54 protein-coding genes and 1 tRNA gene are annotated in these 55558 nt (G+C 64.5%); 17 read left to right on the top strand and 38 right to left on the bottom strand.

From position 1 onward, the window contains the following. The first annotated feature begins 44 nt into the window (after positions 1-44). Positions 45-1394 carry a glutamine synthetase family protein gene (locus tag AACZ17_RS13315; RefSeq protein WP_290741958.1) on the top strand — a complete coding sequence of 450 codons (1350 nt, stop codon included), beginning with the start codon at positions 45-47 and terminating at the stop codon, positions 1392-1394. Positions 1395-1415: 21 nt separating this feature from the next. Here the strand turns inward: AACZ17_RS13315 and AACZ17_RS13310 are convergent, their stop codons facing one another. The 4 genes from AACZ17_RS13310 to AACZ17_RS13295 form a co-directional block, all read right to left on the bottom strand. Next, entirely contained in the window at positions 1416-1622 is a 207-nt protein-coding gene (locus tag AACZ17_RS13310; RefSeq protein WP_290741956.1) for a type II citrate synthase, read from the bottom strand. Between the two features lie 29 nt (positions 1623-1651). After that, a complete protein-coding gene (locus tag AACZ17_RS13305; RefSeq protein WP_290741954.1) occupies positions 1652-3493 on the bottom strand; it encodes a cobalamin-dependent protein in 1842 nt (613 codons plus the stop codon). Between the two features lie 138 nt (positions 3494-3631). Beyond that, the gene (locus AACZ17_RS13300; protein ID WP_290741952.1) at positions 3632-3853 is read right to left on the bottom strand and encodes a hypothetical protein; all 222 of its coding nucleotides are present in this window, start codon (positions 3851-3853) and stop codon (positions 3632-3634) included. Positions 3854-4193: 340 nt separating this feature from the next. Beyond that, on the bottom strand, positions 4194-4727 hold the full coding sequence (locus AACZ17_RS13295) for a shikimate kinase (protein ID WP_290741950.1): 534 nt from the start codon (positions 4725-4727) through the stop codon (positions 4194-4196). A gap of 187 nt (positions 4728-4914) precedes the next feature. Between AACZ17_RS13295 and gcvT the strand changes: the two genes are divergently transcribed. Then, on the top strand, positions 4915-6024 hold the full coding sequence (gene gcvT / locus AACZ17_RS13290; RefSeq protein WP_290741948.1) for a glycine cleavage system aminomethyltransferase GcvT: 1110 nt from the start codon (positions 4915-4917) through the stop codon (positions 6022-6024). A gap of 7 nt (positions 6025-6031) precedes the next feature. On the opposite strand, the gene AACZ17_RS13285 is transcribed toward gcvT, so the two are convergent. Beyond that, on the bottom strand, positions 6032-6583 hold the full coding sequence (locus tag AACZ17_RS13285) for an HNH endonuclease (RefSeq protein ID WP_290741946.1): 552 nt from the start codon (positions 6581-6583) through the stop codon (positions 6032-6034). Between the two features lie 85 nt (positions 6584-6668). Further along, complete coding sequence (locus tag AACZ17_RS13280) at positions 6669-7280, bottom strand: fumarylacetoacetate hydrolase family protein (RefSeq protein ID WP_290741944.1); 612 nt, start codon at positions 7278-7280, stop codon at positions 6669-6671. A 223-nt stretch (positions 7281-7503) separates the two neighbouring features. Here AACZ17_RS13280 and AACZ17_RS13275 point away from each other — a divergent pair, with 223 nt between their 5' ends. Continuing rightward, positions 7504-8670, top strand: coding sequence for an L-lactate dehydrogenase (locus AACZ17_RS13275; protein ID WP_290741942.1), 1167 nt, complete (start codon positions 7504-7506; stop codon positions 8668-8670). Between the two features lie 101 nt (positions 8671-8771). After that, the gene (locus AACZ17_RS13270; protein WP_290741940.1) at positions 8772-9593 is read left to right on the top strand and encodes a sulfite exporter TauE/SafE family protein; all 822 of its coding nucleotides are present in this window, start codon (positions 8772-8774) and stop codon (positions 9591-9593) included. A 21-nt stretch (positions 9594-9614) separates the two neighbouring features. Here the strand turns inward: AACZ17_RS13270 and AACZ17_RS13265 are convergent, their stop codons facing one another. From AACZ17_RS13265 to AACZ17_RS13245, 5 genes are all read right to left on the bottom strand, one after another. Then, entirely contained in the window at positions 9615-10466 is an 852-nt protein-coding gene (locus AACZ17_RS13265; protein WP_290741938.1) for a universal stress protein, read from the bottom strand. Positions 10467-10481: 15 nt separating this feature from the next. Then, positions 10482-11969, bottom strand: coding sequence for a SulP family inorganic anion transporter (locus AACZ17_RS13260; protein ID WP_290741936.1), 1488 nt, complete (start codon positions 11967-11969; stop codon positions 10482-10484). Positions 11970-12159: 190 nt separating this feature from the next. After that, the gene (locus tag AACZ17_RS13255) at positions 12160-13059 is read right to left on the bottom strand and encodes an ion transporter (protein WP_290741934.1); all 900 of its coding nucleotides are present in this window, start codon (positions 13057-13059) and stop codon (positions 12160-12162) included. A gap of 112 nt (positions 13060-13171) precedes the next feature. After that, a complete protein-coding gene (locus tag AACZ17_RS13250) occupies positions 13172-13744 on the bottom strand; it encodes a peptidoglycan-binding protein (protein ID WP_290741932.1) in 573 nt (190 codons plus the stop codon). Between the two features lie 65 nt (positions 13745-13809). Continuing rightward, the gene (locus AACZ17_RS13245) at positions 13810-15207 is read right to left on the bottom strand and encodes a M20/M25/M40 family metallo-hydrolase (protein ID WP_290741930.1); all 1398 of its coding nucleotides are present in this window, start codon (positions 15205-15207) and stop codon (positions 13810-13812) included. Between the two features lie 111 nt (positions 15208-15318). On the opposite strand from AACZ17_RS13245, the gene AACZ17_RS13240 reads away from it, so the two are divergent. Together AACZ17_RS13240 and AACZ17_RS13235 are read left to right on the top strand one after the other, a co-directional pair. Continuing rightward, positions 15319-16716, top strand: coding sequence for an MFS transporter (locus AACZ17_RS13240; RefSeq protein ID WP_290741928.1), 1398 nt, complete (start codon positions 15319-15321; stop codon positions 16714-16716). A gap of 62 nt (positions 16717-16778) precedes the next feature. After that, a complete protein-coding gene (locus AACZ17_RS13235; protein WP_290741926.1) occupies positions 16779-18335 on the top strand; it encodes a wax ester/triacylglycerol synthase family O-acyltransferase in 1557 nt (518 codons plus the stop codon). On the opposite strand, the gene AACZ17_RS13230 is transcribed toward AACZ17_RS13235, so the two are convergent. The 6 genes from AACZ17_RS13230 to AACZ17_RS13205 all read right to left on the bottom strand — a co-directional run bounded on the left by AACZ17_RS13230 (position 18336) and on the right by AACZ17_RS13205 (position 24593). After that, entirely contained in the window at positions 18336-18503 is a 168-nt protein-coding gene (locus tag AACZ17_RS13230; protein ID WP_290741924.1) for a hypothetical protein, read from the bottom strand. Between the two features lie 66 nt (positions 18504-18569). Then, on the bottom strand, positions 18570-19547 hold the full coding sequence (locus tag AACZ17_RS13225; protein WP_290741922.1) for an oligopeptide/dipeptide ABC transporter ATP-binding protein: 978 nt from the start codon (positions 19545-19547) through the stop codon (positions 18570-18572). Further along, positions 19544-20515 carry an ABC transporter ATP-binding protein gene (locus AACZ17_RS13220; RefSeq protein WP_290741920.1) on the bottom strand — a complete coding sequence of 324 codons (972 nt, stop codon included), beginning with the start codon at positions 20513-20515 and terminating at the stop codon, positions 19544-19546. The genes AACZ17_RS13225 and AACZ17_RS13220 overlap by 4 nt, the downstream gene beginning before the upstream one ends. A 6-nt stretch (positions 20516-20521) precedes the next feature. Next, entirely contained in the window at positions 20522-22477 is a 1956-nt protein-coding gene (locus AACZ17_RS13215; protein WP_290741918.1) for an extracellular solute-binding protein, read from the bottom strand. Between the two features lie 25 nt (positions 22478-22502). Continuing rightward, positions 22503-23570, bottom strand: a complete 1068-nt coding sequence (locus tag AACZ17_RS13210) for an ABC transporter permease (RefSeq protein WP_290741916.1) — start codon at positions 23568-23570, stop codon at positions 22503-22505. A gap of 3 nt (positions 23571-23573) precedes the next feature. Further along, the gene (locus tag AACZ17_RS13205) at positions 23574-24593 is read right to left on the bottom strand and encodes an ABC transporter permease (protein ID WP_290741914.1); all 1020 of its coding nucleotides are present in this window, start codon (positions 24591-24593) and stop codon (positions 23574-23576) included. A gap of 231 nt (positions 24594-24824) precedes the next feature. Here AACZ17_RS13205 and nei point away from each other — a divergent pair, with 231 nt between their 5' ends. Then, on the top strand, positions 24825-25646 hold the full coding sequence (gene nei, locus AACZ17_RS13200) for an endonuclease VIII (RefSeq protein WP_290741912.1): 822 nt from the start codon (positions 24825-24827) through the stop codon (positions 25644-25646). 15 nt (positions 25647-25661) lie between these two features. On the opposite strand, the gene AACZ17_RS13195 is transcribed toward nei, so the two are convergent. The 3 genes from AACZ17_RS13195 to AACZ17_RS13185 form a co-directional block, all read right to left on the bottom strand. After that, positions 25662-26306 carry a thermonuclease family protein gene (locus AACZ17_RS13195; RefSeq protein WP_290741910.1) on the bottom strand — a complete coding sequence of 215 codons (645 nt, stop codon included), beginning with the start codon at positions 26304-26306 and terminating at the stop codon, positions 25662-25664. A 78-nt stretch (positions 26307-26384) separates the two neighbouring features. Then, complete coding sequence (locus AACZ17_RS13190) at positions 26385-26924, bottom strand: YaeQ family protein (protein ID WP_290741908.1); 540 nt, start codon at positions 26922-26924, stop codon at positions 26385-26387. Between the two features lie 67 nt (positions 26925-26991). Beyond that, positions 26992-27849 (bottom strand): DUF1295 domain-containing protein, encoded by an 858-nt coding sequence (locus AACZ17_RS13185; protein WP_290741906.1) that lies wholly within the window; start codon positions 27847-27849, stop codon positions 26992-26994. 231 nt (positions 27850-28080) lie between these two features. Here AACZ17_RS13185 and AACZ17_RS13180 point away from each other — a divergent pair, with 231 nt between their 5' ends. After that, entirely contained in the window at positions 28081-28941 is an 861-nt protein-coding gene (locus AACZ17_RS13180) for an SDR family oxidoreductase (protein ID WP_290741904.1), read from the top strand. Between the two features lie 39 nt (positions 28942-28980). On the opposite strand, the gene AACZ17_RS13175 is transcribed toward AACZ17_RS13180, so the two are convergent. Together AACZ17_RS13175 and AACZ17_RS13170 are read right to left on the bottom strand one after the other, a co-directional pair. After that, the gene (locus AACZ17_RS13175; RefSeq protein ID WP_290741902.1) at positions 28981-29226 is read right to left on the bottom strand and encodes a TIGR02647 family protein; all 246 of its coding nucleotides are present in this window, start codon (positions 29224-29226) and stop codon (positions 28981-28983) included. 77 nt (positions 29227-29303) lie between these two features. Further along, complete coding sequence (locus AACZ17_RS13170; RefSeq protein ID WP_290741900.1) at positions 29304-30476, bottom strand: PQQ-dependent sugar dehydrogenase; 1173 nt, start codon at positions 30474-30476, stop codon at positions 29304-29306. Between the two features lie 143 nt (positions 30477-30619). Here AACZ17_RS13170 and AACZ17_RS13165 point away from each other — a divergent pair, with 143 nt between their 5' ends. Beyond that, the gene (locus tag AACZ17_RS13165; protein WP_290741898.1) at positions 30620-31834 is read left to right on the top strand and encodes a lytic murein transglycosylase; all 1215 of its coding nucleotides are present in this window, start codon (positions 30620-30622) and stop codon (positions 31832-31834) included. On the opposite strand, the gene AACZ17_RS13160 is transcribed toward AACZ17_RS13165, so the two are convergent. Then, complete coding sequence (locus tag AACZ17_RS13160) at positions 31831-33882, bottom strand: BCCT family transporter (protein WP_290741896.1); 2052 nt, start codon at positions 33880-33882, stop codon at positions 31831-31833. The genes AACZ17_RS13165 and AACZ17_RS13160 overlap by 4 nt on opposite strands. 186 nt (positions 33883-34068) lie before the next feature. Between AACZ17_RS13160 and AACZ17_RS13155 the strand changes: the two genes are divergently transcribed. Beyond that, the gene (locus AACZ17_RS13155) at positions 34069-35085 is read left to right on the top strand and encodes an NADP-dependent oxidoreductase (RefSeq protein WP_290741894.1); all 1017 of its coding nucleotides are present in this window, start codon (positions 34069-34071) and stop codon (positions 35083-35085) included. Here the strand turns inward: AACZ17_RS13155 and AACZ17_RS13150 are convergent. The 3 genes from AACZ17_RS13150 to AACZ17_RS13140 all read right to left on the bottom strand — a co-directional run bounded on the left by AACZ17_RS13150 (position 35072) and on the right by AACZ17_RS13140 (position 38943). Further along, positions 35072-36526: a sulfatase gene (locus AACZ17_RS13150; RefSeq protein ID WP_290741892.1), complete on the bottom strand. Its 1455-nt coding sequence runs from the start codon at positions 36524-36526 to the stop codon at positions 35072-35074. The genes AACZ17_RS13155 and AACZ17_RS13150 overlap by 14 nt on opposite strands. A gap of 17 nt (positions 36527-36543) precedes the next feature. Further along, complete coding sequence (locus AACZ17_RS13145) at positions 36544-37929, bottom strand: glycerophosphodiester phosphodiesterase (RefSeq protein WP_290741890.1); 1386 nt, start codon at positions 37927-37929, stop codon at positions 36544-36546. A gap of 69 nt (positions 37930-37998) precedes the next feature. Further along, positions 37999-38943, bottom strand: coding sequence for a cyclase family protein (locus tag AACZ17_RS13140; RefSeq protein ID WP_290741888.1), 945 nt, complete (start codon positions 38941-38943; stop codon positions 37999-38001). A gap of 102 nt (positions 38944-39045) precedes the next feature. On the opposite strand from AACZ17_RS13140, the gene AACZ17_RS13135 reads away from it, so the two are divergent. From AACZ17_RS13135 to AACZ17_RS13120, 4 genes are read left to right on the top strand one after another with little or no spacing between them, the layout of a single operon-like run. Continuing rightward, complete coding sequence (locus AACZ17_RS13135; protein WP_290741886.1) at positions 39046-39642, top strand: hypothetical protein; 597 nt, start codon at positions 39046-39048, stop codon at positions 39640-39642. Then, entirely contained in the window at positions 39639-40505 is an 867-nt protein-coding gene (locus AACZ17_RS13130; RefSeq protein ID WP_290742032.1) for an alpha/beta hydrolase, read from the top strand. Before AACZ17_RS13135 ends, AACZ17_RS13130 begins: the two co-directional genes overlap by 4 nt. Continuing rightward, on the top strand, positions 40502-41731 hold the full coding sequence (kynU, locus tag AACZ17_RS13125) for a kynureninase (RefSeq protein WP_290741883.1): 1230 nt from the start codon (positions 40502-40504) through the stop codon (positions 41729-41731). The genes AACZ17_RS13130 and kynU overlap by 4 nt, the downstream gene beginning before the upstream one ends. A 58-nt stretch (positions 41732-41789) precedes the next feature. After that, on the top strand, positions 41790-43535 hold the full coding sequence (locus AACZ17_RS13120; RefSeq protein ID WP_290741881.1) for a DUF885 domain-containing protein: 1746 nt from the start codon (positions 41790-41792) through the stop codon (positions 43533-43535). Positions 43536-43550: 15 nt separating this feature from the next. On the opposite strand, the gene AACZ17_RS13115 is transcribed toward AACZ17_RS13120, so the two are convergent. Continuing rightward, on the bottom strand, positions 43551-44264 hold the full coding sequence (locus AACZ17_RS13115; RefSeq protein WP_290741879.1) for a YebC/PmpR family DNA-binding transcriptional regulator: 714 nt from the start codon (positions 44262-44264) through the stop codon (positions 43551-43553). A 160-nt stretch (positions 44265-44424) separates the two neighbouring features. On the opposite strand from AACZ17_RS13115, the gene AACZ17_RS13110 reads away from it, so the two are divergent. The 3 genes from AACZ17_RS13110 to AACZ17_RS13100 are packed head-to-tail and all read left to right on the top strand — an operon-like array spanning position 44425 to position 46671. Continuing rightward, complete coding sequence (locus tag AACZ17_RS13110) at positions 44425-45210, top strand: hypothetical protein (protein ID WP_290741877.1); 786 nt, start codon at positions 44425-44427, stop codon at positions 45208-45210. Between the two features lie 15 nt (positions 45211-45225). After that, on the top strand, positions 45226-46071 hold the full coding sequence (gene yghU, locus AACZ17_RS13105; protein ID WP_290741875.1) for a glutathione-dependent disulfide-bond oxidoreductase: 846 nt from the start codon (positions 45226-45228) through the stop codon (positions 46069-46071). A gap of 51 nt (positions 46072-46122) precedes the next feature. Then, positions 46123-46671 (top strand): DUF2058 domain-containing protein, encoded by a 549-nt coding sequence (locus AACZ17_RS13100; protein ID WP_290741873.1) that lies wholly within the window; start codon positions 46123-46125, stop codon positions 46669-46671. 24 nt (positions 46672-46695) lie between these two features. Here the strand turns inward: AACZ17_RS13100 and AACZ17_RS13095 are convergent, their stop codons facing one another. The 11 genes from AACZ17_RS13095 to rpsU all read right to left on the bottom strand — a co-directional run bounded on the left by AACZ17_RS13095 (position 46696) and on the right by rpsU (position 55514). Further along, positions 46696-47310 carry a DUF4136 domain-containing protein gene (locus AACZ17_RS13095; protein ID WP_290741871.1) on the bottom strand — a complete coding sequence of 205 codons (615 nt, stop codon included), beginning with the start codon at positions 47308-47310 and terminating at the stop codon, positions 46696-46698. A gap of 39 nt (positions 47311-47349) precedes the next feature. Continuing rightward, the gene (locus tag AACZ17_RS13090; RefSeq protein WP_290741869.1) at positions 47350-48255 is read right to left on the bottom strand and encodes a nucleotide excision repair endonuclease; all 906 of its coding nucleotides are present in this window, start codon (positions 48253-48255) and stop codon (positions 47350-47352) included. A 270-nt stretch (positions 48256-48525) separates the two neighbouring features. Next, positions 48526-48657, bottom strand: coding sequence for a hypothetical protein (locus AACZ17_RS13085; protein WP_290741867.1), 132 nt, complete (start codon positions 48655-48657; stop codon positions 48526-48528). A gap of 97 nt (positions 48658-48754) precedes the next feature. Then, positions 48755-48831 (bottom strand) — tRNA-Ile (locus AACZ17_RS13080). Between the two features lie 82 nt (positions 48832-48913). Further along, positions 48914-49450, bottom strand: coding sequence for a hypothetical protein (locus tag AACZ17_RS13075; RefSeq protein ID WP_290741865.1), 537 nt, complete (start codon positions 49448-49450; stop codon positions 48914-48916). A 33-nt stretch (positions 49451-49483) separates the two neighbouring features. After that, entirely contained in the window at positions 49484-49660 is a 177-nt protein-coding gene (locus tag AACZ17_RS13070; protein ID WP_290741863.1) for a hypothetical protein, read from the bottom strand. Positions 49661-49746: 86 nt separating this feature from the next. After that, positions 49747-50745 (bottom strand): glycosyltransferase family 2 protein, encoded by a 999-nt coding sequence (locus AACZ17_RS13065; protein WP_290741861.1) that lies wholly within the window; start codon positions 50743-50745, stop codon positions 49747-49749. Between the two features lie 65 nt (positions 50746-50810). Then, positions 50811-52619, bottom strand: a complete 1809-nt coding sequence (gene rpoD, locus AACZ17_RS13060) for an RNA polymerase sigma factor RpoD (protein ID WP_290741859.1) — start codon at positions 52617-52619, stop codon at positions 50811-50813. 211 nt (positions 52620-52830) lie between these two features. Further along, positions 52831-54678 (bottom strand): DNA primase, encoded by a 1848-nt coding sequence (gene dnaG, locus AACZ17_RS13055; RefSeq protein ID WP_290741857.1) that lies wholly within the window; start codon positions 54676-54678, stop codon positions 52831-52833. Between the two features lie 130 nt (positions 54679-54808). After that, positions 54809-55264 (bottom strand): GatB/YqeY domain-containing protein, encoded by a 456-nt coding sequence (locus AACZ17_RS13050; RefSeq protein WP_290741855.1) that lies wholly within the window; start codon positions 55262-55264, stop codon positions 54809-54811. Positions 55265-55298: 34 nt separating this feature from the next. After that, positions 55299-55514 (bottom strand): 30S ribosomal protein S21, encoded by a 216-nt coding sequence (gene rpsU / locus AACZ17_RS13045; protein ID WP_027950376.1) that lies wholly within the window; start codon positions 55512-55514, stop codon positions 55299-55301. Positions 55515-55558 lie beyond the last annotated feature (44 nt).

Genomic DNA, 55558 nt, shown 5'->3' with positions numbered 1-55558 from the left:
GGGCACTGCTGCAAACTCAGGTCGTTCTCCTCCTTGGATTCTGTATGAACACCGACACCCGGGCCATTCACGAGTGGCTCAAGCAGCACAAGATATCGGAAGTGGAGTGTCTGGTGCCCGACATGACGGGTAACGCGCGGGGCAAGTTCATTCCCGCGCACCAGTTCCTGAGCATGGGTAACCCCAAGCTGCCGGAAAGCATCATGATCCAGACGGTCACCGGTGAGTACTCAGATGACCACTGGGATTTTGTCGAGCCGACCGACGCGGACATGATCCTCAAGCCGGATCCGGCGACACTGCGGGTTGTACCCTGGGCCAGGGAACCCACGGCGCAGATCATCCACGACTGCTACAAGCGCTCCGGCGAGCGCCACCCGCTGTCCACGCGCAACGTGTTGCGCCATATCCTGGACCTGTATGCCGCCGAGGGCCTGCAGCCCGTTGTGGCGCCCGAGGTGGAGTTCTACCTGGTGGCGAAGAACACGGACCCGGACTACGAACTGCTGCCACCGAAAGGGCGTTCGGGGCGCCGGGAGTCTGCGCGCCTGTCCTACAGCATTGACGCGGTGACCGAGTTCGAAGACTTCGTCGAGGACATGTACGACTACGCCGACGAACAGAAGCTTCAGGTGGATACGCTGATTCACGAAAACGGCGCGGCGCAGATGGAGATCAACTTCCTGCATGGCGATGCCATGGCGCTGGCCGACCAGGTGTTTGTCTTCAAGCGCACCGTGCGCGAGACCGCGCACAAGCACGGCATGTACGCGACCTTCATGGCCAAGCCCATGCAGCGCGAACCGGGCAGTGCGATGCACATCCACCAGAGCGTGGTGCGCGCGGGGTCGGGCGAAAATATCTTTGTGGACGCGAACGGCCAGCACACCCCCGCCTTCCTGTCCTACATTGCGGGCTTGCAACGCTACACGCCGGAGCTGATCAGTCTCTATGCGCCGAACGTGAACTCCTACCGCCGCCTGGCGCCGGAGATTGCCGCCCCGATCAACCTCAACTGGGGCATGGACAACCGCACCACCGCCTTCCGCGTGCCCTGGGGCCCGCCGGAGTCAACCCGTGTGGAAAACCGCTTTCCCGGCGCCGACGCCAACCCCTACCTGGCAATTGCGGCCACGCTGGCCAGCGGCTACCTCGGCATGAAACAGGGCCTTAGCCCGACTGAGCCGCACCAGGGTACGGCCAATGAGGACGACGTGGCGGTCGCGCGCACCCTGGAGGAGGGGCTGCGCAACCTGCACAACACGCCGGAGCTGCAGGACATGTTTGGCGATCTGTTCCTGCGTGCCTATGCAGCGGTGAAGCTGGACGAGTTCGAGGAGTTCAACCGGGTTATCAGTTCCTGGGAACGCGAGCACCTGTTGCTGCAGGTGTGACGCCGGTCAGCGGGTGGCCTGTCAGAGCTTTTCTTCCAGACCGATGTGCTCAATGCGCGGATAGGGCCGCCAGGTAAAAACCTGCTGGTGGTTGCAGATCATGCAGCGGTGGTCAATCTCGCCGGTTTTCGGGTCCATGTCACCACAGGCAGCCATCATGCCCTTGCCGCAGGCATCACACACGTAATTGACTTCTATCGGCCGGACTTCGCGTTTCAATTCTGGCATGACCCAGCAACCCTCCTGTGAATGTGCGCCTATGCGAGTTCGACCGCCAGTGTACCTGATTCCCGGCCCAGCACCACGCCCCGCAGCCAGCTGCCGCCGTCCGCGTCACGCAGGATATCGCCCACGCCGCCGGGGTGCCTTATGCGCAGTGTGCAGGGTGCCGGAGGGCGGTGCTCTGGCGGCAGGGTCATCGCCGAGAGGGCCTGCTGCACCGCGTCCGCGGCAAAGTCGAAGTGCGCCAGTGTGTCCTGTTCCCGGCCGACTCGCGGGCACAGGGCGCGATCCAGTGCCAGCACCTGCAGTGCACCCTGCGGGTCCTGCCCGTGCGCTTTGCAGTGTGCAGCAATCACTGTCGCAAGCGCCGTGTAGAGGCGCTCGGGTGCCGCGAGGGCGGCCAGGTAGATGGCGTTGCGCTGTTCGTAGATGACCATGCGGTCGCTGTGGTCCAGCGCACCCAATGCGGCCTGAAAGGTGTCGATGATGGCCCGCAGGCACTCGCGCAGCAGCGGCGACACCGGTACCTCGCCCTGCAGTGCCAGCAGGCGTGTAGTCAGCGGCATGATGTAGCCATGTACCAGCAGGATGTGGGCACTGATCAGGAAGTAACCCTCTTCCCCTTCGTCGCGCGAAAAGGTGTGGCAGCCCACCACGTATTCACCCTTGGCCTTGCCGTAGCCGGCGACGGGAATGGCTTCGATGCGGTACTCCTCGCGGCGCGCATAGAATTCCGTGCCCGGCAGCAGGGTGTAGCCGAAGATGTTGATGTTGGGAAAGGTGGCCAGCAGGGTGTCGAGATTGCGTTCGAAGTCCGCGAGGTTATCGCCCGGCAAGCCCCAGATCAGCTCTGCGGCGATGGGTACGCCTTGTTCGGACATCTGCCGCGCAATGGGCTCGTATTCGTTGGCGCTCATGTTCTGCCGGTTGCTCAGGCGCAGCGCTTCCGGCGTGAGAGTCTGCAGGGCGAGCTGGTAGTGTGGCAGCAGCTGGTTGCGGTTCAGCAGCAGAGCGATTTCCTGCACCTGGCGGCTGTGTTTCTTCGACCAAGAGGTGGCGAAGCTGCGCGGCAGCCCGGTGCGTTCCTTGAGTTCGACAATCATCTGCGCCTTTGCCAGGTCCTGCTTCAGGGCGCCGAAGTTGGAGTCGGCCAGCCAGATGTTGGCAATGCCGGCGGCAACGATTTTCTCCCAGTCATCGCGTATGCGCTGCAACGACCACTGGTACATCTTGCTGCCGATGGCTCCGGTGCCCCACTCGCAGAAGGCACATTTGAACGGGCAGCCGCGGCTGGTCTCATAGGCGATGGCCGCGTAGCGCGGGCTGCCGTCCGGATGGGTCAGTTCCAGCACGTCCAGCGGGGACGGGAACGCATCCAGTTCCCGGCAGCGCTCCCGGGCACGGGTGCGCAGCAGCTTGCCGTCCTGTAGAAACGCCAGGCCATCGATCTGCTGCCAGTGCGCCCGACTTTCGCTGTCCAGAAATTGCTGGAAGGTGACCTCAGCCTCTCCGAGAAACACCACGTCCAGCGCTTCCTCGCCGACGTAATCCTCCGCCTGCTGTACGTGCGGGCCGCCGGCAATCAGGGTCAGTTCCGGCGCCAGCTGCCGCAGCCGGTGGGCCAGCGCCAGAAACTCAGCCGCATTCCAGGTGTAGACGCTGAAGCCCAGCACGGGGCGCAGCCCCGCCGCAACCGCCTCACGCACCAGCGCCGGGCCGGTAGCGGACCACGCCTCAAACCAGTGCTCGATGTCGTCAGCCTGCTGGAAGTGGACCAGTTCGATACGGGTGTCGGCGCTGCGGGCGCCGTAGCGCCGGTAGTAGGATGACAGGGCGGCGGTTGTGGTGGGGGGTGCGTTGAATTGCTCTGAGTCCATACTCAGAAGCCAGACCGGGCGCTGCACGTGGCGTGCTCCAACAAGAGTGACGCTGCAATGTAGCGAATTGCGCCGGTTTTGCCCAGAATTTCAGGTAGCGCCGAAAGGCGGGCGCGCGGTGGCGCCCGCAGTGCGTTGCTAGAAGTCGCCCAGTTCCAGGTCGTAGTAGCCCAGCTCTTCGCGCAGGCGACGCTGTTCCAGACGCTGTTCGGCGCGACGGCGCTTTTCCGCCAGGCGCTGCTTCTCGGTGGAAACCGGAATCACGTCGTCGAAATCGTCATCGCTCATATCCAGCAGCGCCGGCTCGAAAATATCGTCCAGGCCATCGTTGTTGGACTGCTCTTGGGTACGCTCAGTCATAAATCACCTCCAGATGATTTACAGCTTCAATTTCGGCGCAATATCACTCAGCACTTTTGGCGAGTAAATCAAAATTTTGTGGCATTTATAACAAAAATCTGCGCCGTGTGAAGCAGGCGCAGCGCGTATTTTTAAAGATTGGTGGCCCGTGCCCATCCCGGGCATTCCCTGTACGCGAGGCTACGTCCCTGTAGTCTGTCTTCCCTGACCAACGGTTAACGGGCCACCCTGCAGACAGTTTGCAAAGCCCGTGCCACTGCGCACAGGGCGTCGCAGCGGGGGCTGTAGTGCGCGCCCTGCCGTTCAGGGGGATGTCGGACGTGTCCGTCAACGTCCGTGGTCAGTTCGCAGGCTGGTCCTGGGTGATGCGCTGCAGAATGTGCAGGGCGGTTTGCTGTGGATCACCGTCTCCGCTGGCAATGATGTGGGTGGCGTAGCGCTCATAGAGCGGCGTGCGTTCCCGGAATACGTCGGCAAAACTGTGCGCGCTGTCGCTGGCGATACCCCGTGGCGGTGCAGCGGCTACCCGGCGGCTCAGCGTTTCCAGGTCCACCTGCAGATAGACCACCGGTCCCGCCGCGCGCAGGCGCTGCATGGTGGCGGGGCTGTAGACCACGCTGCCGCCGGTGGCGATCACACTGTTCTCCAGCGGGGTGCTGAGCAATACCGCTTCCTCCAGCGCGCGCAGTGCCAGGTGCCCCTGCGTGTCCACGATGTCCTGCAGGGTAGCGCCGGCGCGGCGCTGGATGCCCAGGTCGGTGTCGTTGAAATCCAGCCCGGCGAGCTTGGCAAGCAGCACGCCAACCGTGCTCTTGCCCGCGCCGGGCATGCCGATCAGGCTGATGGTGCGGGGCGTGGTGGGACTGTTCTGCACGGGTCCGGGTCCTGACTGCTCTTTGCGCACATTATCCGGCCGCCGGGGCCGGTTGCAAAGCGGCCTCTGCTCCTCGCTGCGCCGCAGGCCGGCTGCATGGCCTGCCGCGCAGCACGCTGTTGCGCCCCTGCGGGTCACTGGTTAGAGTGCGGGCTTACCCACCGGACGACTGACTCAAGGCCTCCCCATGACACTGCAGCACACTCCGCTCGACGCTCTGCACCGGGAACTGGGTGCCCGTATGGTGCCGTTTGCCGGCTACGACATGCCGGTGCAGTACCCCGACGGGATTATTCGTGAACACCAGCATACGCGGCAGGCAGCCGGCCTGTTCGATGTGTCGCACATGGGCCAGCTGGTGTTGCGCGGTGCCGGCAGTGCCGAGCTTCTGGAAACGCTGGTGCCTGCCGACGTGGTCGGCCTTGGTGAGCACTGCCAGACTTATGCCCTGTTCACCAACGCAACCGGCGGCGTGCTGGACGACCTGATCATCACGCGCTGGTCGGCGGATACCTTTTTCCTCGTGGTCAACGCCGCCTGCAAGGTCGAGGACATTGCCCACCTGCGGGCACACCTCTCCGGGCAGACCCTGGAGGTGCTTGAACAGCAGGCCCTGCTCGCCCTCCAGGGCCCGGGGGCGCGCGAGGTGATGCGTCGCCTGTGTCCCGAGGTGGATACACTGACCTTTATGCACGGTCAGGCGGCCACGCTGGACGGAGTTGAGGCCTATATCACCTGTTCCGGGTATACCGGCGAAGACGGCTTTGAAATTTCCGTGCCTGCCGCCAGCGCCGAGGCGCTGGCCCGTCGATTACTCGCCGAGCCCGAGGTGGCACCGGTGGGTCTGGGCGCGCGGGACTCCCTGCGGCTGGAGGCCGGTCTCTGCCTCTACGGCCACGAGCTGAACCCGGATATCGATCCCGTACAGGCCGGCCTGCTCTGGTCGATCGGCAAGGCGCGGCGCCCGGGCGGCGCGCGCGAAGGCGGATTCCCGGGTGCGCAGCAGATATTCCATCGGATGGTGAACAAGCCGCCACTGCGTCGGGTGGGTTTGCGGGTAGAGGGCAAGCGTCCCGTGCGCGAAGGCCAGGCAGTGCTGGATGAGCAGGGCAAGCCCGTGGGCGAGGTCTGCTCGGCGGGTTTTGGTGCCACGGCTGGCGGACCGATCGCCATGGCCTATGTACAGCGCTCGCTGGGAGAGCCGGGCACGCGACTCGCGGTGGATGTTCGCGGCAAGGCGCTGCCGGTGACCGTCGCCGCCATGCCCTTCGTACCCCAGCGCTACTTCCGCGGTTAGGTGCTGCTCAGTGCGCCCAATCCCGCGGGGCGCGAAACTGCTGTGACAGGTAATCCATCTGGTCTGCCAGCACCCGTTCGCGGCTGAGGAAGTGCCACTCCCAGGTATTGGGCCTGAAGGGGACGGCGAGCAGCGGCATCCCGGCTTCCTCCGGGGTGCGATTGTCCTTGGCCCAGTTACAGCGGCGACAGGCCGCGACCACGTTCTCCCAGCGGTCGTCCCCGCCGCGTGATGTGGGCAGCACATGATCCCGGGTCAGCTCGGCCCGGGGAAACTGCTGGCCGCAGTACAGGCAGCGGTGCTCGTCGCGACGAAACAGTGTGCGGTTGCACAGGGGCAGGCTGAAACCGGGCCGTACCCGACCCTGGAGCGCGATGATGGGTTGCAGGCGGATGGCGGAGCGCAGACCGGTGAGCCGCTGGATACCGCCGAACATGGGCGGCAGGGGTTCGCCGATGCCGTAGACAACGTCACCGCGTGCGTACGCAGACACCGCCTCCTGTGCGCTGAGCCAACCGCGTGGTTGGCCCGCGACGTCCAGTTTCAGGATGTTTTGCATGGGTCGCCACTCCGCGGAGTTCCCCTAACGCTACTCAAGATGCGTGACATTTACAATCGTGCAGAATGCCGCCGCCGGTGTGCGCCTAGTGCGCGGTCCAGTGCCCCTCCACCAGTACCTCGCCTGCAGATAGAACCCGGCCCAGAAAGCGATCACCAGGACGGACTTCGCCCACCCCGGCGGGGGTTCCTGTCATGACCAGGTCGCCGTCTTCCAGCGTCAGAAAGCCTGACAGGTTGCGCAGGATCTGCGCCGGCGGGTAGAGCATCATGTCCACGGTGCCAGCCTGACGCAGTTCGTCGTTCACATACAGTTCCAGGGCCAGTGCGTCCAGTGGGGTGTCCAGTGCGACAAAGTCGCTACAGAGGGCGGCGCCATCAAAGGATTTGGCGCGCTCCCACGGCAGGCCCTTGGCCTTCAGCTGTGTTTGCAGCGCCCGCAGGGTGAGATCCAGCCCGAACCCGACGGCGTTGAAGGCGCCGTTTTCCCACAGCAGTACGATCTCCCCCTCGTAGTGCACGGGCTCACCGCGCGCGGCGTGCAGCGTGTTCCCCAGCGCCGAGTTGGGCTTGATGAACACCACCATATCGTCGGGCATCTCATTGCCCAGTTCACTCACGTGGGCTGCGTAGTTGCGGCCGATACAAACGATTTTTGAAGGCTGCAGAAGGCGTTGATCGACGCGGATGCTGTGCACGGGGAGGGTCCTTGCGGTGGGGCCGTTGAGTGACGTCATGGTCTCGCTGCCGGGCGACTTTGGCAAGGGGCGGTCCGGCCAGGATCGGCCCGGCCAGGATCGGCCCGGGCAGGTGCGGGGATTGCGAGTTTCAATTGGCAGCTTGGCGACAGTCTGCTGCGGTAAAACGCGCTACGCTCCCCGGCTGTTCCATCCGATGCTGAATAAACAGGGGATAAACGTGATGGCGAAGATGACGATTGCGCCCGCAACGCCGGCCGACTACCGGCGGCTGGCGGAAAAGCGGCTGCCCCGCTTTTTGTTTGACTATATCGACGGCGGCAGCGGCACCGAGCAGACACTGGCGGCCAATTGCCGCGACTTTGACCACATCCTGCTGCGGCAGCGGGTGATGCGTAATGTCGACAACGTGGATACTACAGCGGACCTCCTGGGTCGCAGCGCTTCGATGCCACTGATGCTGGCGCCCGTGGGTATGGCGGGTATGTTTGCCCGGCGCGGCGAGGCGCTGGCTGCGAGTGCGGCCCGCAAGGCGGGCATTCCCTTCACCCTCTCCACGGTGGGAATTTGCCCACTTGCGGAACTGAACGGACCCGGCAAGGAGCCCGTGTGGTTTCAGCTGTACATGCTGCGTGACCGCAGTGCCGTGGAATCCCTGTTGGCCAGCGCGCGGGAGAGCGGTTGCGACACATTGCTTTTCACCGTGGATCTGGCAGTGCCCGGCATGCGCCACCGCGACACCCGCAGTGGCATGGTGGGTGCCAAACCCCTGCCCATGGCGCTTGCCAAGGCGTGGCAACTGGGCACCCGCCCGCGCTGGGTCGTGGATGTGGGGCTTCGGGGCAAGCCGCACACGATTGGCAACCTGTCGCACCTGGTCCCGGATCCCACGGACCTCAACGCCTATAAACAGTGGATTGAGTCCCAGTTCGATCCCACGGTGACCTGGGATGATATCGCCTGGTTGCGCAGCCTGTGGCCGGGCAAACTGGTGATCAAGGGCGTAATGGAGCCCGAGGATGCAGAGGCTGCGGTGGCCGCTGGTGCCGATGGCGTCATCGTGTCCAATCACGGCGGACGCCAGCTCGACAGCGTTGCCTCCTCCATCAGCAAGCTGCCGGAAGTACTGCGTGCCGTGCAGGGCCGGGCCCAGGTATTCCTGGATGGCGGTGTCCGCAGTGGTCAGGATGTGGTCAAGGCCGTGGCCCTCGGGGCCGATGGTGTGCTGATGGGTCGGCCCTGGGTCTGGGCACTGGCCGGCGCCGGTGAGGCGGGTCTCTCCGACCTGCTGGAAACCCTGCGGCGGGAAATGCAGGTCGCCATGGCCCTGATGGGTGTCAGCCGCCTGGATGAACTGCACCCCGACCTGTTGGAGGCCCGGCCCGCCTGAACCGGCGCCACGCGCCCGGCAGCAGGCGCATGGTGTAAACTCGCGGATTTGTCGGCTCCGGGTGCGGACGCAGCGCAAGCCGGGCAACGGGAACGCGGGCGATGACTGAGTGGATGGAGTGGGCACCGCTGGTGCTGACTATGGTGGGCACCGGCGTGTTGGCCGGCGTCATGGCCGGCCTCCTGGGCGTGGGGGGTGGCATTGTCATTGTCCCGGTGCTGGACACCGCGCTGGGCGCGTTGGCGGTCGATCCGGCAATCCGCATGCATATCGCCGTTGCCACATCGCTGGCGACCATTGTGCTGACGTCGCTATCCTCTGCGCGGGCGCACCACCGGCGCGGCGCGGTGGACTTCCAGCTTGCCCGCAGCTGGGGGCCGTTGATCTTCTGCGGCGCGGTATTCGGCGCCTGGCTCGCTTCACGTCTGCACGGCAACGTGCTGGCACTGGTGTTTGGTGGCGTGGCGATTCTGCTGGGCCTGCGCATGCTGCTCTTCGGTGGCCGCAATCCCGCGCCCGGGCGCGAACTGTCCCCGGGCGGATTGGCGCGACTTTTTCCACTGGGTATCGGCGGCCTGTCGAGCATGATGGGTATCGGCGGCGGGACCTTCAGCGTGCCGGTACTGACCCTGCTCGGTCACAGCATACACCGCGCGGTGGGCACCTCCGCCCTGTTTGGTTTACTGATCAGCCTGCCCGGCGCCCTGGCCTATGTGGCAACGGGTTGGGGTGACGACCGCCTGCCGGCCGGAAGCCTGGGGTTTGTCAGCCTGCCTGGCCTCGCCTGCATCGCGCCCATGACCGTTTTGGCAGCGCCGCTGGGGGCACGTCTGGCCCACCGCCTCTCTGCGCGCCAGCTCAATTTTGCCTTTGGCGTGTTTCTGGTGCTGGTCGCCAGCCGCATGCTCTATCGGGCCCTGTAGCCACGCCACCCATAGGCGCGGTCAGCGCAACAGCAGCAGCGTCATTTCGGCCTGGCTCAGCATGCGTGTGGTGTTGCTGCCGACAAAGAACTGGCGAATGCGCGAGTGGCCCCAGGCCCCCATGACCATCAGGTCCACCTGTTGCTCCCGGTGGTAGCGGTTCAATGTGGACTGCACGTCCCCCTCAAGCGTCGCGACGGTGACCGCAAAGCCGGCGGCCTGCAGTGCCCCGGTCGCTTCGGCAACCTGTCGCCGCTGGTCCTCGGTCAGCGGCCCCACTGAGACCAGGTGGCAGGGCAAGCCCGCCAGCAGGGGGCTGCCGGCCACCCGGTCCAGGGCTTTCTGCGCGGTCGCGCTGCCGTCGAAGGCAATCATGAAGGAGCGCGGCGGACGGAATACCTGCAGCGTCACCAGAATGGGTCGCTGGATCCGGCGCACAACGCTTTCGAGGTGTGAGCCAATGGCGTTGGCCTCGGCGGCATGATCCTCGCCCTGACGCCCGAGGATGACCAGTCGCGTGTCATCTTCAAGGTCCGCCAGCGTACTCACCAGATCACCGTGACGCTGGCGCTGCGTCACCTCGGCGGCGCCCGCCCGGCGGGCGACGGCCTCGGCTGCCTGCAGCAGGTGCTTGCCGTGCTCCAGCGCCAGCCGCTCCCGGCGCTCGTCCAGTGCGGTGAGCTCCTCCAGCAGGTGCTCGCGACTGCCCAGGCCGATGGCGCCTGAGAGATCTGCTGCGGGCGGCGTGGCAGGTTTCTCCAGGGCGTGCAACAGGGTCAGTGGTTGCGCCAGGCGCTGGCTGGCCCAGGCCCCGGCGAGGCTGATGGCTTCGGTGCTGGCTGAGCCGTCAATGCAGGCAATGATGGTGTGCATAGGGCAATCTCCCGGTCAGTGCCCCGCCAGCAGCGGGTCGCTGGCATCGGGTTTGTCGTGTACGCCGAAGCGGTCGACGATGGTGGCGCTGGCGGCGTTCATGCCGATCACCTCCACGGCCGCCCCCTCGCGGCGGAACTTGATCACGACCTTGTCGAGGGCCGACACCGAGGTGATGTCCCAGAAGTGTGCGCCGCTGACGTCGATAGTGACACGCTCCAGCGCTTCCTTGAAGTCGAAGGCCGCGGTGAAGCCATCCGCCGTGGCAAAGAATACCTGCCCGATCACGGTATACACCCGGTGGCCATCGCCTGCATCGGCAGACTGGACCAGCATGAAACGGCTGATCTTGTTGGCGAAAAACAGCGCCGCCAGCAGTACACCAACGAGCACGCCCAAGGCCAAGTTGTGAGTGCTCACTACCACGATAACCGTTGAGACCATAACGATGCTGGAGGACAGTGGGTGGGATTTCAGGTTGCGCAGAGAATCCCAGGAGAAGGTGCCGATGGACACCATGATCATCACCGCGACCAGTGCGGCCATGGGAATCCGGCTGATCCAGTCGTCCAGGAACACCACCATGATCAGCAGTAACATGCCGGCTGCGAAGCAGGACAGGCGGCCCCGCCCCCCGGACTTCACGTTGATTACCGACTGGCCGATCATGGCACAGCCCGCCATGCCGCCCATCAGGCCGGCACCGATGTTGGCGATACCCTGGCCCTTGCACTCGCGGTTCTTGTCGCTCTCGGTGTCGGTGAGATCGTCGATGATGGTTGCTGTCATCATCGACTCCAGCAGGCCCACCACCGCCAGCGCCGCGGCGTAGGGAAAAATGATGCCCAGGGTTTCCAGTGTCAGGGGCACATCTGGCCACAGGAAAACCGGCAGCGTATCCGGCAGTTCTCCCATATCCCCTACGGTGCGGATATCCAGGCCCAGCAGGAGCGCGACGGCCGTCAGGGTGAGAATGCACACCAGCGGCGAAGGCACCAGCTTGCCGACGACGGGCAGCCAGGGGAACAGGTAGATAATGCCCAGCCCGCTGGCCGTCATGGCGTAGACATGCCAGGTCACCCCGGTCAGCTCCGGCAGCTGGGCCATGAAGATCAGGATTGCCAGGGCGTTCACAAAGCCGGTGACCACCGAGCGTGAAACGAAGCGCATCAGTGAGCCCAGTTTCAGGTAGCCCGCGAGAATCTGCAGCACGCCAGTCAGCACGGTGGCCGCCAGCAGGTATTCCAGGCCGTGCTCCTTGACCAGGGTAATCATCAACAACGCCATGGCACCCGTGGCGGCGGAGATCATCCCCGGTCGGCCCCCGGTGAAGGCGATGACCACGGCGATACAGAAGGAGGCGTAGAGCCCCACCTTCGGGTCGACACCGGCGATGATGGAAAAGGCGATGGCCTCGGGTATCAGCGCCAGTGCCACGACCAGCCCGGCGAGCAGGTCGCCACGTATGTTACCCAGCCAGTCCTGTTTCAGAGTATCAAGCATGCTGTCTGTCTTCTTGCCTGCGGTGAGTGACGGCCGAACGCGACGACACCCGGGTGATGTGTTTCCCGGTGTGAGACGGCCGTGGTGGAAGGGGGCGGATTATCCGGCAAGCCGCCGCATGTGACCACCGCGATGTGAACTTGTACCGGGATCGGTCAGGCGACCACCCTGCGCGGGCTTGTGCCTCGCGCTAGGGCTCGTGGTTTTCCACGTCGCTCGGCCCGGCCTGGCGCGGCCCGGCCTGGCGCGGCCCGACCGAACGCGGCCCGACCTGCCCCTGCTCCAGGGCGGCGGTCAGCAGGCGCAGCTGTCTCTGCACATCATCCAGCTGTTGGGCGATGAGGTCGCGTTCATCGTGCGCCTGCTGGGCTTCGCGGGCGTTCTGTTCAGCGGTCATCACACCCAGCACGGCGCCGACCATCATGTTGAGGAAAATAAACGCGGTGAGAAAAATGAAGGTCAGATAGTAGAACCAGCTCAGCGGATACGCTTCCATCGTGGCGTACATCACGTCGGTCCAGTCCTCGAATGTGGCCACGCGAAACAGTGTGAGCATGGCAATCGCCACGTCCCCCCACAGCGTTTCGTCCACCTCCGCGAACAACATGGAGCCGACCGCAGCGTAGATGTAGAAAATGATGAACATGAGCAGGGCGATATAGCCCATGCGCGGTATCGCCTTGAGCAGCGAATTGATCAGGAAGCGCAGTTCCGGCACCACCGACACCAGACGCAGGACCCGGAACACCCGCAGCAACCGTCCCAGCAGCACGGCCTGTGAGTTGTCCAGCGGAATCAGGCTGCCGATCACCACCAGGGTATCGAAAATGTTCCAGCCATCGCGGAAAAAGCGGCGCTTGTCGGGGCAGGCGGCGAAGCGAAAGAGGATTTCCACCAGGAAAAACAGGGTAATGGCGGTATCCATAATACCCAGGGTGCGCTCCGCCAGTGGCGGCAGATCGTAGGTTTTGGCGCCGATGGTTAATGCCGACAGGAGAATGATGGCGATCACGGCGCCCTGGAAGATACGGCTGGATTCTATACGCCGCAGCAGCCCGGAGCCGGAGGACGAAAGGGAAGCGCTGGACATGGGGCCTTGCCTGAGTCAGTCGGTGTGCGCCGATTCTAGAGTGCCGCAGGGGACTTGAACAGGCGGGAGACGGCGGAGCAGGGCCGTCCGGACCCGCTTGTGCTCAAGCGCCTCAGCGCTTGCAGCTGTCGATCTCGTTCTGCGAGAGCCCCAGGTCCCGCGCCGCCTGCTCGAAGTCCTCTCTGGTCGCATTGGCGTCGGCGATGTCCCGGCTGGCTTCGGAGATGTCACTGGCGATGTCGCTGCTGCCGCCGTAGCGTGACGCGGTACGTGAGACTGTGTTGAACAGGCTCATCAGCCCCTGCTTCTGCTTTCTCGCCTGCTCGGCTTCGGCGATTTTGCGTTGCAGGCATTCCTGCTCGGTTTCCACCGGTGCCGCGGCCTGCGCCGGCGAGCCACCGCTGTTCACTCTGGACTTGAGGATGCCAGCCAGCTGCGGGCTGGCGCTGCCGGTCACCTCCAGCTGGTTGTCGGCCTGAAACTGTGAAATGGCAATCTGCGTTTCCACGGTTTCCACGCCATCTACCGGCCCAGGTTGATAGCCTAGCGCCGCCAGATCCGTCTCGATGCTCTGGATCAGCGGGTCGGCCTGCGCCGCCGCAATCATCAGCGGCAGTGTGAAAACGGCGAGTGCACTCGCCAGGGTGCGGCTCACGGTTGTGTGTGGTGCGCGCGGCTGAAGCATGGTGTGGTCCCCTCTTTTCTGCTGCCCGGCGGGCCAGTGTTGCGGCGGAGCGCTGACCAGAGGGTTCACCCGGCTCCCGTCAGCTCGCGGATGATGATACTCCAGTGGTCGAGTGCCTCGTCAAACGCTTTGATCGGCACACGCTCATTCAGGCCGTGGGCGTACATCTCGTCCGGGTTCATGAAAATGCTGCCTACGCCCCAAGTGGGGATGCCGGCGTTGCGGAAATGCATGGCATCGGTGCCGCCGGACGACATGTAGGTGATCAGTCGCAGGTCGGGGTGGCGACTGTGCACCGCCTTGCTCACCGCTGACAGCACGTCCGCGCGCAGCTCGGAAATCGGGCTTTCGGTGACCTCGGTGAGCAGTTCGAATTCAGCGCCGCTGTTGGCCACTACCGCTTCCAGCTCGGCCTGGATGTCGGCGGCCTTGACGCCGGGGAAGATCCGGCAGTTGACCGTCGCGGTGGCGGACTGGGGCAGGGCGTTCTCGGCGTGTCCGGCGCGCAGCATGGTGACCACGCAGGTGGTGCGTGTGGAGCCGACGTAGGACGGCTCGGTGCGCAGCCGCTCGGCAGCGTGTTCATCATCGGGGTTGTAGGCAAAACGCACCATGGTTTCACCGAGTTCTCCGCCCAGCTGTTCGCCGATATTCTGGAAATAGGACAGCGTCATCTCGCTCCACATCACCGGGAACCGGTGCGCCTCTATCGCCTTGATAACATCGGCCAACTCGTAGATGGCGTTGTCGTCCCGTGGCCGGCTGCTGTGGCCACCGGGGTTGCGCACGGTGATTTCCCAGGTGGCATAGGTTTTTTCCGCTGCCTGGATCTTGTAGCTCACCGCATCGCCGTTGCTGTCGAGGTCGCCGCCGCCGGCGTCGGAATTGAGGGCGAACTCGGCCTCGGCGAGTTCCGGCATCTCGGAAGCCATCATGCGTGTGGTGGTCATGCCGCTCTCTTCGTCACCGGAGAACGCGAGGATGAGGTCGCGGTCCGGCACGAAACCCTCGCGCCGCAGACGGATGAACGTCGCGGTGAGCTGTGCAACACCAAATTTGTTGTCGATGCTGCCACGGGCGTAATAGTTCACCGCATCCTGGGTCAGGGTGAAGGGTGGACGCTCCCAGTCCGCTGCCAGGGCCTCCACAACATCCAGGTGGCCGAGCAACAGGATGGGCTTGCGGCCGGCGCTGCCGTCGCCGCGATAGGTGGCGATGAGTGTGGCGAATTCGCCTTTCGGCACCACCCGCACGTCCTCCTCGGAAAAGCCCGCAGCGATCAGCTCATCGGCGAGATACCGGGCAACGCGGGGTGTATTGCCCTGCGCCTTGGAGGTATCCACCTCGACAATGGTCTTGTAGATCTCGAACGCCTTGCGCGCATGGGTCTCGTCTGCTTGTGCGGCGGTCTGGCTCGCGAGCAGTGCGAGGCAGGCGCTGCACGCCAGCTTTTTGAGTGACATCGTGTGCTCTCCACAGAGTGTTGTGAAAAAGGTTAGCACATTCGCGCGGCCGCACCGCTGGTCGTCTGCAGGTTTTGGCGTATGCTTGTCGGGTAGACGTCGAGGACCCCCGTGAACAGTACGCCCCCCACCACCCAGCGGCGCAATGTCTGGCTGCGCGACACGCTTTCGCGTTCGCGCCGCGACGCTGTGTCCAGTTCCATGATGACCGGCATTTGCGACAACTACCTCGGTGCCTTCGCCATATCCCTGCGCGCCAGCCTGGCACAGATGGGCTGGTTGATGGCCGCCCCGCAGCTGGCAGGGGCGCTGTTCCAGCTGCTGTCGGTGTGGCTCTGCCCGCGTTTTTCCCGGCGCCGGGCAATCGTCACCGGCGTGGTCCTGCAGGCGCTGGCGGTGCTGGGGATGGCGCTGATAGCGTTTATCCGCCCCGACAACGCCGTCACCTGGTTGATCGTGTTGGCGGTGCTCTACCAGGCCAGCGCCAACTTCGTGCAGCCGCAGTGGCGCAGCTGGATGGGCAGCGTGGTGCCGCCACGGCGCCGCGGGGCCTTCTTTGCGGGGCGCACGCGCCTGACCATGATCACCAGCTTCGCCGTGTTTGCGGGCGGCGGTGCGCTGCTCGGCCTGTTCCAGCGTTTCGAGCTGGCCTGGCTGTGTTTTGGTGCACTGTTCCTGCTCGCCGCAGCGGGCCGCGGCGCTTCCGCACACCAGCTACGGCGCATGCACGACCCGGATCACAGCAGCGTGCCTGGCGCCATATCCTTTACGGCTACCCTGCACCGTGTGCGCGATGCCTTCCGCGACAAGACCTTTTACCAGTACAGCCTGTTCATTGCCGGCATGCAGTCTGCCGTGGCAATTTCCGCACCCTTTTTCAGTGTGTACATGCTGCGCGACCTGAATTACAGCTACTGGCAGTTTTCCGCCAATACCGGCATCGCCATCCTCACACAGTTCTTCACCCTGTCGGTCTGGGGGCGTATCTGTGACCGCTGGGGCAACCGCTGGGTCATGGTGTCCAGCAGCCTGCTGCTGCCGGTAGTGCCTGCGTTGTGGCTGGTATCCAGCGACTTCACTTACCTGCTCGCGGTGCAGGTGCTGTCGGGGCTGGCCTGGGGGGGCTTCACCCTCAGCACCGCCAACTACCTCTACGACCTGCGGCCACCGCGGTCGGATTTTGCGAGCTATGCGGCGGTGCAGTCTTCGCTGGGCGCGGTCGGCATTTTTTGTGGCGCCCTGTTCGGTGGTTATCTGGCCGGGCACCTCTCGGATCTCGCGGCATGGCTCCCGGAAAGCTGGCAGCCGCTGCATCCGGTCGTGCTGATTTTCCTTGTATCGGGCCTGCTGCGGGGCATTATTCTTGCCTGGTTCATTCCCCGCTCGGTGGAGCTGCGCGTGCGCCAGCGCCCTGACCTGCTGCAGGTGGTTTACCGGATTTCGCGCTTCACCCCGGGTGCAGGCATTGTGTTGGACTGGCTGACGGTAACGCGCAAGCGACGCGACTGAGGCTATACTCAGGGAGAAGGGCGCGGAGGGCGCCCCTGCAACCGACCGGGAGTAAGCACTGCATGCATCAATTGAGTGGACTCGACGCGACGTTTCTGTACGCAGAGATGAACAATTCGCCGATGCACATCGCGCCCCTGCTGATTTACGACCCCGCCACCACCGGCCGCGATGTCGTGCGTTTCAAGGACATTCTCGCCACCTTCGCGGAGCGGCTGGATCGCTCCCCCGTATTCCGGCGCAAGCTGGCGATGGTGCCGCTGAACCTGGACCAGCCCTACTGGGTAGACGATGACCGTTTCGACCTCGAGTTCCACGTGCGCCATATCGCCCTGCCGAAGCCCGGTGACTGGCGCCAGCTGTCGATTCTGGCGGCACGGCTTCACGCCCGGCCGCTGGACCGGGCGCGCCCGCTCTGGGAGGCCTACATCATCGAAGGCCTGGACAACGTGGCAGGGCTGCCGCCGGGCTGTTACGCCATGCTGCTCAAGGTGCACCATGCGGCGATCGACGGGGCGTCCGGGGTCGAGCTGATTTCTGCACTGCACGACCTGTCTGCCACACCGCCGCCGCCGCGCCCGGTGGCGCCCCCCTTGCTGGACCCTGCGCCCAGTACGGCCGAAATGCTCTGGCGGGCCTACAAGGTCAACATGAAAGCGCCGTTTCGACTGGCGCGCATGGTTGGGCAGGGCATTCCCGCCTGGCGTCGCGTGCACGAGGGGGTCAAGGCGAAGAAGTTTCGTACACTGGGTGACAAGGAGCGCACCCGCTTCAATGCAGCCGTGTCGCCGCACCGGGTATTCGGTGCAGTGGATTTTGACCTCGCCGTGATTCGCCGGGCGCGTGAAGCGGTGCCGGGGGCGACGGTCAACGATGCCATCCTGAGCATCGTCGGCGGCGCGCTGCGCCAGTACCTGATGGACAAGCAGGAACTGCCTGCGAAGAGCTTGGTGGCGGGGGCGCCGGTGAATGTCCGCAGTCGCGACGAGGCGCACAGCGGTGGCAATCAGGTATCGATGATGACCATCCCGCTGGGCTCGGACGTTGCGGAGCCCCTGGAACGCCTGCGCAGCGTGCACCGGGACGCGGTGGGCTCCAAGGCCTACCACGAGGCGGTCGGGGCGCGCTTCATGACCGACATGACCCACAGCCTGCCGGCGGAACTCGCCGCCCTGGGCGTGCGCGCGGCACTGGGTTCGGGGCTTATGGCGGGCATGAAGCCGATCTTCAATACGATCGTGACCAATGTGCCAGGCCCGCAGGTGCCTCTGTATATGTGTGGTGCGCACGTCGTGCGCAGCTACGGCCTCGGCCCCTGCATTGACAATATGGGGTTGTTCCATGCGGTCACCAGCTACGACGGGCAGATTGCTGTGTCGTTCCAGGCCTGTCGCGCGATGATGCCGGACCCGGGCTTCTACGAGCAGTGCCTGCAGCGCGCCTATGCGGACTTGCAGGCAGCGGCGGAAGCGCCGCGGAAGAAACCCGCGGCCAGGCGCAAAAAAGCGGCGGGTAAGACGCAGCCTCGCGTCACCAGGACGCGCAAGGAAAGCGTGCCCAAGGCGAAGTCAAAGGCCACAGCAAAAGCGAAGGCGCGTCCGCGCAAGCGGCCCGCCTAGTTACTGGCGTTCAGGCACGGGTGAGCGGTGAATGGGGGCGCTCAGGGTGCCGTCGCGGTCGATGCGCCAGGGGGCCCCTTCACACACGGCGTAGTTGCGGCAATCGGGGGTGCAACCGCGGCAGGGCAGCCGGGGGTGTTGTGTCTCTGCGGTATTCCTCGTTGTCATTCAGCACTCTCCTGAGTCTCGCGCAGTATACGGCATTTGCCCGCGCTCCGATCAGCGCAGGCACGGTTAGCCGCTGCGGGCGAGCAGGTGGCAGGCCGCCGCGTGGTTGCCTGTCAGCGGTGCCAGCCCGGGTTCGGCCTCGCTGCATCGCGGCTCAGCGCGGGGACAGCGCGGATGAAAGCTGCAACCCGTGGGTGGGTTGATGGGCGAAGGTACGTCCCCCCGCAGCACATCGCGCTGTGCCTTGCGGTGCGGGTCCGGCACGGGTATGGCCGAGATCAGGCTCTGCGTGTAGGGGTGGCTGGCCTCCCGGTAGAGTGTTTCGCTGGGGGCCGTCTCCACGATTTTGCCCAGGTACATGATCGCAACCCGGTCTGAAACGTGCTTGACCACCGCCAGGTCGTGGGCGATGAACAGGTAGGCGAGGTTGAATTCGCGCTGCAGGTCGACCAGCAGGTTGAGAATCTGGCTTTGGATGGACACGTCCAGTGCCGATACCGGCTCATCGCAGATCACCAGCCTGGGGTTCAGGGCGATGGCCCGTGCAATGCCGATACGCTGTCGCTGACCCCCGGAGAATTCAAAGGGAAAGCGCGTGGCCGAGCGGGCGGGCAGGCCGACGATGTTCAGCAGCTCCGCGACGCGTTTGCGGCGCCAGACGCGGTCGCCGATACGGTGCACGATGAACGGTTCTTCAAGGATATCGCCCACGGTGTGCCGCGCATTCAGTGACTCCATGGGGTCCTGGAAAATCATCTGGATGTCCTGCCGGAGTGGGCGCAGGGTGCGGGGCCGCATGTGCGTGATGTCCTCGCCGGCGAAGCGGATACTGCCGCCGGTGGGCGTGTAGAGCCGCGTGATGCAGCGCCCCAGGGTCGATTTGCCACAGCCAGATTCACCGACCAGACCCAGTGTTTCCCCCGGATTGATGGTGAATGACACGCCATCCACGGCGCGGTTGAAGGCCCGGGCACGCAGGAACAGACCCTCGCGCACCGGGAAGTGCATCTGCAGGTTGCTGACTTCCAGCAGGGGCGCGCTCACAGTTCTTGCCACCGCAGGCAGCTGACCGCGTGGCCGGCCGCCACCTGCTCAGGTGCCGGAAGCTGCTCCCGGCAGCGGTCCACGGCAAAGGTGCAGCGGTTCTCGAAGCGGCAGCCCAGCGGCAGGTCGCGCAGACCGGGCACCATGCCCTCTATCACGCCGAGGCGCGACTTTGCCTCAGTCTCCAGCCGCGGTATCGAGGCCAGCAGACCGCGCGTGTAGGGGTGGGCCGGCCGGTCGAAGATGTCAAACACGGAGCCCTGCTCCGCGACCTTGCCGGCGTACATCACCACCACCTGTTCGCAGGTTTCCGCGATCACGCCGAGATCATGGGTGATCATGATCACCGCCATCCCCATCCGCTTCTGCAGGTCGGCGATCAGCTCTAGTATCTGGGCCTGAATGGTGACATCCAGCGCCGTGGTGGGTTCGTCGGCGATCAGCAGGTCCGGCTCGCAGGCCAGCGCCATGGCAATCACCACCCGCTGGCGCATGCCGCCGGACAGCTGGTGGGGGTATTCGCCCAGGCGCAGGTCCGGCGATGGAATGCCTACCCGGTCGAGCATGTCGGCGGCGGCGCGCAGCGCGTTGGCCGGCTCGCAGACCTTGTGCAGCAGCATGCCCTCGGTGAGCTGGCGGCCGATGGTATGCACCGGGTTCAGAGCCGTCATGGGCTCCTGGAAGACCATGCCGATGCGCCGCCCGCGAATCTTCTGCATGGCGGGAATATCGAGCCGGGCGAGGTCGGTACCCTGGAACCGCAGGCTGCCGCCCGCAATCCGACCCATGGGCTGCGGCAGCAGGCGCATGATCGACAGCGCCGTCACGCTCTTGCCGCAGCCGGACTCGCCGACGATTCCCAGCGTGGCCCCGGCTTCCACCGTGAAGCTGACGCCGTCCACCGCGCGCACCAGGCCCTCATCGGTGGCGAATTCGGTGATCAGCTGGTCGACCTCAAGCAGTGCCACGGCCGGCTACTCCGCCCATTGGTCATGGACGCGGATGACGGGGTCGAAACGCGTGCCGTCGCGACGGGCAGCCTCGGTCTCTGCCTTCATATCGGTGTCGATCCAGTGCACGAAGGCCTCGCCAGGCCCCTGCGCGTGCTTGTGCGAGAAACCCTCGGGGTAGCGCAGCCAGCGCCAGTGGCCGATGCGGAAAAAGCCCTGGTAGAACCCGGGCACGAAGGAGGCGTGCTCGTGGTGCATTTCCGTCATCCGGTGTGCCAGCTGGATCATCTCATCGCGGTCGCTGGAGCGCCGATAGCGTTCAATCAGCTGATCCATTTCCAGAATTGCAAAGCTTTCCAGGTTGTTGGTCTGGGTCTTCAGTTTGCGTTCGGGATTGACACTGCCATCGTCCAGGAAGGCCCTGTCGTAGGCGTTGTCCGAGTGATAGTGCTCCCAGAAGCGGGGGTACAGTTCCAGGAACACGCCAAAGGCGGTGAAGAAGATGTCGTGTTGTTTTTCCTGCACCTTCTTCCAGCCTACGGTGCCATCGAGCACTTCAATGCGCAGATCAAGGCCCGCCTTGGCCGCTTCCTCGCGCAGGATGGTCAGCACATCGCGCAGGCTCTCGTAGCCGGTGGAGAGCGTGAAGGCCAGTCGCTGGCCCTGGTCATTGACCAGAATACCGTCGGCGCCACGCTCGGTGAAACCCGCCGCCGCAAAGTGCGCCTGGGCCTTGCTGATGTCGAAGGTGCGTGCGGTGATGGTGGGGTGGGTGAACTCACCGAAGCCTTCCTGCCCGGTGTTCATGCGCGTGTTGTCACCGCGGAAGAACTTCTCGATCACCAGCTCCCAGTTCGTGGCGTAATTGATGCCCAGCCGGATATCGCGGTCACTCAGCAGCGGCTGGGCTGTGTTGATCCACAGGCCGAAATTGGGCCGCGGGCGCTGGTTGTAGTACATCACCTTGTGAATGTACCCGGCCTGGATGTCCGGGTCGCTGTCTGGCAGCTTCTCATACCAGTATTCCGCAAGACCCAGCCCGAACTGGTCGATATCGCCGCGCTTGAAAGCTTCGAAGGTCTTGGCGTCGTCGCGAATAACCGTGAACTGGATACGGTCCGGATTGAAGCGGTAGCGCCAGTATTTTTTGTCCTTTGCCCACCAGTCCTTGTTGCGTGTGAGGGCGATGGAGCGCCCCTTGCGCACGTCCTCCGGGCGAATGATGTAGGCGCCGGGCGTGGGTTCGAATTCCCACTGGTAGCGCTCGCTGAAGTCGTCACCCATGTCGGTGTAGAAGTGCTGGGGAATAGGCCGCAACAGGAGCACGCGCTCATCGAGGTCCGGCTTCAGTTCGCGGGTGGTGATGGAGATGGTGTAGTCATCGTAGCGGGTGATGTTGGTGTAGGTCGTGCTGTAGAAGTTGTTGTACCAGGGCGCCATGATGTAGGGCGAGCGGTAGAACCAAAACATGAACAGGTAGTCGTCCGCGGTGACGGGCTCGCCATCGGAGAACCGTGCAGCCGGGTCCAGCTTGACGTACACCGTGCGCGCTGCCTCATCAATGGCCCAGGATTCTGCCAGCCCGGGATACAGGTCGCGGGTTTCCGGGTGCAGGTGGGCCATGGTCATGCCCGTGTCGTCGAGTAGATAGGCGCGGAAGCCGCCGTTGGAATCCGGGCCCACGGTGCGCAGGGTGCGCGGAAAGTCCTGCATGGCGGCGTTCTGCGTACCGCCCTTGATGGCGTCCGGCGAGCCGATCTCCGGCAGGTGGTTGTTGTTCTCCCACACCAGGTCCGGGGGCAGGTCTGCCGGGGTCTTGAAACTGAAGAAATCCGGGTTGGCGGCGTAGTAGGCCTCCACCTCGGCGGTGACCCCCGCCAGCCCGTCGGCGCTGCCCGCGGTATCTGTGGGCTCCCGGGATGACTCGCCGCAGCCTGCAACGCACAGGCTGAATAACAGGCAGTACAGGGTCTTTTTCATGGCGGATTCCTCATGTGCGTTGTCCCTAGCGGTAAACAGAGAAGGTTTTGGGATCAAAAGACTCGCGTATGGCTTCACCGATAAACGTCACCAGCGTCAGCAACGCGACCAGCGTGCCGAACGCGGAAATGACAATCCACGGTGCCGTGCGCAGGTTGGCAGTGCCCTGCTTGAGCAACTCGCCCAGGCTGGGTGTGGGTACGGGCAGGCCGAAGCCGAGAAAATCGAGTGCCGTGATGGCGGAAATGGCCGCCACCACCGTGAAAGGCATGAAGGTGATGAGTGTCGACAGCACGTTGGGCATGATGTGGCGGAAGATGATGCGCGTGTTGGAGGCGCCAATGATGCGCGCGGCGGCCACATAGTCCCGGGCCTTCTCCTTGTAGGTTTCCGTGCGCATGTAATAGGTCATCCCCGTCCAGGAAAACAGCACCATCACCAGCAACAGAATGCCGATGCGAGTCGGTACTGCGACGGTTGAGGGGATGACGGAAAAGATGATGATGACCATGTACAGAAAAGGCACATTGGACCAGATTTCGATGACGCGCTGCAGTACCAGGTCGAAAACGCCGCCGAAGTAGCCCATGGCACAGCCGATGGCAATGCCGATCAGGTAGACGGAGAGCGTGAAGCCGAGTGCGAATAGCAGCGCGATGCGTGTGCCGTAGAACAGCCGCGCAAGGATGTCCCGGCTGGTGGTGTCCGTACCCAGGTAGTGCTGTGACGCGGCACTGGGTGGCTGCGGCCGGAACACGCCGCCGGCGGCATTGTTCTCATAGGGGTTGTAGGGCACCAGGGGCAGCAGCACCCAGTTACCCTCATCGGCCTCGTCGAAACGGGCCTGCAGATCCCGGTAGTTGGTCTCGTAGTCGTAGTCGAGGCCAAAGTCGGTGCCGGGATGGAAGTCGCCATAGGTGGGGAAGTAGAGCTCGCCCTGATAACTCACCACCAGCGCCCGGCTGTTGATCAGCAACTCACCACAGGCCAGCAGGGCGGAGAGACCCACCAGAATCAGGAAGCTGTAGTAGCCCCGCTTGATCTGGCGGAAGCGCCGCAGCTTCTTTTGTGTTTGGGGCGTGAGTGCAAACATGGCCTACTGGAACCGTATCCGCGGGTCGACCAGTGCGACCAGGATGTCCGAGATAATGTTGCCGATCAGCAGCAGCAGGCTGGCCAGCAACACCACGCCCATGACCACCGGATAGTCGCGATCGAGAATGGCCGTCAGGCCGAGCAGGCCAAAACCGTCGATATCGAAGATGGTTTCAATCAGGAAGGAGCCGGACACCAGCAGGGTGATGTTCTGCCCGAAGGTGGTCGCGATGGGGATCAGGGAGTTGCGCACCGCGTGGCGCGTGACCGACTGCCGGAAGGACACCCCTTTGGCGATCGCGGTGCGTATGTAGTCCGCCGCCAGGTTGTCCATCAGATGGTTCTTGAGCAGCAGCGTGACCAGGGCGAAGCTGCCCACCAGGTAGCAAATCAGTGGCAGTACGGAGTGGCGCAGCAGGTCCAGGGCCTGTGCGCCCAGCGACAGGTCGCGGAAGTCGTAGCTCACAAAGCCGCCCATGGGGAACCACTCCAGGCGCACTGAAAACAGCAGTATCAGCAGCGAGCCGAGGGCGTAGCCGGGTATCGCGTAGCCGACAAAGATAAGCACCGAGCTGATATTGTCGACAAAGGTGCGGTGGCGTATGGCCTTGAGAATGCCCAACGGTATGCAGACTGCGTAGGTGATCACCAGGGTCACCAGCCCGTAATACAGCGATACCGGGAAGCGCTCGCTGATGACGTCCCACACTGGCTCGTTGTAGCGATAGGAACTGCCCAGGTCGCCGCGCAGCACCTTGCCCAGCCAGGCGGCGTAGCTTTGCAGCACTGGCTTGTCGAAGCCGTAGTATTCCCGCAGCCGGTCGAGTTGTGCCTCCGAGATGGCCATGCCCTGGCCCGCCATCTGGGCGCCGCCGCCGGAGAGGCTCATCTGCTGGGTTTCCATGATGGCCCGTTCCAGTGGTCCACCGGGTACCAGGCGGGTGATGGCGAAGACGATGATGGTCACGCCAATCAGTGTGGGCGGGACGAGCAAGAGGCGTCTGAGAAAATAGTCGCGCATGCGATGTCCGGTGGAGCCCCTGTGGTGTTGCCTGCCGAGTAGTGCAGCGGCGTGAATCCGGATGGTGCCACAAAGGCACCGCGGGGCAAAGCATATCGGCTGCCGCAGCATCGGCTGGCGCAGCATCGGCTGCCGCAGCATCGGCTGGCGGCTCATCCGCAACGCAGCCGGTCGCGTAGCTAACCACGGTATAGACATCAACCAGCGCCGGGTGCGCAGGGAGGCAAGCGGATGCCCGAGGGTCCTGAAATCCGCCGGGCTGCGGACGAGATAGCCGCGGTGCTGGAGGGTCGCAGCATAGAGACAGTGCGTTTCGGTCTGTCGCGCCTGCGCAGGGTAGAGCGGAGGTTGCGTGGCCATCGCGTGCGGGCGGTGGAAACCCGAGGCAAGGCCATGTTGCTGCACTTTGAGCACGGCCTGACGGTGTACTCGCACAATCAGCTGTACGGCGTCTGGCGCGTGGTGCAGGGGCACCAGCTGCCCGAAAGTACGCGCTCACTGCGTTTGCTGCTGCAGACCGCGACCCACTCCGCCCTCCTCTACAGCGCCTCGGACATCAGCGTGTGGCCCGTGGAGGAACTGGGGCAGCACCCCTTTCTGGCGCGCCTGGGCCCCGACATCATGTCCACCGGGCTGGCCTGGCGAACCATTGCGGACCGGCTGCAGAGCCCGCAGTTTGCGCGTCGCAACCTGGCCAGTCTGTATCTGGACCAGGGTTTTGTTGCGGGCATCGGCAACTACCTGCGCAGCGAGATCCTGCACGCTGCGCGCCTCCACCCCCTGCGCCGGGCCGCCAGCCTGAGTGTCGGAGAACGCGGTCGACTGGCGCGGGCAACCCTGGATGTCAGCCTGCGCAGCTACCGCACTGCCGGCGTCACCCTGGCGCCGTCCCTGGCGCGCGCGCTGCAGGGCACGGCGTTGCCCTGGGAGCAGCGCCGTTTCGCGGTGTTTGGGCGCGACGGGTTGCCCTGCTATCGGTGTGCCGCGGCGATTGTGCGCAGTGAGTTGAACAGCCGGCGGCTGTACGCCTGCCCCGCCTGCCAGCCAGCCTGACGGGGCCCGGCCGCGTCAGCGCGCGTTGCGCAGGCGCTGCTGGCGTCGCCAGTCCCAGGGGGGCGTGGGGTCGGTCGCCGCCCAGAGGCCGCGACGCGCGGAACGCGCCTCTCGCTCGGCGGCCTCCAGAGCGTGCTCCTGGCGCGCGTAATACTGATACCACCAGGCGTGGCCCTGTTCGACCAGCGCCAGGTTGACGTTGCGGTCATCGGCGTACACGGTGCCGACCTTGCGTCCGTAGTCGTCCTCCTCGATCACTACCACGCCGAGGCGCTTGCCCGAGACCATGGCTGCCAGCGCCTCCCGCGAGCGATCCCCATGGGGCTGGTCGCTTTCCGGCGCATCAATGCCGAAGAAGCGGATCTTGTGCTGCGTGTTGCTGGCGTCGAGCAGGGACAGCGTGTCGCCATCGGCGATGCGTACCACGCGGCCTGTCAGGTCGAAGTGCTCGGGGGACTGCCCCTCGCGCGCCGCGCCCGCGGTTTCCAGCGATTCCACCGCCTGGCCGAGGCCGGTGTTGCGCTCCCCGGCGAGTTTGTCCAGTGCCTGCCGGTGCCAGTTCACCTCGCCGTCGGTGGCGAGTTGATACAGGCTGAGGCCCAGCAGCACCAGGGCGACCCGAACCAGATTGCGGGCGGAGAGGGCGGGAAAGCGTTTCATAAGCGAGGTGTTGTCCAGGTCAGTGCCCACTATACCGCAGGCAGGGCAGCGGGGGCACGGGCCCCGCGGCGCGTCCGTTCACGGCTTCAGTGGGCTCGGCGTGATGCTGATGGTCTCCCCCTGGCCGCTCACCATCACCTCGCCGTCGCTGATGGTGCACTGCAGCTGCAGACCGGGACGGGCCATCTGCGCGAGGTTGCGCAGGCTGCTGTCGGGAACCTGCCAGATGCTGAGGTGCTTGAAGCGCTCCAGGGCAGCGGCGTTTTTCTGCCACCAGACCGGCACGGCGCGGTCGCCGTACATGTACAGCACCACCCGCTGCCCCCGGGCGCAGGCCTTGCGCAGGCGGTCCGGATCGGGGGCGCCCAGCTCTACCCAGAGCTCGATGGTCCCGGTCAGGTCTTTCTGCCACAGGTCCGGTTCGTCGTCGGTGCTGATGCCGCGGCCGAAGGTGAGCTGGTCGCCGGCATGCAGGGCGAAAGCCAGCACCCGCAACATCATGCGCTCATCGGTTTCCGATGGGTGGCGCGCCAGGGTGAGTGGAAAATCGCCGTAGACCTGCCTGTCGAGGTCGGCAACGTTCAGGTCCATCTTGAAGATCGTGGATTTCAGGGCCATGTGGGGGCGGTACTCGTGGTGTGGGTGGGCACTATAGCCCAGCCCTGCAGTGCAGGCACGCGGCGGCTCAAGCGCGCAGGCGTGGCAGCAGCGCCGGCGTGCGCGCCCTGTAGGCCTGCCACTGCGGGTCCTGTCCCCAGCGTCGCTCCGCTTTGCGCTCCAGAAGGGGGATGCCACTGACCCGGGTGAGCAGCACGAATACGAACACCGGAGAGATCAGCGTGGCCCATTGCCAGCCCTGCAGCGCCGGCAGGGCCATCAGAGCGATGCCCAGCCAGAGGACGATCTCGCCGAAGTAGTTGGGGTGGCGGGAGCGTGCCCACAGGCCGCTATCGATAAAGCGTTCAGCGCCGTGAGTGCGACGGAAGCGGCGTTTCTGACTGTCGGCAACCACCTCTATGGCAAAACCAAGCACCCATAGCGTGAGGCCCAGCATCCCGGGCAGGCCCAGTTCCGCCATGCGACCGCTGGTGATGGCGGCCAGCGCGCAGCCCGCAGTAATGACCACCCAGAGGCCCTGGAGCGTCCAGGTGAACAGGAAACGGCTGGCGTAGGGTTTGATCTGGTCGAAACGCGAGTCCTTGCCATCGGCGCGGATACGCAGGAACAGGAAGCTCCCCAGACGCAGGGCCCAGAGGCTGATACAGGCAGCCAGCAGCAGGCTCGAGGCGCTCTGCCCCGGTGTCAGGGCAACCGCCAGCCAGATCACGGAGAGATAGGTCAGCGCCCCTGTGAGGTCGTAGAAGGTTTCCGTCTGCAGCCGCCAGGCGGGTACGAAGGCCAGCCACTGCAGCGCAAAAGCGAGCCCCGCACACAGGGCGAAGACCGGCCATCCCAGCCAGCTGGCGCCTGTGTGACTGCCGGCGAACGTGATGCCCAGGCCCAGAAGGAAGACAACGCCGAAACGGGTCAGTGTTTGTAGCATGAGGACGGCTCCCATTCCCGGGTGATTGGCGGGCGTACCTGCACGTCCCGTTTTGCCGTCAAGGTTAGCACAGGGTCAAGGTCGCGGGGTTCGGGGCGGCGTGTAGAGCCAGTCGAATCAATGCCTGGGTGCACACAGCGACAGGGCGTGCTCACCGGTGATGGGGAAAGACTTTGCCGGCAGGCGGCTTCATGCCGATAATGGCGGAAAACCCGTCGAAGAGGAATGCTCATGACAAACGCTGTCGCTACGCCTGCTCCGGAAGAACGGTTTGCCCGCAACGTGGTGTGGATCACCGGTGCGTCCAGTGGCATTGGCGCGGCACTGGCGGTCGAACTGGCCAGTGCGGGTGCAAGGCTGGTGTTATCAGCGCGCCGCGAGGACCGGCTGCAGGCGGTGCGCGAGGAGTGCATTGCGGCTGGCGCTGCCGCTGATGATGTGCTGGTGCAGCCACTGGATGTCGCCGACACCGAGTCCATGCCGGCGGTCGTCGAGACGGTGCTGGGTCGCTACGGGCAGGTCGACCTGCTGATCAACAATGCCGGGATTTCCCAGCGCTCTGCCTGCCTGAACACGGAGCTGAGCGTGTATCGCCGGCTGTTCGAGGTCGATGTACTGGGGCAGATTGCGCTGACCAAGCTGGTGCTGCCCAGTATGGTCGCCCGTGGGCAGGGGCATGTCGCGGTCACCGCCAGCGTGGCCGGCAAGGTCGGGGCGCCGCTGCGCACCGGGTACTGTGCGGCGAAACACGCCGTGATGGGCTTTTTCGACGCGCTGCGCACCGAAGTCGCGCACCTGGGTGTGCAGGTCACCACGATCGTGCCGGGTTACATTCGCACCGATATTGCGCGGCAGGCCCTCACCGGCAGTGGAGCCGCCGCGGGTGATATCGAGGACGATGTCGACAACGGCATGGACGTCGTCGAGTGTGCCCGGGTCATCGTGCAGGGTTTCTGCCGCGGCACAGAGGAAATCGAGGTGGGCAGTGGGCCCGAAATGGGCCTGCTGGAGATGAAACGCAAGGATCCGGTCGGCACCTTCAGGCTGTTGGAGCAGATGGCTGCGGAGGCATTGCAGCGCAGTCTCCCCTAGCGGGCAGGCGGCTGGCGCCGCGAGCCCATTGCTCCCCACTCACGCAGCGGCGGGAGTGCCGAGGATCTGGGCGACGAACTGCAGGTGCTCCGCAGCCTCGTGGCCAAGCGGCGTGAGAAACCCGCCATCCTCCTGGTCAATCAGGCCCTTGTCGTGCAGCCGCCGTGCGGCGGCGATCATCTGCGGGTTCGCGTTGCTGTGCACCTTGAGGCCGACCTGTGCGCTGCTCAGGTCAAATTTCAGCAGCAGTTCGATTTCTTCTATGTGCTCTCTGGGCAGGGCCATAACGGTTTCTCCTGAACGGTGCCGACAGCATAGCGGAAATAGGCGGCGGTTGCGCAAGCCCTTGCGGGGCGGGCAACTCACTCCATGCGCTGTGCAATCGGTACCGGCTCCAGGCGGACAATCGCAGACGGCTCCGCACTGCGGTCGTCCACGGCGAGGTAGATGTAGCCATCGGGGCCCACGCGCACATCGCGCAGGCGTCCGATATCCCGGGCCAGGGTCTCCTCATGGACGACTTTGCCGTCCTGCAATCCGAGCAGGGTCAGCTCCTGTCCCGACAGACCGCCGGCGAGCAGATAGCCGCGCCACTTCGGGAAGGCGTCACCTGCGTAGAGCGCGAGGCCCGATGTGCCAATGGAGGGCACCCAGACCTTTGCCGGCTGTTCCATGCCATCAGCGTGCGTGGTCGCGTGGATCGTCGTACCCTCGCCATAGTTCACGCCATAGCCAATCACCGGCCAACCGTAGTTGGCACCTTTTTGGATACGGTTCAGCTCGTCTCCGCCCTGTGGGCCGTGCTCGGTGATCCACAGCGTGCCGTCTGCGCCGTCAATAACCATGCCCTGGGCGTTGCGGTGGCCGTAGCTCCATATCTCCGGCAGTGCCTGCGGCCTGTCCAGGAAGGGGTTGTCTGCGGGCACACGGCCATCGTCGTGCAGGCGCACAATGACCCCGTGGTGGTCTGCAAGCTGCTGTGCCGGGTGCGCTGGCAGGTCGCCGGTCGGCGGAACCTGACGGTCACCCACGCTGATGAACAGGTAGCCCTGGTCGTCAAACGCGAGGCGGGATCCGTAGTGCCCGCGGCCGCGGGACTGCGCGACGAAAATCTCCTCCACCTCGCTGAGGGCACTGTCGGCGTAGCGACCGCGAGCCACCGCTGTGGTGGACTCCCCATCTGCCAGTGGTTTGGCGTAGGACAGGTACACCAGCCGGTTGCTGGCGAAGTCAGGGTGCAGTACCACGTCCAGCAGGCCGCCCTGACCCTTGTAGAACACCTCCGGTACGCCGCTGACCGGCTGCTCCAGCAGGCGTCCGTTGCGGACGATACGCAGCCGGCCCGGCTGTTCGGTGACCAGCATGTCGCCCCCGGGCAGGAACGCCATCGACCAGGGCCTCACCAGGCCGTCGACCACCGGCACGACACGGTAATCGTGGTACGTGGAATAGTGTACGTCCTGGGCGTGACTGCTGGCGCCGATGAAGCTCAGCAGCAGTGTGCAGGGGAGCAGTAGCCGGGCTACAGTGTTCATGGGATTGTCTCTCGCCGTTGGGTCGCTGCACAGTATAGCGACTTGTGTGCCGATTCTCGAAGCGCGGGGGCAGTCAGGCTGGATCTTGCTTCCTGTTCGGGCTGGTGTAAGTATCCGCGGAAACCTACTGGATGATGTGTGTCATGTTGTTGCGCAAAGTGGTCGTTGTGGTTTGCCTGTTGTTCTGTGTTTCGGCCCGGGCGGAAGAGCGTTTTGCCCAGTGCCTGTTGGCACTGCAGGATCAGGCGCGGGCGGCCGGGGTGGCGGTGGAGATTGTGAACACGGTCGTACCCGGCATGCAGCAGCAGGAACGGGTGCTGGAGCTGGATGGCAAGCAGCCCGAATTCGTGCAGACCTTTGCCCAGTATTTCAACACGCGGGTATCCGAGAGCCGTATCGAGCAGGGGCGGGCGCTGTATGCGCAGCACCGCGATTTCCTTGCGCAGCTGCAGCGGGATTACGGTGTGCCGGGGCACTACCTGGTGGCCTTCTGGGGCCTGGAGACCAATTTCGGCTCCTATCTCGGCCGCATGCCCACCCTGGACTCCCTGGCGACGCTGGCCTGCGACACCCGGCGCGCCGATTTCTTTGGCGGCGAGTTCGTTGCCGCGCTGCAGCTGCTGGAGCGCGAAGGCCTGAGTCCGGACGATATGCAGGGCTCCTGGGCGGGTGCGGTGGGGCACACCCAGTTCATGCCGTCGAACTACCTGCGCTATGCGGTTGACGGCGACGGTGATGGCCGCATCAACCTGTGGCGCAGCGAGCGGGATGCGCTGGCCTCGGGTGCGCGCTTCCTGCGCGACCTGGGCTGGGTGCCCGAGTTGCGCTGGGGGCGCGAGGTCCGTCTGCCGGCAGGCTTTCCCTATGAGCTTGCGCTGTCCGGCGAGGCACTGCCGCTGGCGGAATGGGCCCGGCTGGGTGTGCTGCGCAATGACGGCGGCGCGCTGCCGGTAGCGGATCTGCAGGCATCGCTTTTGGTACCCGCCGGCGCGCCCGGCCCGGCCTTTCTGGTGTACGACAATTTTGCCGTGATCATGCGCTGGAATCGCTCTGAGTCCTACGCGCTTTCCGTGGGCCACCTTGCGGACCGCATCGCCGGCGCCGGGCCCCTGCGGCAGGCACCACCGGCCGATCAGCAGCCGCTGGCGCGTGCCGATGTGCTGGCCCTGCAGCAGCAGCTGAACCTGCTGGGCCATGACGCGGGGGAGGAAGACGGACTGTTCGGGTCGGGCACGCGCGCCGCACTGAGCCGCTTCCAGCGCAGCGTCGGGGCGGTGGCTGACGGCTACCCGGGCAGCGAGATTCTGCAGCGCCTGCAGCGGGCGGCATTGGCGGAGGGGGCTGACGCGGGCAACTAGCTCTCCGAAGCTGCCCGCAGCATGTCGTCGTGCTCGGCCATGTTCCAGGGCAGGCTGGCCGGCGAAATGTGCAGGAAATGCAGGTGCTTTTCCAACTGGTCGAGAATATCGGTAATGATGTCGTGCTGGTCAAAGCCGTAGACATCGTAGGACTGTCCGCCGCGGCGCAGGAACACTTCTGCGCGACAGTAGTGTGCGCTGTCCGCACTGTTGTGCGCCATCTCCGGAAACGCGTAGTGGGGCAGACTGTGCTCCAGCAGGCGTATCTCGTAGATAAAGTCCACGGCCTCGTCCTTGGTCACTTCCAGCCACAGACGTGCCGGCGCCTCGTCCTCGTGCAGGGTGGCATGCCAGCCCTGCTTGTCCAGTTCGCGCTGTACCCGCCACATGGCCTTGCGCACCGTGGTGCTGATGAAGGTCTCCACTTCACCCCGATCCGGGAAGGTGACCAGCCCCGCGAGGCGGCGGCGCCACAGTCCGCGACCGTTGCCCCCTGACAGGCGGCTCGTTACGCCGGTAGTCAGGCTGGTGTGGTGATGGCCCTCAATCACCAGCGCGCGCCACATGCCGATGGCCGCCGCGATCATGATCAGGGAAAACGGCAGGGCACTGGCGATGGTCATGGTCTGCAGCGCGCCCAGGCCGCCGGCAAGCAGCAGGGTCGCGGCCACGGCCCCTTCGCTACTGGCCCAGAACACGCGCTGCCATATCGGTGTGATGGCGGCGCCCCCCGATGCCAGGGAGTCGATGACCAATGAGCCGGAGTCCGAGGAGGTGACGAAGAAGGTCACGATGAGTATGACCGTCAGGAAGGAGACCAGGGAGGAAAATGGCAGCACTTCAAACAGCTTGAACAGGGCCACGGCGTGGTCGGCCTGCACCTGGTCGATGAGGGTGTGGTAGCCCTCGTTCATGATCAGGTGCAGCGCGGTGTCACCGAAGATGGAAAACCACATGAACGTGAACAGTGTGGGCACGAACATCACGCCGACGACGAACTGGCGTATGGTCCGTCCGCGACTGATCTTGGCGATGAACAGGCCCACGAAGGGGGCCCAGGCGATGGTCCAGCCAAAGATGAACAGGGTCCAGTTGCCGATCCAGTCGCTGCGTGTGTAGGCCTGCAGGTTGAAGGTGCGTTCCACGATATGGTTCAGGTAACTGCCCGTGTTCTGCAGAAAACTTTCGAGGATGTGCACGGTGGGGCCCACGCTGAACACAAACAGCATCAGTGCCACCGCCAGCACCATGTTGAGGATGGACAGCCGCTTCACACCCTTGTCCATACCCGCCACCACGGAGAAAATCGCCAGGGCGGTGATGGCGACAATGGCGATGATCTGCACGGTCACGCTCACCGGCACCTGCGGCCAGAGGTAGTTGATACCGGCATTGATCTGCGCCACGGAAAGTCCCAGCGTGGTGGCTATCCCGAACATGGTGCCGAGTATGGCGAAGACATCGACCGCGTGCCCGATGGGCCCATAAATGCGGTTGCCGATCAGGGGATACAGTGCGGAGCGGATCGACAGCGGCAGACCGTGGCGAAAGGCGAAGTAGGCCAGCACCAGCCCCACCAGCCCGTAGATTGCCCAGATGTGGAAGCCCCAGTGGAAAAAGGCGATTTGCATGGCCTGCCGGGCCGCATTCACGGTCTCCGGCGCACCCGCCGGGGGCGCTGAATAGTGCAGCACGGGCTCCGCGACGCCAAAAAACAGCAGGGCGATGCCATAGCCGGCCGAGAACAGCATGGCAAACCAGGCCGGGAAGCTGTACTGCGGGTCCGCGTGGTCCGGCCCCAGCTTGATGTTGCCCCAGTTGCTGAACGCCACCACGACAATGAACACGAGGAAGAACGCCACCGACAGCATGTAGAACCAGCCGAAGGTGCTGGTGATCCAGGCCAGGGATGAACTGAACAGCTGGCCGGCGAGATCGGGGCTGCTGATGGTGCCGATGACGAGCAGGACAATGACCACCACCGCCGGGATAAACACCGGTAACAGCACGGTGGAGGAGGGTGTTCCGGCAGTGTGCGCCTCGTTCATGCAAAGGTCCTCAGCCCGCACGCAGGGGCGGTTCATTTCACGGCTGCGCCGGGCAGGGTAACAGACGGGGCCGCACAGGTGTACCGCGCAACGGTGGGGTGCCGCAGCCTATTCTGTTACTGTTCAGGCTGCTGCCCGCTGCCTGTTTGCGTAGCGGGGCAGATTCCCTTGACCCTGGAGACCCCGATGACCGCCCTCGACAACCGACAATTCCGCCTGAAAGCACGTCCCGCTGGCCGCATAGAGCGTGCGCACTTCGATTTTCTCACCGAGCCCGCGCCCGAGCCCGGGCCGGGGCAGGCGCTGGTGCGGGTGCAGTACCTCAGCCTCGACCCGACCAACAGGATCTGGATGAGCGATATGGACCAGTACATGCCGCCGGTTGCCATCGGCGACGTGATGCGCGGCGGCGGCATCGGCGTGGTGGTGAAGTCGGCGTCGGAGCGCTATCAGGTGGGTGACCACGTCATGGGCCTGACCGGCTGGCAGGACTACTGCCTGGCCGACGAGGGCGAGAATGCCATGGCCGTGTTGCCCGCCAATCTGCCGATTCCGCTCTCGGCGATGCTCGGTGCCTGCGGCATGACCGGGCTCACAGCCTATTTCGGTCTGCTGGATATTGGTCGCCCACAGGTTGGGGAGACGGTGCTGGTCTCCGCTGCCGCCGGCGCCGTGGGTTCCGTGGTGGGACAGATTGCCAGGATTCGTGGCTGTCGGGTGGTGGGCATCGCCGGCGGCCCGGAAAAGTGTCGCTTCCTGCTCGACGAGTTGGGCTTTGATGCTGCGGTGGATTATAAGGCGAGCGATTGGCGTGAGCAGCTCGCGGCGGCGACACCGGACGGTATTGATGTCAATTTCGAGAATGTCGGCGGCGAGATTATGGAAGCGGTCATGGCGCGTATGAACCTCTTCGGGCGCATGCCCCTCTGCGGCATGATCTCGGGCTACAACAGCGGTGAACCCATGCGCGCCGATTTTTCCTCCATCCTGATGCGCCGTATCAAGGTGCGGGGCTTCATCGTCTCCGACTTCATGGAGCGCTTCCCCGCGGCCACACAGGAGCTGGCTACCTGGTATCTGGAGGGGCAGCTGAAGTATCGGGAGACCGTGATCGATGGCCTCGAGCAGGCGCCCGAGGCGGTGAATCTGCTGTTCGACGGCGGCAACATGGGCAAACTGGTGGTGCGCGTCAGCGACGACTGACGCAGCCCACACCCAGCGCCGCTTTCAGGCGGGGAATCTCTGTCGGCTCCAGCAGGGGATCGCCGGTGCGCTGGCGCCACTGCAGCAGCGCTGCCTGCAGATTGGCCAGGCGCTGTGCCTGCTGTGGCCGGTTGGCCAGATTGTTGGTCTCGAACGGGTCTACAAGCAGGTCATAGAGCTCGAACTCCGGCGGGTGAAACAGGTTGCGGTAGGTGGCGTTCCAGCCTGGTGCGGGGCGTACGGTAGGGCTCAGGCGCGTGTTGCCGATGTAGCTCAGCGGGTTGCGGCAGGCGCTGTCGAGGTTGTGGATCAGCTTGAAGCGGGCCGTGCGCACAGCGCGGCGCGGGTAGAAGTGCTCGGGTGCGTGGGCGTTGTATTCGGTGAACAGCAGGCCGCGCCACTGGGCTGGCGTGCTGCCACCGAGCAGCGGGCGCAGTGAGCGACCCTCTGTCCGCGGTGGTGTAATGCGAGCCGCCTCCAGTAGCGTGGGCATAAGGTCCACGGTCGATACCAGTGCTTCACTGCGCAGGCCAGCGCGGCTGGCACCGGGCCAATGGATGATCAGCGGGACGCTCACACCGGCTTCGTAGGTGGTGGTTTTCGCACGGCTGAAAGGCGCGCCGTGGTCGCTGACAAGCACCACGACAGTGCGCTCCAGCACGCCGGCCCGCGCCAGCTCCTGCAGCAACAGGCCCACCCCGGTGTCCAGACGGCTGATGCCGTTGTAATAGGAGGCCACTTCGCTGCGTATCAGTGGGCTGTCGATACCGAGGAACGGTAATGGTGTAACGTCCTCGGCGGTATAAGGCGACGCCGGCAGTCCCAGGAACTGGTCGGACTCGCTGCTGTAAGGGCGGTGCGGGTCGAAGTAATTGACGTACAGGAAGAACGGCCGGTTTCCACGCTGGCGCAGGAAGTCCCTGGCCACGCTGGCAACGCGCCGCACGTCGCGGCTCTCCATTGCGCCGTTCTCGGCATTCCAGCGACGATCAAAAGGGAATGCATCCGGCGGATCAATATGCAGTTTGCCGATAATGCCGTTGAAGTAACCCGCGGTGCGCAGCAGCCCCGGCAGGGTGGCAAGGCCCCTGCGCAGGCCGAACTCCGGGTGTTGTCCCGCTAGGCCAATCTGTCCGTGCTGGTGGGGGTACAGCCCGGTCAGCATGGAAGCCCGCGAAGAACTGCAGGAGGCCTGGGTCACCCAGGCGCGCTCAAAGAGCACACCACGGGCGGCAAGTGCATCGAGATGGGGTGTCTGTGCCAGCGGGTCGCCGTAGGCGCCCAGCGACTTGCCGAGGTCGTCCGCCGTGATCAGCACAATGTTCATGCGCTGCGCCTGTGCGGGCGCGAAGTTCTGCTCCGCCAGCGCGGGCACCGCGGAGGCAGGCGCCGCCGCCCCCAGCCAGAGCAGCAGGGCGGGAAGCCACGAAAGGCGGCGCATAGGGTGTGGTCTCCGGTTCAGTCGCAGCGACGTTCAGCGGGTGGTGTGTCCAGCAAGGACTGCAGGAGCACGGGACGGTCGGTCATTATAGCATCCACCCCCAGCGCCATCATCTGCAACATGTCCTCACAGGCGTTGATGGTCCAGACCTGGACGGCGAGATTGGCCGCGTGGGCATCGGCCACAAAGTCTTCGTTGACCACCTGCAGGAAGAAGCCCTCGGGGAGCTGGCCTTCGCCGGTAATCTGGCTGGTATCCGGCGGCACCTGGAACGACACGTGTTCCGGCACCGGCGGAATGGTGCCGGGCCCCTGTGCCCCCAGCACCAGGCCGGTACCCTGGCCCAGCGGCACCGACGTGGGTATGCAGGGTGCCGCACGCTTGAAGGCGTTGGCGGCCTCGTCAACAAACGACGCCGCAATAATGTCGCGGGTTCGCCCGTAGCGCAGCAGCAGGGTCGCAATCTGCTGTTCGTAGTCGCCCACCCCGTCCAGATCCGGCTTCAATTCAACGTTCAACAGCTTGCCGGCGAAGCGCTGCAGGGCTTCCTCCAGCGTGGGAATGCGAAAGTCCTCGCGGCTGTAGCCCGGCGGTGGCGGGCGGTCACCGGTGGCGATGCCACGGAACACGTAGTCGGCTTCCGGGCGGTCACGGGGTGTCCCGGCGCCGGGTACGAACCAGTAGGCGGCGTCCAGCTCGCGCAGTTCAGCAAGGGTGAGGTCGACAACGCGACCCTCCCCGTTGGTGGTGCGGTCCACCGTCAGGTCATGGAGTATCACCAGTTCGTTATCGAGCGTCTGGTAGACGTCCATCTCCAGCACGTCGGCGCCGACCTCAGCGACTTCCGCATAGGCATACAGCGTGTTTTCGGGGAAATCGATCACCCCGCCGCGGTGGGCGTAGTTCAGTGGATCGGCGCCGAAAACGCGCCACGGGTTGGGCTCCTTGGCCGCGGAGGTCTGGCACAGGGCATCGTCGTTGGCGATGGTCCCCAGCGCCGTGTCCCCGGTCGGTTCGGCGTTGCCGTCAACGCTGTAGACCAGGCGCAGCGTTTTGGCCGGTTCGTCCAGCGCGTTGCCAAACACCTCCACCGCAATATCGGCGCTCAGTGAGCCGGCGGCAATCGTGACGTCGCCCTCGGTGGGCAGGAAATCGATGTCCGGGCGGGCGCTGTCGCCCTCGGTGCGGAAGATGACGCGCACCGGGGCGGGCTGCGGCTCGGTCAGGGTTGCACGGAAACGCAGTGTGGACATCTCGCCCGGGGCACCTTCGGGAACAGCCGTGGGCGCTATGCTCAGCGATGAGGGCGCCACAGGGTCCGGCGGCGGCTGGTCGCTGCCGTCGGAACAGCCGGCGAGCAGGGCAATGGCAATGGGGAACAGCAGGTTTCGGTGTGCATTCACGGTATCGGGTTCCTCTGCAAGATGCGCACAACGCTACGCAATTTCCATGACGGTGGCCAGCGCACGGGCTCAGCGGATGGCCACCGGGTTGATGACGGCCTGCACTGCACCCACGAAGCGCGGTTGGCCCAGCACGAAGAGGAATTCCTGCACCCCGTCAGCGACCAGTGCACGCGTATCCATGTTTTCCAGTACATACACGCCCTGGCGCGCCAGCAGTTCCTGGTGTGCGGGGAACAGCTCATCCGCCTTGTCGCCGGGCAGGGCGTCCAGTCCCCAGGTGTCCGCACCCACAGCCACCACGCCCAACTCGCCGAGATAGCGCGCACCGTCCTCCCCCAGCCCCGGTTCGCCGGCCATGAAACGCTCGGGATCGGTTTCAGACAGCGACAGCCAACCGGTATGGAAGAGCACCACATCGCCCTGTTCCAGGCGCACATTCTGTGCGCTGGCCGCGGCCTTGATCTCCGCGCTGTTGAACACCGTGCCCGCTTCCAGCATCGGCTTGCCAAAATGCGCCGCCATGTCCAGCAGCACCCCCCGGCTGACGATGGGCGGTAGGGTCTCGATACCGAAAGTGGTCAGCCCCGTTACCGTCACGAACTCACTGGCGTGCTTGCCGTTGTAGTAGCGGTGCTTGATGCCCAGGTGGCCGAGGCCGTCAATCTGGCTGCCAATGCCCATCCAGGTCTGCAGCAGGTCATCGTTGGAGGTGATGCCGTTTGCCGCCAGGGGGGCACCCAGGCCATCGTCCAGTTGCAGCACGGTCATCGCATAGCGGCGCGGCCCATAGGCTGGAGAGTCCGGCCCTGTGGGTACACCCAGCGCATAGGTTTTGCCGGTGGTGACCAGACGCGCCGCCTGCACCACTTTGTCCGGCGAGAGAAAATTGATCGCGCCCAGGGTGTCGTCTGCGCCGTGGCGCGAAGGGTACCAGTCGTCAGCCATGGCCGGTACGGCGAGTGCCAGTGCTGCCAGAACAGCCCGCAGGCTGGTAGCGTGTAGAGTCATCATGCCGAGGTTCCTCAGTCTTGTTATGTTTTCGGCCTGTAGTCGCCAGCCGCTCTGGGATAGCATACGGCGCTGGACACCGTCGACCAAGAGGATTCATCCGCCATGAAAATCATTGTGCCGCTGTTGGCCCTGTTGCTGGCCGCCTGCCAGGCCGGCGCGGGTCCTACCACGGTGGCAGGTTCCTGTGACCTGAAAGAGAACCTGCTGGCTAACCCCGGTTTTGTCGCCGACGAGGCGAGCGGCTCCCTGCGCCCCTGGTCGGGTTCCCAGCACGCGGGTGAGCGCTCCTTCACCACCGAGGTGAACGACGGCGTGCTGACTATCGAAAAGATCGCGACCCAGCCCTGGTTCAAGTTCAGCCAGGCGCCCCGTGCGCGCGCGCTGCGCGGCGAGCAGTTGCTGTTTCAGGCAGAGTTCAAGCTGGCACTGGACACCGATGAGGTGATTCATGGCTTCAAGCGCGGCGGTGGAGCGCAGATCCTGATCTGGGGTGACCCCGACCCGGTCATGGGCGGGGACCGCCTCATGCTGGACAGCACGCTGGAGCACGAGCCACACCTGGGGCAGACGGACTGGTTTACCGTGCGCATCCCTGTGAGTGTGCCGGCAACCGCGACCCGCATGAACGTGGGCTTCGTGCACCAGGCCAATGGTGTGATGCAGGTACGCAACCCCGGCCTATATCGTTGCGCGCAGTGATCAGGCTGCGCCTGTTCCAGGCACTGGCTGCGTTTCTCCCCGGCGTCGTGGTCTCAGCCGTGGTGCCGGCGCAACCCGTCGACATGCCGGTGAGCTTCGCCGACGTCCTGTCCGCGGGTGCCGCGCCGCACAGCGCGCAATATACCTACGGTCCGGCGGCCAGCCAGTATGTCCGCTTCTGGCGTGCGCCGCCTGCCAGCGAGCCGGCGCCGCTTGTTGTACTCGTACACGGCGGCTGCTGGCTGGAGGCCTATGACGTGGCACACATTGCCCCACTGGCCTCGGCACTTGCGGCCGAGGGGTTTGCGGTCTGGGCGCCAGAGTATCGCCGTGTCGGGGAGGCGGGGGGTGGCTGGCCCGGAAGCGGGGAAGACCTGCTGGCTGCGCTGCGGGCGTTGCAGACGCAGGCGCCGACAGGCGCGGATCTGCAACAGGTGCTGCTGGTCGGTCATTCTGCGGGCGGGCAGCTGGCCCTCTGGGCCGCCGCAGCGCTGCAGCGGGCGCCGCTGAACGGGCTTCGTATGCGCGGCGTGCTTGGGCTGGCTGCCATCACTGACCTCGACGCCTACGCCCTGGGCAGCAACAGTTGCCAGCGCGCGACCGCTCCGTTTCTTGGTGGGCTGCCGCAGGAGGTGCCGGCGCAGTATGCGGCGGCCTCGCCACATCGGCTGGCACTGCCACCGGCAGCGATGCTCCTGCACGGTGATGCCGACCCCATCGTGCCGCTCGCACAGATGCACGCGATACCGCAGGCCGCTGCGCGCATCATTGCGGGCGCCGGTCATTTTGACCTCGTGCATCCGGGGACAGCGGCGTTTCCGGCCGTTGTCCAGGCTCTGCACACGCTGCTGGAACAGCCATGAGAGATCCCGCCGCGCTCGATGCGCAGGATGCGCTTGGCTACCTGCGCGAGCGCTTCCTGTTGCCCGACAGCACGGTCTACCTGGACGGCAACTCCCTGGGTGTGCTGCCCGCGGCCGTGCCCGCCCGGCTTGAACAGCTGCTTCGCGAGGAGTGGGGTTGCGACCTGATCAGCAGTTGGAATCGCCACGACTGGATCGGCATGCCGATCCGTGTCGGGGAAAAAATCGCTGCGCTGGTCGGAGCCGGCCCCGGTCAGGTCCTGTGTTGCGACAGTATTTCGCTGAACCTGTTCAAGCTGCTCACCACCGCCCTGCAGTTGCGACCCGGCCGTTCGGTGATCCTCAGCCAGCGGGATAACTTCCCCACCGATCTTTACCTTGCCGAAGGTATTAGCGACCTGCTGGGTGACGCGCGCTGCACCCTGCGCAGCGTGCCACTGGAACAGCTGGCGGGCGCCATGAACAGCGAGGTGGCCGTACTGATGCTCACCCAGGTGAACTTCCGCGACGGCAGCCTGCACGATGTACAGGCGCTGACCCGCGCGGCGCATGCGCAGGGCATTCTTGTGCTCTGGGATCTGGCCCACAGCGCAGGTGTGTTGCCGATCCAGCTGGATGCCTGGGAGGTCGACATGGCGGTGGGCTGCGGTTACAAGTTCCTCAACGGCGGGCCGGGCGCCCCCGCGTTCGTCTATCTCGCCGAACGTCACCAGAATCAGGTATCGCAGCCGCTGTCCGGCTGGTTGGGTCATGCCCAGCCATTTGCGTTCGAGCCGGACTATCGTCCCGCCCCCGGTATTCGCCGCTACCTCGCTGGCACGCCGGGCATCCTCGGTATGGCTGCCCTGGATACCGCCCTCGACTGCTTCGAGGGGGTGTCCATGGCGGCGTTGCGGGCCAAGTCGCTGGCACTGTCCACGTACTTTATTGAGGGTATTGGGGAGGACCTTGCCGCCGGCGAGCTGCGCCTGCTGACCCCGCGCGAGGGTGCTCGCCGTGGCAGCCATGTCGCGCTGGCGCATCCCCATGCCTGGGGTGTATCGCAGGCACTGATCGAAGCCGGGGTGATTGTCGATTTTCGCGAGCCGGATGTGGTGCGCTTCGGCTTTGCGCCGCTGTACAACAGTTTTGCCGATGTGGCCTGCGCGATTCAGCGGCTGCGGCACATTCTGGCCAGCGAGCAGTACCGCGATGCCCGCTTCCGGCAGCGGCCACAGGTGACCTGAATACCCGGAATGCCGTGGGCCTGTTATTCTGGTGCCAACGCTGCTGCTGGAGATTTCCATGTCCCGTCTGTCACTCTATCCCGCCCTGTCGGTCGTGTTGGCCCTGCTCTCGCCACTCACCCTGGCGGCAGAGCCCCGGGAGCAGTTGCATGCACTGTTTGCGGACTACTGGGCGCAGGCCACACAGGAACAGGTGTTTTTTCGTACGGATCCGGATGCCTTTCGTCCGGCGGGAAAGCTGCCCGACCTGAGTCCCGAGGGTCGCGAGCGACGCCGACAGTTCAACGAATCGATGTTGCAACGCCTGGCCACAATCGACACCCGCAGCCTCGACGGCCAGGATGCCATCAGCGCCCGCCTGTTCCGCTACGAGCGCGAGACGGAACGCAACAGCTATCGCTTCCAGGATCATCTGTTTCCGATTACCAGCCTGTTTGGCTACCACAGTTATTTCGCCAACGCGCCAGCGAACATGCCCTTCGCGACGCTTGCGGACTACGAGCAGTATCTGGTCAGCCTGGCGGATTTCCCGCGCTACAACCGTGAGCAGATCGCCGCGCTGCAGGCGGGGGTGGACAGCGGATTCACACAACACTGCGGCGCGCTGGGCGGCGTGGAGGACAGTATTGCGCAGCTGCTGGTGGCGGACCCGCGAGACAGCAGCCTGTATGCCCCGTTTGTCGCCCTGCCGGACGCTGTGCCGGAGAGCGAGCGCGCGCGTCTTCGCCAGCGCGGAGAAACGCTGATTGCCGATTCCGTGCTGCCTGCCTACCGCGACCTGTTGGCTTTCTACCGTGCTACCTACCTGCCCAACTGCCGCGTGGGCGTCGGTATTGCCTCGATACCGGGAGGCGATGCCTACTACGACTACCTGCTCAATTACTTCACCACCACTGACCTGAGTGCGCGGGAAATCCATGAAATCGGTCTGCGTGAGACTGCGCGCATTCGTGCGGAAATGGCCGGGATTATCGAGCGCAGCGGCTTTCAGGGCAGCTTCCGGGCCTTTCTCGACCAGCTGCGCGCCGCCCCCGAGTCCTATGCAGGGTCAGCGCAGGAGCTGATGGAGAAAACCGCCCTGATCGCCAAGCGGGCCGACGGCATGATGCCGCGCTTCTTTGGCCATCTGGCGCGTAACACCTATGAAATCCGCAATGCGCCGGGCCGCGGTGCCTACTATGTCAGCGGCCCCGCGGACGGGCGCACCGCCGGCGTCTACTTCATTGACGCCGGCAGTTTCCAGTCGCAGCCACTCTACGCGCTGGAGGCGCTGACCCTGCATGAGGCCGTGCCTGGCCATCATCACCAGTCAGCACTGGCGCTGGAGCTCGACCTGCCGGCATTCCGGCAGCCCCTGTATCACGCCGCGTTCGGCGAGGGCTGGGGTCTGTATGCGGAGAGCCTCGGCAGGGAAATGGGCTTCTATACCGAGCCGGCCAGTGATTTCGGGCGCCTGACCTACGAGATCTGGCGCGCCAACCGGCTGGTCATAGACACAGGGTTACACGCCTTTGGTTGGAGCCGCCAACAGGCTATTGACTACCTGCTGGAGAACTCGGCACTGACCGAGGCGGAGGTGGTTTCGGAAGTAGACCGTTACATTACCTGGCCCGGGCAGGCCACGGCCTACAAGGTGGGCGAGTTGCGCATTCAGGCGCTGCGGCACCGGGCGCAGGACGCGCTGGGCAGTCGCTTCGACCTGCGTGCCTTCCACGACGTGGTGGTGGGCAATGGTTCGCTGGCCATCGCGATTCTGGAAGACGTCGTGGCGGACTGGATCGAAACGCAGCGCGCCGCGCAGTAAAGGCCGCGCGGGGGCTCAGGCGGCGTTGTGGTAAACGTTCTGTACGTCGTCCAGGTAGTTGAGCATATCCAGCAGGCGCTCCATGACCTGTGCGTCCTCGCCTTCCAGGGTCACCGATGTCTGGGGCACGAACTGCACCTCGTCGACGTCGAATTCCAGCCCGCTGAAAGCATCCAGTAGCGCTTGGCGCGCCTTGAAATGTTCGGTGTGGGGGACGAACGCACTGATCCGACCGTCCTCACATTCGATGTCGGTGACGTCCACGTCAGCCTCCATCAGGGCCTCGAGGGCCGCTTCTTCATCGTCGCCGGGAAAGACCAGGATCGCGCTGTGGTCGAACAGGTGGCTCACGCTGCCCGGCGTGCCCAGTTTGCACTTGGTTTTGGTGAAGCAGTGGCGCACATCGCCAAAGGTGCGGTTCGGATTGTCGGTCAGGCACTCGACGATCACCATGGTGCCGCCGGGTCCGAAACCTTCGTAGCGCGCCACCGCAAAGTCCTCCCCGCCGCCGCCGCTGGCCTTGTCGATCGCTTTCTCGATAACGTGGGCGGGCACCTGGTCCTTGCGCGCGCGCTCGAGCAGGCTGCGCAGTGCCAGGTTAGCATCGGGGTCGGTGCCGCCGGCCTTGCCGGTCACATAGATTTCCCGCGCGTACTTGCTGTACACGCGGGCCTTGGCGTCCGATGTTTTGGCGATGGAGTCTTTGCGGTTCTGGTAGGCGCGGCCCATGTGCTGGTCCCGATAGTCACAAAGCCGGGCATTATAGGGCCTGCCCCGGGGGGCTTGACAAGCGTCCACGGGGCGGGCTTGCGGAAACAGCCGGTTACGGCTAGTTGGGAGCCTGATAGACTACGGCGACAGAGAGGGCGAACACGGCAGGGAGAACCTGATGAAGCATCCACTGACAGCCGCGTTGCAGGGCATGGCCTGTCTGCTGCTTGTGGCTTTGCAGCAACCGGCACTCGCGCTGGAGAACGCTGTCACCACACCACTCAAGGTGCTGGTGCGCAGTGAGGACGCCAAATTTATCGGCAGCAAGGTCGGTGGGCTGCAGGTGCAGGTGCGCGACCTGGCGAGCGGCAGGATTCTGGCTCATGGGCCGCTGCAGGGCGGCACCGGAGACACGGCGGCGCTGATGCAGGAACCACAGCTGCGCGGCCGCTCTGCCACCGTGGGCGCACCGGCAAGCTTTGACGCCGAACTGGCGCTGGAGCAGCCCACGCGGGTGGAAATCTCGGTCACCGGCCCACTGGGTGTCGAGCAAAGTGTGCAGGAAACAGCGCTCAGCCTGTGGTTACTGCCTGGGGAAGACCGGGCGCAGCGGCCGGTGATTCTGCACATGTCGGGCCTGATTGTGGACCTCGTGGACTATCGGGTGAGCGCGGCCGGGCTGGCCGTGACCACGCAGGTGACCATGCTCTGCGGCTGCCCGCTGGACCGCGACGGCCTCTGGCCGGTGAGCGATTTTGCCGTCGAGCTGCAGGTGCTGCAGGACGGTGAGCGCGTGGCCCAGCAGACGCTGGAATTTACCGGTGTTGAAAACGAATTCTCCGGCGCGGTCCAGCTCCCGGGCAGCGGCGACTTCATCCTGCAGGTCACAGCCTCCCAGCACAGTACCGGCAACGCCGGCGTCTTTCAGCAACCGCTGCGGGTGTCACCCGCGGCGCAGCAATGACAGGAGCAACAGGGTATGAGTGAGTCAAAAGCCTACGTGCCGCCACAGGTCTGGACCTGGGAGCCGGGTAATGGCGGGCGTTTTGCCAACATCAACCGGCCGATTGCCGGCGCCACGCACGACAAGGCATTACCGCGCGGCGAACACCCGCTGCAGCTCTATTCCCTGGCCACGCCCAACGGCATCAAGGTGACGGTGTTGCTGGAAGAGCTGCTGGCACTGGGTCACTCGGGCGCCGAATACGATGCCTGGCTGATCAACATTCTCGAAGGCGAACAGTTCGGCTCTGGCTTTGTCGACGTCAATCCAAATTCCAAGATTCCTGCCCTGCTCGATTGCAGCAACAATCCGCCGACACGGGTGTTCGAATCCGGTGCGATCCTGTTGTACCTGGCGGAAAAGTTTGGCGCGTTTCTGCCGCAGGCGGCGGGTCAGCGCGCTGAGTGCCTGTCGTGGCTGTTCTGGCAGATGGGCAGCGTGCCCTACCTCGGCGGCGGGTTCGGCCACTTTTACGCCTACGCGCCGGAAAAGCTCGAGTACCCCATTAATCGCTTTACCATGGAGGTCAAGCGCCAGCTCGATGTGCTGGATCGCAACCTGGCGGAGCGCCGCTTTCTCTGTGGTGACGACTACACCATAGCCGATATGGCGAACTGGCCCTGGTACGGAGGTCTGGTGCTGGAAACGTTGTACGACGCCCAGGAGTTCCTCGATGTGGGCTCCTATACCCACGTCAACCGTTGGGCCAAAGAGATCGCAGAGCGCCCCGCGGTGCAGCGTGGCCGACGTGTAAACCGTATCTGGGGGCCGGAAGAGGATCACCAGCCGGAGCGGCACTCGGCACAGGACCTGGACCGCTGACGTGTTGCGGTGTCCAGACATTGCAGGTTGCGGCCAGGGAGGTCAGTGCTGATGGCGGGTTCACTACAGGATCAATTGTTGCAGGCCGGTTTGGCAGATACCGCCAAGGCCAAGCGCCTGGCCAAGGACAAGCGCAAGCAGGCGAATGTGGCGCGTCGCGGCGGGCACGACCCGGCAGAGGAGACCCGCGAGGCGGCGCGGCAGGCGCTGGCGAACAAAGCGGAGCGCGACCGGGAACTGAATGAGGCGCGCAACGCCGAGGCGTCGCGCAAAGCCATCAACGCGCAGATCAGGCAACTGGTCGAGAGTCACAAGCTTCCGCGTGGCAAGGGTGACGTGGGCTTCAATTTTACCGACGGCACCAAGGTCAAGAAGCTGTATGTCACCAGCATGGATCAGAAACAGCTGGCGGCGGGAAACATCGCCATTGTGAAACAGGGCGACCAGTATGAAATGCTGCCGCGCCCCATCGCTGACAAGATTGCCGAGCGCGATGCCGCGCGGGTGATCATCTGCAGCGAGGCGGGGGCGACCGGGCTGAGCTCGGAGGAGCAGGACTGGTACAAGGACTACGAGATTCCCGACGACCTCATGTGGTAGTTCGCCGGGGCCCGATTCCGGCCCTCAGTCCGCGGGCACCGGGCGCGGGGGGAAGTCCGCCAGCAGCTCGGCGGCCACCTCGGAAGCGACGCGGTTCTTGTCGTTGATCGAAAGGTTTTCCTTGAGCCGCCCTTCGGCAATCCCCCGCCAGACTATCTTGCTGCTGCGTGCATCAATGATATCGAGTACCACTGTCCCTTCCTTGTAGGTTCTCACGCTGGGTCCGCTGCTATAGCCGAGGCTCACGGCTGAACCGTAGGTGCCAACCCCCACTCCGCCATGCATGCCCGCCGAAGGGTAGCGGCTGAAACTGTCAATCCGCATCTGCTGTTCTTTCGATATGTGGTAATTCACCCAGACATCGGCGCGCTCAGTGGTGCTTTCGCGTAACCCATGGGCTTTCAGTTCTCGGTCGACATAGGTGCGCACGCGCTTGTCCGAGCTGTTGTACTGGCGGTATTCGGCGAGCTCGGACCCGTGTATGTCGTCGTACCAGCGATAGCTGCGGAAACTGCTGAAATCGGCGTCATCCGCGTAATCGACAGTAAAAGAGGGCTGGTTGCTGCAACCGGCGAGCGCGAACAGCAGGGCGACAACGGCTGCGCCGGTCCACCGGGGGTAGGGTATTGGATGAGGCATGGCCGTGATGTCCTGCGTTGCGGAGAAACTGGCAGGCCATCATAGCCCTGCGGGGTCCGCAGTGCCATGCGATGCAACGGGCAGCGGAACGGCGCGGGGTCTGCTGTCGGGTCGATAGGCATAGCGCTGCACTTCCGGCTGGCGAAACGCGCGCAGCAATATCCGGTAGGCGTCCAGGTCCAGGGCGGGCGGGCTCGCGGCCGGTGCACGCCGGGGTAAATGCCGCAGGGACGGAAAAGTCCCGAGGTGGTGCCACTGGTGCACCAGGTGCCAGTCCGTGTGCGCGTTCCCCGGTGCGTCCTCCCGGAGCAGGATGGCGTGCTGCCAGGGCCAGGCCGCGAGTTGCGCGGGGGCCAGGGCTGCCAGCAGCCTCAGGTTGTGCTTCTTGGCGGGCTCCCGACCCACACAGGCGCCGAGACATTGCCCGAGCTGGTACGCGAAACAGGGGCCGCGGCCCCGGTCCAGCCCGAGCACACGCTGGCACAGGCCGCAGCGCCGCGCGAGGGTGATCAGGTAGTCCTCGGCTGCCCGGCGCTGGCGAAACAGGCCGTAGTGGCTGTCGTCTGGGGACAGATTGTCAGCCGCCAGCGCCGTCACCTCGGGTCGCAGAAAGCCCGAAGCCGCTGCGGCCAGGCGGGGTACATGCACGGTGACCGGGTGGCGAGCTCTGCGCTGACGCCGGTTGAACAGTGGCATGTCCCGCTTGATCTCGAGGTTCTCCAGAAGCTGGGCGCCAATGTCCCCCGCCGTTAACGTACAGTCGATGCGGCGGGTGCTGCGCATCAGGCGCTGGTGGCGGGCCGAGGACTCCGCCTCGCGAGCGTGCTCGCGCAGTCTGCGCGCGATGTGCAGGCTCTTGCCGATGTACAGGGGCGTGGGGCCGTCGCCATACAGGCGATAGACACCGGGGCTGTTCGGCGGCTGGTCGACCAACTGCCCGTTCACGAAATACTCAGGCGGGTGCATTGTCCCTTTCGCTGTTGATGGGTGCGCGTTACCGGCCAATCTGCCGGGATGGGCACCCCTCGGGAAATAATCGAGGCTTTTGCCAGAGAGCCCGACAATGATGGCAGACGGTGTGATGACTGAAAAAGCCTCACTTCACCTTAGAGGAAAATAGCAGGTCAGTACAAGCTGTGGCCCCGGAAAAACGGCGCGGGTATGGGAAGCGGAAAAGCGGCTGCATTACGCTTGCTAACGGGGAGTCGTCGGGCCTCAGCTGCCTTTGATGATAAACGGCACGTGGCCGCTCGCTTGCTTCTTTTCCCGCTTCGCGGTTTTCTTTTCTTTGGGCGTAAGGGCCGAGGCCTTCTTTGATTCTTTATTGCTGCGCTGATTTCTGGACATGCGGTGCACTCCCGGTCCGACATGGACTCTCGACTCACCATAGGCCTATTGGCCGCCGAAATCCGTTTTATTTCACATGGGAGGGACATAAAGAAATTGGTGGGCCCACCAGGACTTGAACCTGGGACCAATCGATTATGAGTCGACTGCTCTAACCAACTGAGCTATAGGCCCGATAATGCAGGTGGGGGATTATAGAGAAGAACCCACCGCAGTCACAGCCCCGTGTGGGGCTGATTGCGGCGGGCGGGTGCGCCTAGGGAGCAGCGATAATATTCACGGCATCGTAGAGGTTGGGTGAGCTGCAGTGCGCAACATCATCCATGGCGGCGTTGGCCTTGCCGATACCACCGCCGTTCATATACGCCTCAAAGGCCTTGCCGAGTGCGGCATAGGATGGCCATGCGGCTACGTGATAATAGTCGAACTCAACATCGCCGACGCCCAGGGAGGGCGCCAGGATCCAGCTCGCTCCGGGCGCTTCCATCTCCACCATCATGGCGCTGACACTGCTATGGCTGGCCATGGCGTCAGCCATGCCGCTGTCGTCGTCGAGGGAGCAGCGAGCGAACCAGACCACACCGTCGCCCGGCTCGCCGTCGGGTTCCAGAATGGTGTAGGACGCCATCAATGCGTGGCTGCAATCCAGTGCATCGGCATAGGCCTGTGACACTGCTCCCGACTCGTGCACCCATTTCTGCATCTGCGCGCCGAACTGTTCAGCGTTGTCATAGGCGCCGATGAAGCCCACCTCAAAGGGCATCTCCCCGGTGCGGAACTGCGGCGTGATCATCCACGCATTGTAGCCGCGGCTGTGTTTCGCTGCCTATTTCTTCAGGCCCTTGTTGGCGCTTTCAAGGTCGGCGAATCCCTTTCCTTCCTTGAAGGTGCAGGCATAGAGCTCGAGGGGTTGAGCTGTTGCGGTATCCTGGGCACTGGACGGTGCAGCGCTGGCCGCGGCCGCCGTGAACACCGCGATAGCGGCATAGGTTGCTGTTTTCATGACATTATTTCCTGTAATTGTTATGAGGGCTATGCCAGTGAGACCAGCTTCGGCATCCACTAAGCGTAGGTGACGCGGGGGTCCTGTCAATTGAGGCGCGCCTGCAGACTCTCGATGTTGCGCCGGATGACGGCATTGATTTCAGCGCTCAGGCCACCGAGGTCGAGGCATTCCTGCAGGAGTCTGGCCGCGCCTGCATGGTCGCCCGCCTTGACCGCGAGGTTGGCTCGGTTCAGGCACATGGCGGGTGTGCGGTGGCCTGTGGCCTCCGCACGCTGGTAGAGGTCGCTGGCGGCGCCGAAATCCTGTGCCCGGTAGCAGGCCTCCGCTGCGCCCTCCAGGCTGTGCCCGGGACGGTAGCCCATCTCCGCGGCGCGCACAAAGTAGTCGCGCGCGCGGGAGAAGTCCGCCGCATGGTACATCGCGCTGGTCGCGGCGATGCTGTAGAGCCTGCCGCTGGGCTGTGTGGCCAGTTCGCGCTCCATCAGCGCCAGATAGCGCAGTGAGCGCGCGCTGCGCGGTCGCGCCGGGTTGGCGTCGATGTAGTGGTGGATCGGGATGTGCAGCGTTCCCTGGCGGTGTTCGTCTATGGAGGCATCTACCGTCTCGTGGATGCTGCCGGTGTAGCGGATGTCCGTGCGATTGCGGAACAGGCGCAGGATGGGGTTGACGGTATAGCCGCTGAAGCCGCGGCTGAGCTCGAGGTCCTGGGCAGCCTGCCAGCCGTAGGCCGTCTGGTCGTTGTTGTAGTTGTATTGTTGCAGGAAAAAGCCGTCGAGGTCGGTGCGCGCGATGACTTGGTGCAGGGCAGAGAAGTCGGTGGGGGTGATGAGCTCGTCGGCGTCCAGCACGAGGATCCACTCATGCCGCGCCTGTGCCAGGGAATAGTTGCGGGCGGCGGCGTAGTCGTCGTGCCAGGTGTAATCGAACACCCGGTCGGTAAAGTTGCTGGCAATCGCGCGGCTGTTGTCGCTGGAGCCGGTGTCAACAACGACGAGTTCGTCGACATGCGGTGCGGCAGCGCTGAGGCAGTCGCGCAGGAAGAAGGCTTCGTCCTTGACGATCATGCACAGTGACAAGGGCATGTTCGGGCTCCGGCGATAGGCGGTCTGCGCAGGCGCCGTCCGTGGCGACCCGCGCGGCTCAGTCCTTACTCGTCCAGGAAGCTGCGCAGGTAGTCTGAGCGCGTCGGGTGGCGCAGCTTGCGCAGTGCCTTGGCCTCGATCTGGCGGATACGCTCGCGGGTGACATCGAACTGTTTGCCCACTTCCTCGAGGGTGTGGTCGGTGTTCATGTCGATGCCGAAGCGCATGCGCAGCACCTTGGCCTCGCGCGCGGTCAGGCCGGCGAGCACTTCCTTGGTCGCTTCCTGCAGGCCCTGGCCGGTAGCCGCTTCGATGGGCGAGCTGATGGTGATGTCCTCGATGAAATCGCCCAGATGCGAGTCTTCGTCATCACCAATCGGGGTTTCCATGGAGATGGGCTCCTTGGCGATCTTGAGCACCTTGCGCACCTTGTCCTCGGGCATGTCCATGCGCTCACCGAGCTCTTCCGGCGTCGGCTCACGGCCCATTTCCTGCAACATCTGCCGCGAGATGCGGTTCAGCTTGTTGATGGTTTCGATCATGTGCACGGGTATGCGGATGGTGCGGGCCTGGTCCGCGATGGAGCGGGTGATGGCCTGCCGAATCCACCAGGTGGCGTAGGTGGAGAACTTGTAGCCGCGGCGGTACTCGAATTTGTCCACCGCCTTCATCAGGCCGATGTTGCCCTCCTGGATGAGGTCGAGGAACTGCAGGCCGCGGTTGGTGTATTTCTTGGCGATCGAAATCACCAGGCGCAGGTTGGCCTCGACCATTTCCTTCTTGGCGCGGCGCGCGCGGGCTTCGCCCATGGACATGCGGCGGTTGATGTCCTTGATTTCGTTGACCGACAGCCCGCACTGCTCCTCGACCGCGATAATGCGGCGCTGCAGACGCAGGATGGTGTCCTTCTGGGCCGTGAGTCGTGCGACGTAGTCTTTCTTGCCCCGGGTCTGGCGCGTAATCCACTTGAGGTCCGACTCGGACCCCTGAAAGGAGGTGATGAAGTCCTTGCGGGGCATGCCGCAGTCGCGGACGGCAATGGTCATGATCTGGCGTTCCTGCTCACGGACAGAAGCCAGCACGTTGCGCGGCCCTTCCATCAGCGGGTCAAAGACTCGAGGGGTCAGCTTGAAGAACTTGAACAGCTCGCCCAGCTTCTCCATCTCCTTGATGGCGGTCTTGTCGTTACGGCCCTTGGCAGCAATTGCCTTTTCGGTCTTGTTGAACTGGCGCTTGAGTGCCGTGAAGCGCTTCTTCGCCTCCACGGGATCGGGGCCCGACTCGGTTTCCTCGTCGGAGGTGTCGGGTTCATTGCTGTTGCTCTCGGCGACTTCAGCGGCCGAAGGCACATGGTCGGCCGGGTCCAGGTAGCCAATCATCACGTCGCCCAGGCGGCGCTCTTCCCGGGTCACCAGGTCGTACTCGTCCAGGATCTGCTTGACGGCACCCGGGTAGTGGGCGAGGGCCGCCATCAGTTCGCGAATACCCTCTTCGATGCGTTTGGCGATGACGATTTCGCCTTCGCGGGTGAGCAGTTCCACGGTGCCCATCTCACGCATGTACATGCGTACGGGGTCGGTGGTGCGACCGGCTTCGGTTTCCACGGCCGCGAGGGCCGCTGCAGCCTCGGCGGCGGCGATGTCATCCGCCGAGCTGTCGCCCTCCGTCATGAGCAGCTCATCGGCATCCGGCGCCACTTCAAACACCTGGATGCCCATGTCGTTGATCATCTGGATGATGTCTTCAACCTGATCCGGATCGGAGATATCCTCGGGCAGGTGATCGTTGACCTCGGAGTAGGTCAGGTAGCCCTGATCCTTGCCACGGGCGATGAGATCCTTGAGCCGGGACTGCTGTTGGGCGGCGTTGGTCATTCGGCAGACACCTTCGAATAAGATACAAAAAAAACGTAGCCGGAAATTATAGCCGGAACAGAGCCGACCCTCCAGTGCAATCCCCGGTATTAATTGGAGCGCCTTGGCGTGAGCGGTGCGAGGCTCAGGGCGGCCGGGCTGAGGGCTGTTGATCCGCTCGAGGCTTTTGTAGCGCTCAGGGCTGTTGAACCGCTCAGGGCTGTTGATCCACTCAAGGCTGCCGCTTCTTGCGGGCCTCATCCAGACGCTGTTTTTCCTTCAGCAAATCCCTGAGTTGTTGCTTGTCCGCTTCGCTCATCTCAGCGTAGTTGGTCGCTTTCAATTTGTCGACTCGCGCCGACAATTCGCTGCGCTGGGGCAGCTGCGCCAGCGCTTCCACGGTGTCGATAAACTGCTGTTCGATCCCCTCGCGCGGAATCAGTCGCTCCTCCCCGGCCAGCCGGCTGAGCAGCTCACCTTCCGGTGTGCCATACCAGTGGCCCAGCAGCATGGCGGTGTTGGAATCCGGCCGCCGCTGCAGCAGTGCCAGTAGCTCGCGCAGCAGCACGATGTCCTCGCCCTCCAGGGCGGCGATGGCCGCAACCTCCACGCGGGCCGCGATGTCGGGCTGGTGCAGCAGCAGGGCGATGGCCGCCTGGGCCAGGTTGCTGTAGCCCAGCGCTGCGCGGCCGCTGGGATTGCGGCGCTTGGGCCCGCCGCCCTCGTGTTGCTCTTCTGGCGCATTGTTGGTCGGCCCAGGCGCGGCTGCGGGTGGTGGTGCCTCCAGGTGCATGAGCTCTGCAACGGTCAACCCGGTTCGCTCGGCGAGTGAGCGGAACATGAGCTGGCGAAACACGCCCTCGGGCAGCTGGCGCAGCCACGGCAGGGCGAGCTTGCTGAGGCGCGCGCGTCCCTCCAGGGTGGTGGTGTCTAGGTCTTCGCTCACGGCCTCGAAGAGGAAGGTCTCCAGGGGGGTCGCGCGCCTGACCAGTTCACGGAAGGCGTCACTGCCCACTTTGCGCACCAGGGTGTCCGGGTCCTCGCCTTCATCGAGAAACAGGAAACGTGCCTGCCGCCCATCCTCCATGCAGGGGAGCGCTGCTTCCAGCGCGCGCAGCGCCGCCTTGCGCCCGGCGGCATCGCCATCGAAACAGAATACGACCTCGGGCGTCAGCCGATACAGGCGCTCCAGATGCGCCTGGCTGGTCGCGGTACCCAGGGTCGCGGTGGCCTGGGTGATGTCGTGCTGGGCCAGCGCGATCACGTCCATATAGCCCTCTACGACCAGCACCCGATCCAGCTTGCGGTTGGCCTGGCGTGCCTGGTAGAGGCCATACAGCTCGCGGCCCTTGGAGAAAATGGGCGTCTCCGGGGAGTTCAGGTACTTGGGTTTGTCGTCGCCAAGCACCCGCCCGCCGAACGCGATGATGCGGCCGCGCTGGTCGCGAATCGGAAACATCACGCGATCGCGGAAGCGATCGTAGGTGCGCCCTGCCTCGTTCTGCACCAGCATCCCGGTTTCGAGCAGCCATTTGCGCTGTTCCTCGCTGTCACCGAGGGCCTGCAGCAGGTTGTCCCAGCCCGGCGGGGCGAATCCCAGGTCAAAGCGTTTGGCAATTTCGCCGGTGAGTCCGCGCTGCTTCAGGTAGTCCACGGCGCGGTGCGCCTCGGGGTGGCTGCGCAGCTGCTTCTGGTAGTAGCGCGCGGCCTGTTCCAGCAGGGCGTACAGCGGTTTGCCGGTTTCCTCCCTGCCCGGCTGGGGGCTGCCGGGCCGTGTCTGCTCCCGCGGCACTTCCAGGCCGAGGCTGCTGGCCAGCGTTTCCACCGCCTGGGGGAAATCCACGTTCTCGTAGTCCATGACGAAGCCGAGGGCGTTGCCGCCGGCACCGCAGCCAAAGCAGTAGTAGAACTGCTTGTCGGGGTTGACGCTGAAGGAGGGGGTTTTCTCCTCGTGGAAGGGGCAGCGGGCGCTGTAGTTCTTGCCGGTTTTTTTCAGTTTCACCCGGCGGTCGATCACCTCCACGATGTCCACGCGGTCGAGCAGATCGTCGAGGAACTTTTGTGGAATGCGTCCGGCCATGGAAGATCAGCGATACTCAGTATACCCGGCCATTGAAGCACGGCGCCGGAGGCTTGTCAGCGGTTAGCGGCGTGGGGACTGCGATGCGGCAGCATCGACGCGCATGGAGGGCGGGCCGGCAGGCCACCGGTCAGGCGGTCAGGCGCGCCTTCACCAGCTTGCTGACCGCGCCCACGTCGGCGCGGCCCTGCAGCTGGGGTTTGAGCTCGGCCATCACGGCGCCCATGGCCTGCATGCCGCTGCCTTCAGCGCGACCGATGGCGGCATTGATCAGTTCGTCAAGCTCGGCTTCACTGAGCGGGCTGGGCAGGAATTCCTGGATGACCGCGATTTCCCGTTCTTCCTGGGCTGCGAGCTCGGGGCGTTCCGCGGCGTGGTATTGCTGCGCCGAATCGCGACGCTGCTTGATCATCTTGTCGAGGACGGCGAGGGCGCGCGCGTCATCGATCTCGATGCGCTCGTCAACCTCAATCCGCTTGAACTCCGACTGAATCAGCCGGATGGTGCCCAGGCGTTCCTTGTCACGGGCCTTCATGGCCGCTTTCATGGCGGCCTTGATGGTTTCTACAAGTGTGGTGCTGCTCATGGGCTGGGCTGCCTGTGTGCTGCCTGGCAGGGAATCAATACAGGCGGACGCGCTTGCGATTTTCCCGGGACAGCTTCTTCAGGTGGCGCTTGACGGCGGCAGCCGCGGCGCGCTTGCGGGTCGTGGTGGGCTTTTCGTAGTGCTCGCGCTTGCGCACTTCAGCCAGTACGCCAGCCTTTTCACAGGAGCGCTTGAAACGGCGCAGGGCGACGTCAAAGGGCTCGTTTTCCTTCAGTTTGATATGCGGCATTAACTCTTTACCTGTTTCGTCTGTTCGTGGCCTGCACGCCCGCT

It is taken from the genome of uncultured Haliea sp. (assembly GCF_963973825.1).
In the GTDB taxonomy this organism is placed as follows: domain Bacteria; phylum Pseudomonadota; class Gammaproteobacteria; order Pseudomonadales; family Halieaceae; genus Haliea.
Note: the sequence above shows the minus strand (reverse complement) of the source record. Positions and strands in the feature narration are given on the sequence as shown.

Bases quoted from the DNA above. Each gene is read 5' to 3' on its own strand.
- AACZ17_RS13315 (WP_290741958.1), top strand. From the start codon at position 45: ATGAACACCGACACCCGGGCCATTCACGAGTGGCTCAAGCAGCACAAG.
- AACZ17_RS13310 (WP_290741956.1), bottom strand. From the start codon at position 1,622: ATGCCAGAATTGAAACGCGAAGTCCGGCCGATAGAAGTCAATTACGTG.
- AACZ17_RS13305 (WP_290741954.1), bottom strand. From the start codon at position 3,493: ATGGACTCAGAGCAATTCAACGCACCCCCCACCACAACCGCCGCCCTG.
- AACZ17_RS13300 (WP_290741952.1), bottom strand. From the start codon at position 3,853: ATGACTGAGCGTACCCAAGAGCAGTCCAACAACGATGGCCTGGACGAT.
- gcvT (WP_290741948.1), top strand. From the start codon at position 4,915: ATGACACTGCAGCACACTCCGCTCGACGCTCTGCACCGGGAACTGGGT.
- AACZ17_RS13285 (WP_290741946.1), bottom strand. From the start codon at position 6,583: ATGCAAAACATCCTGAAACTGGACGTCGCGGGCCAACCACGCGGTTGG.
- AACZ17_RS13275 (WP_290741942.1), top strand. From the start codon at position 7,504: ATGGCGAAGATGACGATTGCGCCCGCAACGCCGGCCGACTACCGGCGG.
- AACZ17_RS13270 (WP_290741940.1), top strand. From the start codon at position 8,772: ATGACTGAGTGGATGGAGTGGGCACCGCTGGTGCTGACTATGGTGGGC.
- AACZ17_RS13265 (WP_290741938.1), bottom strand. From the start codon at position 10,466: ATGCACACCATCATTGCCTGCATTGACGGCTCAGCCAGCACCGAAGCC.
- AACZ17_RS13260 (WP_290741936.1), bottom strand. From the start codon at position 11,969: ATGCTTGATACTCTGAAACAGGACTGGCTGGGTAACATACGTGGCGAC.
- AACZ17_RS13255 (WP_290741934.1), bottom strand. From the start codon at position 13,059: ATGTCCAGCGCTTCCCTTTCGTCCTCCGGCTCCGGGCTGCTGCGGCGT.
- AACZ17_RS13250 (WP_290741932.1), bottom strand. From the start codon at position 13,744: ATGCTTCAGCCGCGCGCACCACACACAACCGTGAGCCGCACCCTGGCG.
- AACZ17_RS13245 (WP_290741930.1), bottom strand. From the start codon at position 15,207: ATGTCACTCAAAAAGCTGGCGTGCAGCGCCTGCCTCGCACTGCTCGCG.
- AACZ17_RS13235 (WP_290741926.1), top strand. From the start codon at position 16,779: ATGCATCAATTGAGTGGACTCGACGCGACGTTTCTGTACGCAGAGATG.
- AACZ17_RS13230 (WP_290741924.1), bottom strand. From the start codon at position 18,503: ATGACAACGAGGAATACCGCAGAGACACAACACCCCCGGCTGCCCTGC.
- AACZ17_RS13215 (WP_290741918.1), bottom strand. From the start codon at position 22,477: ATGAAAAAGACCCTGTACTGCCTGTTATTCAGCCTGTGCGTTGCAGGC.
- AACZ17_RS13210 (WP_290741916.1), bottom strand. From the start codon at position 23,570: ATGTTTGCACTCACGCCCCAAACACAAAAGAAGCTGCGGCGCTTCCGC.
- AACZ17_RS13205 (WP_290741914.1), bottom strand. From the start codon at position 24,593: ATGCGCGACTATTTTCTCAGACGCCTCTTGCTCGTCCCGCCCACACTG.
- nei (WP_290741912.1), top strand. From the start codon at position 24,825: ATGCCCGAGGGTCCTGAAATCCGCCGGGCTGCGGACGAGATAGCCGCG.
- AACZ17_RS13195 (WP_290741910.1), bottom strand. From the start codon at position 26,306: ATGAAACGCTTTCCCGCCCTCTCCGCCCGCAATCTGGTTCGGGTCGCC.
- AACZ17_RS13190 (WP_290741908.1), bottom strand. From the start codon at position 26,924: ATGGCCCTGAAATCCACGATCTTCAAGATGGACCTGAACGTTGCCGAC.
- AACZ17_RS13185 (WP_290741906.1), bottom strand. From the start codon at position 27,849: ATGCTACAAACACTGACCCGTTTCGGCGTTGTCTTCCTTCTGGGCCTG.
- AACZ17_RS13180 (WP_290741904.1), top strand. From the start codon at position 28,081: ATGACAAACGCTGTCGCTACGCCTGCTCCGGAAGAACGGTTTGCCCGC.
- AACZ17_RS13175 (WP_290741902.1), bottom strand. From the start codon at position 29,226: ATGGCCCTGCCCAGAGAGCACATAGAAGAAATCGAACTGCTGCTGAAA.
- AACZ17_RS13170 (WP_290741900.1), bottom strand. From the start codon at position 30,476: ATGAACACTGTAGCCCGGCTACTGCTCCCCTGCACACTGCTGCTGAGC.
- AACZ17_RS13165 (WP_290741898.1), top strand. From the start codon at position 30,620: ATGTTGTTGCGCAAAGTGGTCGTTGTGGTTTGCCTGTTGTTCTGTGTT.
- AACZ17_RS13160 (WP_290741896.1), bottom strand. From the start codon at position 33,882: ATGAACGAGGCGCACACTGCCGGAACACCCTCCTCCACCGTGCTGTTA.
- AACZ17_RS13155 (WP_290741894.1), top strand. From the start codon at position 34,069: ATGACCGCCCTCGACAACCGACAATTCCGCCTGAAAGCACGTCCCGCT.
- AACZ17_RS13150 (WP_290741892.1), bottom strand. From the start codon at position 36,526: ATGCGCCGCCTTTCGTGGCTTCCCGCCCTGCTGCTCTGGCTGGGGGCG.
- AACZ17_RS13140 (WP_290741888.1), bottom strand. From the start codon at position 38,943: ATGATGACTCTACACGCTACCAGCCTGCGGGCTGTTCTGGCAGCACTG.
- AACZ17_RS13135 (WP_290741886.1), top strand. From the start codon at position 39,046: ATGAAAATCATTGTGCCGCTGTTGGCCCTGTTGCTGGCCGCCTGCCAG.
- kynU (WP_290741883.1), top strand. From the start codon at position 40,502: ATGAGAGATCCCGCCGCGCTCGATGCGCAGGATGCGCTTGGCTACCTG.
- AACZ17_RS13120 (WP_290741881.1), top strand. From the start codon at position 41,790: ATGTCCCGTCTGTCACTCTATCCCGCCCTGTCGGTCGTGTTGGCCCTG.
- AACZ17_RS13115 (WP_290741879.1), bottom strand. From the start codon at position 44,264: ATGGGCCGCGCCTACCAGAACCGCAAAGACTCCATCGCCAAAACATCG.
- AACZ17_RS13110 (WP_290741877.1), top strand. From the start codon at position 44,425: ATGAAGCATCCACTGACAGCCGCGTTGCAGGGCATGGCCTGTCTGCTG.
- yghU (WP_290741875.1), top strand. From the start codon at position 45,226: ATGAGTGAGTCAAAAGCCTACGTGCCGCCACAGGTCTGGACCTGGGAG.
- AACZ17_RS13100 (WP_290741873.1), top strand. From the start codon at position 46,123: ATGGCGGGTTCACTACAGGATCAATTGTTGCAGGCCGGTTTGGCAGAT.
- AACZ17_RS13095 (WP_290741871.1), bottom strand. From the start codon at position 47,310: ATGCCTCATCCAATACCCTACCCCCGGTGGACCGGCGCAGCCGTTGTC.
- AACZ17_RS13085 (WP_290741867.1), bottom strand. From the start codon at position 48,657: ATGTCCAGAAATCAGCGCAGCAATAAAGAATCAAAGAAGGCCTCGGCC.
- AACZ17_RS13075 (WP_290741865.1), bottom strand. From the start codon at position 49,450: ATGATCACGCCGCAGTTCCGCACCGGGGAGATGCCCTTTGAGGTGGGC.
- AACZ17_RS13070 (WP_290741863.1), bottom strand. From the start codon at position 49,660: ATGAAAACAGCAACCTATGCCGCTATCGCGGTGTTCACGGCGGCCGCG.
- AACZ17_RS13065 (WP_290741861.1), bottom strand. From the start codon at position 50,745: ATGCCCTTGTCACTGTGCATGATCGTCAAGGACGAAGCCTTCTTCCTG.
- rpoD (WP_290741859.1), bottom strand. From the start codon at position 52,619: ATGACCAACGCCGCCCAACAGCAGTCCCGGCTCAAGGATCTCATCGCC.
- dnaG (WP_290741857.1), bottom strand. From the start codon at position 54,678: ATGGCCGGACGCATTCCACAAAAGTTCCTCGACGATCTGCTCGACCGC.
- AACZ17_RS13050 (WP_290741855.1), bottom strand. From the start codon at position 55,264: ATGAGCAGCACCACACTTGTAGAAACCATCAAGGCCGCCATGAAAGCG.
- rpsU (WP_027950376.1), bottom strand. From the start codon at position 55,514: ATGCCGCATATCAAACTGAAGGAAAACGAGCCCTTTGACGTCGCCCTG.